The organism is Dorea sp. 210702-DFI.3.17 (genome assembly GCF_020560825.1).
Classification (GTDB): domain Bacteria; phylum Bacillota; class Clostridia; order Lachnospirales; family Lachnospiraceae; genus Dorea; species Dorea formicigenerans.
Genome location: NZ_JAJCNB010000019.1, coordinates 1 through 49,726 on the forward strand (window position 1 = coordinate 1; position 49,726 = coordinate 49,726).

General features: G+C 38.7%; 50 protein-coding genes. 8 read left to right on the plus strand and 42 right to left on the minus strand.

Features of this window, described 5'->3' with window-relative positions:
• The first annotated feature begins 66 nt into the window (after window positions 1–66).
• The gene (locus tag LI149_RS09955) at window positions 67–1,404 is read left to right on the plus strand and encodes an MATE family efflux transporter (RefSeq protein ID WP_173785520.1); all 1,338 of its coding nucleotides are present in this window, start codon (window positions 67–69) and stop codon (window positions 1,402–1,404) included.
• 27 nt (window positions 1,405–1,431) lie between these two features.
• Complete coding sequence (locus LI149_RS09960; protein ID WP_227143298.1) at window positions 1,432–2,739, plus strand: alpha-amylase family glycosyl hydrolase; 1,308 nt, start codon at window positions 1,432–1,434, stop codon at window positions 2,737–2,739.
• An 81-nt stretch (window positions 2,740–2,820) separates the two neighbouring features.
• On the opposite strand, the gene LI149_RS09965 is transcribed toward LI149_RS09960, so the two are convergent.
• The 8 genes from LI149_RS09965 to LI149_RS10000 all read right to left on the minus strand — a co-directional run bounded on the left by LI149_RS09965 (window position 2,821) and on the right by LI149_RS10000 (window position 11,036).
• Window positions 2,821–4,131, minus strand: coding sequence for an O-acetylhomoserine aminocarboxypropyltransferase/cysteine synthase family protein (locus LI149_RS09965; protein WP_040015740.1), 1,311 nt, complete (start codon window positions 4,129–4,131; stop codon window positions 2,821–2,823).
• A gap of 249 nt (window positions 4,132–4,380) precedes the next feature.
• A complete protein-coding gene (locus tag LI149_RS09970) occupies window positions 4,381–5,334 on the minus strand; it encodes a LysR family transcriptional regulator (RefSeq protein ID WP_005335964.1) in 954 nt (317 codons plus the stop codon).
• Between the two features lie 23 nt (window positions 5,335–5,357).
• Window positions 5,358–5,795, minus strand: a complete 438-nt coding sequence (locus tag LI149_RS09975) for an Rrf2 family transcriptional regulator (RefSeq protein WP_117494877.1) — start codon at window positions 5,793–5,795, stop codon at window positions 5,358–5,360.
• Entirely contained in the window at window positions 5,795–6,301 is a 507-nt protein-coding gene (locus tag LI149_RS09980) for a flavin reductase family protein (RefSeq protein ID WP_005335968.1), read from the minus strand. The genes LI149_RS09975 and LI149_RS09980 overlap by 1 nt, the downstream gene beginning before the upstream one ends.
• Window positions 6,302–6,317: 16 nt before the next feature.
• A complete protein-coding gene (locus tag LI149_RS09985; RefSeq protein ID WP_227143299.1) occupies window positions 6,318–7,118 on the minus strand; it encodes a zinc ribbon domain-containing protein in 801 nt (266 codons plus the stop codon).
• Window positions 7,119–7,201: 83 nt separating this feature from the next.
• Complete coding sequence (gene tyrS, locus LI149_RS09990; protein ID WP_005335975.1) at window positions 7,202–8,425, minus strand: tyrosine--tRNA ligase; 1,224 nt, start codon at window positions 8,423–8,425, stop codon at window positions 7,202–7,204.
• Window positions 8,426–8,957: 532 nt separating this feature from the next.
• On the minus strand, window positions 8,958–9,905 hold the full coding sequence (locus tag LI149_RS09995) for a GTP-binding protein (RefSeq protein WP_005335979.1): 948 nt from the start codon (window positions 9,903–9,905) through the stop codon (window positions 8,958–8,960).
• A 27-nt stretch (window positions 9,906–9,932) separates the two neighbouring features.
• Window positions 9,933–11,036, minus strand: coding sequence for a CobW family GTP-binding protein (locus LI149_RS10000; protein WP_173790160.1), 1,104 nt, complete (start codon window positions 11,034–11,036; stop codon window positions 9,933–9,935).
• A gap of 269 nt (window positions 11,037–11,305) precedes the next feature.
• Between LI149_RS10000 and LI149_RS10005 the strand changes: the two genes are divergently transcribed.
• Window positions 11,306–12,580 (plus strand): double-cubane-cluster-containing anaerobic reductase, encoded by a 1,275-nt coding sequence (locus LI149_RS10005; protein ID WP_040015741.1) that lies wholly within the window; start codon window positions 11,306–11,308, stop codon window positions 12,578–12,580.
• The gene (locus LI149_RS10010) at window positions 12,580–12,858 is read left to right on the plus strand and encodes a DUF3343 domain-containing protein (protein ID WP_005335984.1); all 279 of its coding nucleotides are present in this window, start codon (window positions 12,580–12,582) and stop codon (window positions 12,856–12,858) included. The genes LI149_RS10005 and LI149_RS10010 overlap by 1 nt, the downstream gene beginning before the upstream one ends.
• A 56-nt stretch (window positions 12,859–12,914) precedes the next feature.
• Here the strand turns inward: LI149_RS10010 and LI149_RS10015 are convergent, their stop codons facing one another.
• From LI149_RS10015 to LI149_RS10045, 7 genes are all read right to left on the minus strand, one after another.
• On the minus strand, window positions 12,915–14,897 hold the full coding sequence (locus LI149_RS10015) for a sodium-translocating pyrophosphatase (RefSeq protein ID WP_168933989.1): 1,983 nt from the start codon (window positions 14,895–14,897) through the stop codon (window positions 12,915–12,917).
• 127 nt (window positions 14,898–15,024) lie between these two features.
• Window positions 15,025–15,825 carry a tRNA pseudouridine(38-40) synthase TruA gene (truA, locus tag LI149_RS10020; RefSeq protein WP_227143300.1) on the minus strand — a complete coding sequence of 267 codons (801 nt, stop codon included), beginning with the start codon at window positions 15,823–15,825 and terminating at the stop codon, window positions 15,025–15,027.
• Window positions 15,826–15,841: 16 nt separating this feature from the next.
• Window positions 15,842–16,666: an energy-coupling factor transporter transmembrane protein EcfT gene (locus tag LI149_RS10025; protein WP_227143301.1), complete on the minus strand. Its 825-nt coding sequence runs from the start codon at window positions 16,664–16,666 to the stop codon at window positions 15,842–15,844.
• A gap of 46 nt (window positions 16,667–16,712) precedes the next feature.
• On the minus strand, window positions 16,713–17,564 hold the full coding sequence (locus LI149_RS10030; protein ID WP_173785516.1) for an energy-coupling factor transporter ATPase: 852 nt from the start codon (window positions 17,562–17,564) through the stop codon (window positions 16,713–16,715).
• The gene (locus tag LI149_RS10035) at window positions 17,549–18,400 is read right to left on the minus strand and encodes an energy-coupling factor transporter ATPase (protein ID WP_005335990.1); all 852 of its coding nucleotides are present in this window, start codon (window positions 18,398–18,400) and stop codon (window positions 17,549–17,551) included. The genes LI149_RS10030 and LI149_RS10035 overlap by 16 nt, the downstream gene beginning before the upstream one ends.
• A 43-nt stretch (window positions 18,401–18,443) precedes the next feature.
• The gene (locus tag LI149_RS10040; protein ID WP_005335991.1) at window positions 18,444–18,962 is read right to left on the minus strand and encodes a peptidylprolyl isomerase; all 519 of its coding nucleotides are present in this window, start codon (window positions 18,960–18,962) and stop codon (window positions 18,444–18,446) included.
• Window positions 18,963–19,193: 231 nt separating this feature from the next.
• Window positions 19,194–19,820, minus strand: coding sequence for a hypothetical protein (locus tag LI149_RS10045; RefSeq protein ID WP_227086848.1), 627 nt, complete (start codon window positions 19,818–19,820; stop codon window positions 19,194–19,196).
• Between the two features lie 320 nt (window positions 19,821–20,140).
• Between LI149_RS10045 and proC the strand changes: the two genes are divergently transcribed.
• Window positions 20,141–20,935 (plus strand): pyrroline-5-carboxylate reductase, encoded by a 795-nt coding sequence (gene proC / locus LI149_RS10050; RefSeq protein WP_117658025.1) that lies wholly within the window; start codon window positions 20,141–20,143, stop codon window positions 20,933–20,935.
• A 227-nt stretch (window positions 20,936–21,162) separates the two neighbouring features.
• Here proC and LI149_RS10055 read toward each other — a convergent pair whose 3' ends face one another.
• Window positions 21,163–21,720 carry an HD domain-containing protein gene (locus tag LI149_RS10055; RefSeq protein ID WP_173790176.1) on the minus strand — a complete coding sequence of 186 codons (558 nt, stop codon included), beginning with the start codon at window positions 21,718–21,720 and terminating at the stop codon, window positions 21,163–21,165.
• Window positions 21,721–21,960: 240 nt separating this feature from the next.
• Between LI149_RS10055 and LI149_RS10060 the strand changes: the two genes are divergently transcribed.
• Window positions 21,961–22,698, plus strand: coding sequence for an SDR family NAD(P)-dependent oxidoreductase (locus LI149_RS10060; protein WP_173785513.1), 738 nt, complete (start codon window positions 21,961–21,963; stop codon window positions 22,696–22,698).
• 67 nt (window positions 22,699–22,765) lie between these two features.
• Here LI149_RS10060 and LI149_RS10065 read toward each other — a convergent pair whose 3' ends face one another.
• Together LI149_RS10065 and putP are read right to left on the minus strand one after the other, a co-directional pair.
• On the minus strand, window positions 22,766–23,566 hold the full coding sequence (locus tag LI149_RS10065; RefSeq protein ID WP_005341128.1) for an SDR family NAD(P)-dependent oxidoreductase: 801 nt from the start codon (window positions 23,564–23,566) through the stop codon (window positions 22,766–22,768).
• A gap of 330 nt (window positions 23,567–23,896) precedes the next feature.
• Window positions 23,897–25,441, minus strand: a complete 1,545-nt coding sequence (putP, locus tag LI149_RS10070) for a sodium/proline symporter PutP (protein ID WP_227086847.1) — start codon at window positions 25,439–25,441, stop codon at window positions 23,897–23,899.
• 312 nt (window positions 25,442–25,753) lie between these two features.
• Between putP and LI149_RS10075 the strand changes: the two genes are divergently transcribed.
• Entirely contained in the window at window positions 25,754–26,335 is a 582-nt protein-coding gene (locus LI149_RS10075; RefSeq protein ID WP_227086846.1) for a 50S ribosomal protein L25, read from the plus strand.
• 183 nt (window positions 26,336–26,518) lie between these two features.
• Here the strand turns inward: LI149_RS10075 and glmS are convergent, their stop codons facing one another.
• On the minus strand, window positions 26,519–28,357 hold the full coding sequence (glmS, locus tag LI149_RS10080) for a glutamine--fructose-6-phosphate transaminase (isomerizing) (RefSeq protein WP_227086845.1): 1,839 nt from the start codon (window positions 28,355–28,357) through the stop codon (window positions 26,519–26,521).
• Window positions 28,358–28,471: 114 nt separating this feature from the next.
• On the opposite strand from glmS, the gene LI149_RS10085 reads away from it, so the two are divergent.
• Window positions 28,472–28,630: a hypothetical protein gene (locus LI149_RS10085; protein ID WP_227143302.1), complete on the plus strand. Its 159-nt coding sequence runs from the start codon at window positions 28,472–28,474 to the stop codon at window positions 28,628–28,630.
• Here LI149_RS10085 and LI149_RS10090 read toward each other — a convergent pair.
• The 23 genes from LI149_RS10090 to LI149_RS10200 form a co-directional block, all read right to left on the minus strand.
• Window positions 28,622–29,857 (minus strand): Wadjet anti-phage system protein JetD domain-containing protein, encoded by a 1,236-nt coding sequence (locus LI149_RS10090; protein WP_227143303.1) that lies wholly within the window; start codon window positions 29,855–29,857, stop codon window positions 28,622–28,624. The two genes, LI149_RS10085 and LI149_RS10090, sit on opposite strands and share 9 nt — an antisense overlap.
• A gap of 51 nt (window positions 29,858–29,908) precedes the next feature.
• Window positions 29,909–30,082 (minus strand): hypothetical protein, encoded by a 174-nt coding sequence (locus tag LI149_RS10095; RefSeq protein ID WP_158683015.1) that lies wholly within the window; start codon window positions 30,080–30,082, stop codon window positions 29,909–29,911.
• Window positions 30,075–31,046 carry a hypothetical protein gene (locus LI149_RS10100; RefSeq protein WP_227143304.1) on the minus strand — a complete coding sequence of 324 codons (972 nt, stop codon included), beginning with the start codon at window positions 31,044–31,046 and terminating at the stop codon, window positions 30,075–30,077. Before LI149_RS10100 ends, LI149_RS10095 begins: the two co-directional genes overlap by 8 nt.
• Window positions 31,046–31,906: an ImmA/IrrE family metallo-endopeptidase gene (locus LI149_RS10105; protein ID WP_005341116.1), complete on the minus strand. Its 861-nt coding sequence runs from the start codon at window positions 31,904–31,906 to the stop codon at window positions 31,046–31,048. The genes LI149_RS10100 and LI149_RS10105 overlap by 1 nt, the downstream gene beginning before the upstream one ends.
• 51 nt (window positions 31,907–31,957) lie before the next feature.
• Window positions 31,958–32,296, minus strand: coding sequence for a helix-turn-helix transcriptional regulator (locus tag LI149_RS10110; protein WP_227143305.1), 339 nt, complete (start codon window positions 32,294–32,296; stop codon window positions 31,958–31,960).
• 141 nt (window positions 32,297–32,437) lie between these two features.
• Window positions 32,438–32,848, minus strand: coding sequence for a hypothetical protein (locus LI149_RS10115; protein WP_227143306.1), 411 nt, complete (start codon window positions 32,846–32,848; stop codon window positions 32,438–32,440).
• A 553-nt stretch (window positions 32,849–33,401) separates the two neighbouring features.
• Window positions 33,402–33,752 (minus strand): hypothetical protein, encoded by a 351-nt coding sequence (locus LI149_RS10120; RefSeq protein WP_173794048.1) that lies wholly within the window; start codon window positions 33,750–33,752, stop codon window positions 33,402–33,404.
• A gap of 324 nt (window positions 33,753–34,076) precedes the next feature.
• Window positions 34,077–34,379 carry a helix-turn-helix domain-containing protein gene (locus LI149_RS10125; RefSeq protein ID WP_003863952.1) on the minus strand — a complete coding sequence of 101 codons (303 nt, stop codon included), beginning with the start codon at window positions 34,377–34,379 and terminating at the stop codon, window positions 34,077–34,079.
• A complete protein-coding gene (locus tag LI149_RS10130; protein ID WP_005336015.1) occupies window positions 34,366–34,716 on the minus strand; it encodes a type II toxin-antitoxin system RelE/ParE family toxin in 351 nt (116 codons plus the stop codon). Before LI149_RS10130 ends, LI149_RS10125 begins: the two co-directional genes overlap by 14 nt.
• A 131-nt stretch (window positions 34,717–34,847) precedes the next feature.
• The gene (locus tag LI149_RS10135) at window positions 34,848–35,477 is read right to left on the minus strand and encodes a transposase (protein ID WP_173794049.1); all 630 of its coding nucleotides are present in this window, start codon (window positions 35,475–35,477) and stop codon (window positions 34,848–34,850) included.
• Window positions 35,478–35,510: 33 nt separating this feature from the next.
• Window positions 35,511–35,813, minus strand: a complete 303-nt coding sequence (locus tag LI149_RS10140; protein ID WP_227143307.1) for a helix-turn-helix transcriptional regulator — start codon at window positions 35,811–35,813, stop codon at window positions 35,511–35,513.
• Window positions 35,814–35,946: 133 nt separating this feature from the next.
• Complete coding sequence (locus LI149_RS10145; protein ID WP_227143308.1) at window positions 35,947–39,486, minus strand: hypothetical protein; 3,540 nt, start codon at window positions 39,484–39,486, stop codon at window positions 35,947–35,949.
• Between the two features lie 7 nt (window positions 39,487–39,493).
• A complete protein-coding gene (locus tag LI149_RS10150) occupies window positions 39,494–39,790 on the minus strand; it encodes a hypothetical protein (protein ID WP_227143309.1) in 297 nt (98 codons plus the stop codon).
• A 200-nt stretch (window positions 39,791–39,990) separates the two neighbouring features.
• Window positions 39,991–40,200: a transposase gene (locus tag LI149_RS10155; protein WP_227143310.1), complete on the minus strand. Its 210-nt coding sequence runs from the start codon at window positions 40,198–40,200 to the stop codon at window positions 39,991–39,993.
• Between the two features lie 180 nt (window positions 40,201–40,380).
• A complete protein-coding gene (locus LI149_RS10160) occupies window positions 40,381–41,613 on the minus strand; it encodes a nucleotide sugar dehydrogenase (protein WP_117614158.1) in 1,233 nt (410 codons plus the stop codon).
• A gap of 54 nt (window positions 41,614–41,667) precedes the next feature.
• On the minus strand, window positions 41,668–42,414 hold the full coding sequence (locus LI149_RS10165) for a nucleotidyltransferase family protein (RefSeq protein WP_118145579.1): 747 nt from the start codon (window positions 42,412–42,414) through the stop codon (window positions 41,668–41,670).
• 48 nt (window positions 42,415–42,462) lie between these two features.
• Window positions 42,463–43,551: an NAD-dependent epimerase/dehydratase family protein gene (locus LI149_RS10170; RefSeq protein ID WP_117494893.1), complete on the minus strand. Its 1,089-nt coding sequence runs from the start codon at window positions 43,549–43,551 to the stop codon at window positions 42,463–42,465.
• A gap of 207 nt (window positions 43,552–43,758) precedes the next feature.
• Window positions 43,759–44,937: a galactokinase family protein gene (locus LI149_RS10175; protein WP_227143311.1), complete on the minus strand. Its 1,179-nt coding sequence runs from the start codon at window positions 44,935–44,937 to the stop codon at window positions 43,759–43,761.
• A 14-nt stretch (window positions 44,938–44,951) separates the two neighbouring features.
• Complete coding sequence (locus LI149_RS10180; RefSeq protein WP_227143312.1) at window positions 44,952–46,196, minus strand: helicase-related protein; 1,245 nt, start codon at window positions 46,194–46,196, stop codon at window positions 44,952–44,954.
• Between the two features lie 98 nt (window positions 46,197–46,294).
• Window positions 46,295–46,498, minus strand: a complete 204-nt coding sequence (locus tag LI149_RS10185; protein ID WP_227143313.1) for a hypothetical protein — start codon at window positions 46,496–46,498, stop codon at window positions 46,295–46,297.
• 70 nt (window positions 46,499–46,568) lie between these two features.
• The gene (locus LI149_RS10190) at window positions 46,569–46,805 is read right to left on the minus strand and encodes a hypothetical protein (protein ID WP_227143314.1); all 237 of its coding nucleotides are present in this window, start codon (window positions 46,803–46,805) and stop codon (window positions 46,569–46,571) included.
• Between the two features lie 228 nt (window positions 46,806–47,033).
• The gene (locus LI149_RS10195; protein WP_227143315.1) at window positions 47,034–48,575 is read right to left on the minus strand and encodes a lipopolysaccharide biosynthesis protein; all 1,542 of its coding nucleotides are present in this window, start codon (window positions 48,573–48,575) and stop codon (window positions 47,034–47,036) included.
• Between the two features lie 177 nt (window positions 48,576–48,752).
• Window positions 48,753–49,726, minus strand: a 974-nt coding sequence (locus LI149_RS10200; protein ID WP_227143316.1) for a hypothetical protein, incomplete at its 5' end; no start/stop codon positions are given.

The following is a 49,726-nucleotide window of genomic DNA, read 5'->3' on the forward strand; positions in this document are numbered from 1 at the left end:
AGGAAAGGGGCTAAATTTATGCCTAAAAATAAGGTTTTCGGACAGGCTGGGGGGGAAATTATTGATATGCAAAAGAAAATTGACCTGATAAATGGTCCTATTTTATCTTCACTTACAAAACTTGCTCTTCCTATCATGGCAACTTCGCTGATCCAGATGGCTTATAATATGATCGACATGATCTGGATTGGACGCCTGGGAAGTTCCGCTGTCGCTTCTGTCGGCGCTGCCGGCATGTATATGTGGCTTTCTAACGGACTTGTTACTTTAGCAAGAATGGGAGGTCAGGTTCACGTTGGTCATGCAGTTGGTGCCGGACGCACAGACTTTGCAGGGCGTTATGCCGCCACTACATTTCAGATGACACTTCTTCTCGGCGTTTTGTATGGACTGGTATGTACGATTTTTTCCAAACCTTTGATTGCTTTCTTTCATTTGGCAAGCAGATCCGTTATAAATGATGCTGTCAGCTACCTGATGATTACATGTGGGCTTGTAATATTTTCATTCTTAAATCAGATATTTGCCGGACTGTTTACTGCTATCGGAAATAGTCATCCCGCCTTTCTTTCTACTAGCGTAGGACTTGTTATCAACATCATTCTGGATCCGCTTCTGATTTTCGGGATTGGTCCATTTCCTGCATTAAAAGTTACGGGAGCAGCCATTGCGACGATCATTGCACAAATGGTTGTTACACTACTTTTTTTATTTTTTGCAAGCCAAGACCAGATTTTGTTTCACCATATTCATTTACTGCAAGCTCCAGATTCTAAGAAAGCTTCAGAAATTTTCCGGCTCGGTCTTCCTTCCTGTCTGCAGAGTCTTGTATTTACTGGCATTTCCATGACCATAGCAAGACTGGTTGCCGGATATGGTGATGCTGCAGTTGCCGTACAAAAAGTCGGCGCGCAGATTGAATCGATTTCCTGGATGACTTCAGATGGTTTTGCCTCTGCCGTCAATTCCTTTATTGCTCAAAATCACGGTGCCGGAAAAGAAGACAGGATCCATGCCGGATATCGGTCCGCTCTGAAAATCGTACTTCCGTGGGGGCTTTTCTGCACCATACTTTTGGTATGCTTTCCGACTCCGATTTTTAAGATTTTCATCACAGAACCTGATGTTATCCCGATGGGAATCAGCTACTTGATAATCCTTGGTTTTTCTCAATTATTTACCAGCCTGGAGATTACAACCTCCGGTGCATTTTGTGGTTATGGCAGGACACTGCCGCCTTCCATTACCGGAATTACTTTGAATCTGCTTCGAATCCCGATGGCACTTGCACTGACTGCAACGCCACTGGCACTTAGCGGAATCTGGTGGAGCATTTCCATCACTTCTATTTTAAAGGGCTTGATTCTATTTATCTGGTTCCAAATTACTATAAAAAAGAAATAATATTACATAAAGAAAGAAGGCATAATTATGTGGACTTATAACAGTGTATTTTATCAAATTTATCCAATTGGGTTCTGTGGTGCTCCGGTGCACAATGACGGTGTAACAGTTCCCCGCATCCGCAAGATCATGGAGTGGTCCGATTATCTAAAAGACCTCGGTGTAGATTCCATTTTATTAAATCCAATCTTTGATTCCGACAATCATGGATATGACACAAGAGATTTTCGAAAAATCGACTGCCGGCTTGGCACGAACGAAGATTTTTCAGATGTCTGCAAGGATTTGCATGATCACGATATCAAGATTGTACTGGACGGTGTGTTTAATCATGTCGGCCGTGGCTTTTGGGCATTTCGTGATGTCCAGGAAAAGAAATGGGACTCTCCATATAAGGATTGGTTCCACATTAGTTTTGATGGTAACAGTTGTTATAACGATGGATTCTGGTATGAAGGATGGGAAGGACATTTTGAACTGGTCAAATTAAATCTCCAAAATCCGACAGTGGTCGATTATCTTTTGGACTGTGTCCGCTTCTGGATTGATACTTTTGACATCGATGGACTCAGGCTTGATGTTGCATACTGCCTGGACCGCGAATTTATGAAACGTCTGCGACAGTTCACTCAGGAATTAAAGCCCGATTTTGCCTTGATTGGAGAAGTTCTTTTCGGAGATTATAACCAGATTGTCAATGATGAAATGCTTCACAGTTGCACGAATTACGAATGTTATAAAGGACTTTATTCCAGCTTCAATTGCATGAATCTTTTTGAAATCGCACATTCCCTGAACCGCCAGTTTGGGCCAGAGGATTGGTGCATTTACCGCGGAAAGCATCTTATGACTTTTGCTGACAACCACGATGTCACAAGACTCGCCAGCATTCTGACTAACCCGGCACATATTCCGCTGGCATACGGTCTGCTTCTTGGTATGCCAGGCATACCATGCCTTTATTATGGAAGTGAATGGGGCGAAAAAGGCGAGAAAGCACCAGACAATGATTATGCACTTCGCCCATGTTTTGATGCACCAAAACCAAATGAACTCACAAAATTCATTAAAAAATTAATCCAGATCCGTCAAAACAGTGATGCACTCTGCAATGGCTCTTACCGAAATGTAGTGATCCAGAATCATCAACTCATATTCGAGCGTTGCTCAGAAAAAGAACGTATACTGGTCACTGTCAATGCATCTGACTCACCCTATACCGCATGGCATCAGGAATTGAATGGAACGGTCCATGACCTGATTAGTGATACAGAAATTCATATGGACGGAAAATTAGAAATCCCACCATATAGTACGATGTACTTGAAATTTTAATAAGTTTTGCCCTGCGTAAAATTGAATTGGGGACGTAGTCAATCATTGATTAGCTACGTTCCCAATTCATGTGAGATAGGGTTATTTTACTGCCTTGAATGCTTCATCAAGGTCTTGGATAATATCGTCAATATTTTCAGTACCGATAGAAAGTCTGATAGTGTTTGGTTTGATTCCCTGGTCTAACAGTTCTTCTTCCGTGCACTGGCTATGTGTTGTTGTTGCCGGATGGATTACAAGTGATTTAACATCGGCTACATTTGCAAGGAGTGAGAAGAGCTCCAAATTATCGATAAAGTCTTTTGCTTTCTGCGCATCTCCTTTGATTTCGAATGTGAAGATAGATCCTCCACCGTTCGGAAAGTATTTCTTGTAAAGTTCCTGCTGCTCTGGATCTGTGGATACAGATGGGTGATTTACATGCTCTACCTGTGGATGGTTGTTCAAGTATTCTACAACTTTCAGTGCATTCTGTACATGACGCTCTACACGAAGTGAAAGTGTCTCAAGTCCCTGTAAGAACAGGAATGAATGGAATGGTGAAATTGTTGCACCTGTATCACGAAGCAGGATTGCACGGATCTTTGTAACAAATGCTGCGGCTCCAACTGCTTTTGTGAAGCTGATTCCGTGATAACTTGGGTTTGGTTCTGTCAGTGAAGGGAATTTTCCCGATGCTTCCCAGTCAAATTTTCCTCCGTCTACAATGACTCCACCGATTGTTGTTCCGTGTCCACCGATGAATTTTGTTGCGGAATGTACAACGATGTCAGCACCGTACTCGATTGGTCTTACAAGATAAGGTGTTGCAAATGTGTTGTCTACTACCAACGGTACTTTATGTGCATGTGCAATTTTTGCATATTTTTCTACATCTACTACATCTGAGTTCGGATTTCCAAGTGTCTCAATGAATAATGCTTTTGTATTTTCCTGGAATGCTGCCTCAACCTCTTCCTCATTAAAAATGTCAACAAATGTTGTTGTGATTCCATACTGTGGAAGTGTGTGTTCTAATAAGTTGAAGGATCCACCATAAATGTTTTTAGCCGCTACGATGTGGTCACCGTTCTGTGCCAGGTTCTCGATTGTGTATGAAATTGCGGCAGCTCCGGAAGCAACTGCAAGTGCTGCAACTCCACCTTCCAGTGCTGCGATTCTTTTTTCGAATACATCTTCTGTCGGGTTTGTCAGACGTCCGTAAATGTTACCAGCATCTGCCAGACCAAATCTTGCTGCTGCATGATCGCTGTTGCGGAATACATAAGATGATGTCTGGTAAATCGGAACTGCTCTTGCATCTGTAACCGGGTCCGGCTGCTCCTGTCCTACATGTAACTGCAATGTCTCAAATTTAAATTTTCTGTTCTCTCTTGTAATTTTTTCACTCATAATCCCTATCTCCTTTTCTTCTACTAAATCTCTATTCACCTTGCCAACAATCTCACTTGTTTTTTGGGTGTGTTTTTTGCAGATTGCTCTGCTATTTTCATTGTTTCTATCAAACACATTTCCTATCTGTTTGATAGGTATATAATAGCATGACAATTCCTACCTGTCTAATATGTAAAAGAGAAAGCTGGCTATAAGTAATTCCTATAGTCAGCTTCCTGTATCTTTCTCATATTTTCATCTTCACTTCTAGCTCTGCTTTTGATCCGCTTTTATATCTTCCACGCCACGGATGTCCATGCCCATAGCTTTGTATTTTCGGATTTCTTCCAGATATTTCTGTCCCAAAGGACTAAGCGCCACACCCTTTCGCTTCAGATAACCAATCGTCATATGCTCATTGGATTTCAGCTTCACTGCACAGTAATCTTCACCGTTGAGTCCCTCACATATAATGCCACAGCAAAGTGTGTATGCATTCAACCCTACCATGAGATTTAAAAGGGTCGCCCGGTCATTCGCCCGGATCAGGCGCTTGTATTCGTAAGTACTTAACACTTCCTCTGCAAAATAGAACGAATTATAATTCCCCTGCTCAAATGCAAGACACGGGTATTCTTCCAGTTCTTCTATGGAAATCTCTTCCTTATTTGCAAGAGGATGCCCTTTCCAAAGATAAACATAGACACCACAGTCCAAAATTGGATGAAATTCCAGATCAGACTCCTTAATCATCTTCGTCAATACCTTCTGATTAAAATCATTGATATAAATAATTCCTATCTCGCTGCGAAATTCCTTTACATCTTCAATGACTTCATATGTTTTCGTCTCACGGACCGCAAACTCGTACTCATCCATGCCAAACTGTCTGACCATTTCCACAAATGCATTAACTGCAAATGTATAATGCTGCATAGACACTCCGAATTTTTTCTTTACATTTTTACGTTCGATATAATGAGACTCAATCAGTTCATATTGTTCTACAACTTGTCTTGCGTATCCCAGAAATTCGATTCCTTCCTGGGTAACCGACACCCCTCGGTTGCTTCGCTTGAATAACTCTACTCCAATCTCTGTCTCCAGCTCTTTGACCGCCTGCGACAAACTTGGCTGCGAGATAAAAAGTGCTTTTGATGCCTCATTCATAGACCCGGTATCTGCAATTGTAATCACGTATCTTAACTGTGTCAGTGTCATATCTTACACTCCTGTCTTACGTTTTAGCCTTCTTTGCATATTGGGTTTTCAATGTCTTCATTTTTCATCAGATCTGCAAGAGTAAATCGATCCGTGTACTCTATGATCACATCCCAAAGACCTTCCCAAAACTTCACTGTCCTACACTGTTCATAATGTCCGCATGCATTTGGCTCATCTTCAATGCAGCTTACCGGAGCCAGACTGCCTTCTGCTGCCCGTAAAATCTCTCCAGCTGTATATTCTTCTGGTTTTTTTGCCAGCATATAACCACCGTTATTTCCACGAAAGCTCTTTACATATCCTGATTTCGTGAGAATCGGCATGATCTGCTCCATATATTTCAATGTAATCCCCTGTCGCTTTGAAATATCTTTTAAGCGAATATATTCACCTGTGTTATGCTCTGCAAGATCGATCATGATCCGAAGTGCATACCTTCCTTTTGTTGAAACTTTCATTATTTCACCAGTACTTTCTCGATTTCTGCCATGTACATTATGTGGTAATCTTTCTCTGGATACCATCTTTCATCGTTTTCCGGTGCATCAAAGCACTCTGGTTTCATTTCCTGATGATATAATTTCTTACATACAAAAATCATCTCTGCTTCTTCCACTCCTGTTGTTCCGTCGACCGGATAAGGATGAAGTCCGGCTGCTGCCCACTTATCCTCCACATCACGTCCACTGACTGTTCCACAGTAGTTCAGCGCTTTGCGCTCCTCCTCCGGGAGAAATGATAACGTAAAGTGATCCGTCTGATCTACAAATTCTTTTGTATAACGGTTTGGGCGGATGTATGCAGTTGCAACATTCTTTCCCCACATAATACCAAGACCACCCCAGCTTGCTGTCATCGTGTTTGACTTCTTCTCATCTCCTGCTGTAATCAGCATCCACTGTTTACTTATCTTCTTAAATGGGTTAAATTCAAGACTTTCAATTGGTACTTCATGAAATGCCATATTTCATTCACTCCTTTTATTCTTCAGTTCCATAAACCTGCACTTCTGCAATACAAGTGTCATTCCAGCTCGTCTTGAGACCTCTGTATACCTGCTCAATAATCAGCTTAAGTTCAGAGGTTTTACATGTATCTGAAAATGTGACCCAGTATTCTTTTTTTTCATCTGAAAATGTAACTTTCCGAATGAAATGGTCGGTCTGAATATCCAGTTCTTTCGGTCTGTTATTCTGCTCATACGCAGCATCATCTTTCCAGCTTCCAAGTTTCAGTGCAAGATACTTTACCGTATATGTTTTTTCAAATTTAAGTGTAAGATTTTCACCATGTCCGTATCCTGCTACATCTTCCTGCCACGACGTCACTTCCTGACCGTCAATTGCTTTCTCGGCTGTGTTATCATCAAGTTCTGAACTCGCCTTGGAAGATACAGGCTGAATCTGTACATAAGAATCAAGATCCACAGGAGTTGCTTCGTCTACAGAAATTGTAATCTCAGCTTCTTTTTTATCTTCCTGTTCCTGCTGTTCTTCCTGCTTTCGTTCTGTCTCGTTTTTCTTCTTATTTGCCTCTATTGTCTTCTGATCCGGCAGTGCATCTTTCGAATCTTCAGTCAGCTCACCTTGCGTCTCACTGACCTGTTTTTCGAACGCATGGTAACCGGTCTGTGCGACAACAGAGCCAAGCACGACTCCAGCCAGCACAACGCCGCCTATCATGATCCATGTCCTTGATTTCTTTTTTTCCAGTTTGTACCCACAATGTGGGCAGTAAGATTCTCCATCGTTAATCGGTTTGTCACATCTTGGACACTTCATAGGTTCCACCCTCTACTTATGATAATATTTACCTTTATAATATTGGGGCAAAAGTCCCCAACATCATTTTATATAATTATATTTTATTTTACAATGACCTTGCGGAAATTTTTCTTTCCTTTTTTCAGAACGATTCCTTCTCCGCCAAAATCTTCTCCGGCAAATGTGTGGGCAATATCTGTGATTTTCTCTCCATCTACAGACACTCCACCTTGCTGTACTGCACGGCGCGCTTCAGATTTGGAAGCTGTCAGACCGCATTTTACAAGCAGTGTCATAATATCAATGTTGCCATCTGTAAGATCAGCCTCTGTAAGTTCTGTCTTAGGCATATCTGCTGCAGCACCTGTACTAAATAATGCCTTTGCAGCCTCCTGTGCTTTTTTAGCCTCTTCTTCACCATGAACAAGACTTGTCAGCTCAAATGCAAGGATTTCTTTCGCTTTGTTAAGCTCTGCTCCTTCCCATTTATCCATTGCGTCAATCTCTTCTAACGGAAGGAATGTCAGCATACGGATACATTTGAGAACGTCAGCATCTCCTACATTTCTCCAATACTGGTAAAACTCAAATGGGGAAGTCTTGTTTGGATCAAGCCATACTGCACCGCTCTGTGTTTTGCCCATCTTCTTTCCTTCGGAGTTCAGAAGCAGTGTAATTGTCATAGCAGAAGCATCTTTTCCAAGTTTACGACGAATCAACTCTGTACCTGCAAGCATATTGCTCCACTGATCATCTCCGCCAAATTCCAGATTACAGCCGTATTTTTGGAACAACTCATAGAAATCATACGCCTGCATGATCATGTAGTTGAACTCGAGGAAGCTAAGTCCTTTTTCCATTCTCTGCTTGTAACACTCTGCTGTCAGCATACGGTTTACAGAAAAATGCGGACCAATTTCGCGAAGGACTTCTATATAGTTCAGCCCAAGAAGCCAGTCTGCATTATTAACCATAAGTGCTTTTCCATCTGAGAAATCGATGAAACGGCTCATCTGCTTTTTAAAGCAATCACAGTTATGCTGGATCTGCTCTGGAGTCATCATACTTCTCATATCTGTTCTTCCAGATGGATCTCCGATGTATCCTGTTCCCCCACCGATCAGAGCAATTGGTTTATTACCTGCTTCCTGCAGACGCTTCATCAGACACAGTGCCATAAAATGTCCTACGTGAAGACTGTCCGCCGTCGGATCAAATCCAATATAAAATGTTGCTTTTCCATTGTTTACTAAATCTCTGATTCTTTCTTCATCTGTTACCTGAGCGATCAGACCTCTCGCCTGTAACTCTTCATAAATTCCCATGATTTTCTCTCCTTTATCTCATTCATATTTTTATAAGGACGATATGTTGATTCTTATTCGCGCGAGTGCGCATCCTGCCGGAGGCTTTTTTTATATAATAGGAAATGCAATTTCCTATTATATAAAAACGTCCTTGTCCGCTACCGGACAAGGACGACATATATCGTGGTACCACCTTATTTTACTGACAGCTTACGCCTGCCAGCCTCATTAAGCCGCATTCACAGCTTAAGCACGTTAACGGGTGCTTCTCGTCACAGCCTACTCGTCCCTGCCTCAGAATACATTTCTCTTACGTTCTTTTTGATTGTACGTCTCCTCATTCTGCATGGTTCTGGATTTCGGTGTGCAGCTTTGGGATGTATTCGTAGTCTCTTCCTTCGTGCGCCTCTCACCTGCCGGCTGCTCTCTGTACGGGTGTATCCACCACTACTTCTTCCCTTCATTGCCTTTGCATATTGGTTATATTTTCTTTACCTGCTGTTATGCTAACTGATTTGACATGCTTTGTCAAGCAGATTGTGTAATACATTTATCCAAGATATACATAATCCTGTTCCGGTGCCTCGGCCGGTTCAATGTGCATCAGATACAGTACCGGCTGCTCTGGTGCAAATGGCTCTGTCGGCTCAAAGGAATATCTTACACGAACACGATACCATTTCTGCATCTGGATATTTGTAACTTTTGGAATCTTACACGGATATCCATACAGACGGACATCATCTGCACAGCAGGTCATAATTTTTCTGACAGGAACGAACATATCATTCTTCATTCCTTTCGGACGAAATGCCTGTGCGACAAACTCAATCTCTTTATCCATATACTGGTCTGGATGATCATATGCATCTACATACCAGATTCCAAAGTCTTCATCTTCAACTTTAATTGGATTTTCCTTAATATCAAATGGCAGGTCTTCAGCTGTCGGCTGAATGATCTTGCCGTCCATTCCTTCAAATATCAACTGTGCCATTGGATTCTGTACCTTAAGTGCACGTCTGAATCCGGAACGATCCACACCTTCCGGGCAACGGTTGATAATGATAAGCTCTGACTCGGTAAGCTGCTCCATCAACATATTTCTCATGTTTTTCAGGTACATATCCAGTGTCGTTCCATTAACAGTAGAATAAATTCCCTGAATCTGCCATTTGCGTGGGTACTTAAGCTGTAACAAATCTTCCAGCTTCCACATTCCATTGTATTCAATGACAACCTGCGCCGGATGATAGTTCTTCTCGCAGTTTGTAAAAAATGCTGCATTTAACTGCTCAAATTTATCTATCTTTAAAAGCACCATATCATTTTCTTCCAGATATTCCTTGGAATATTCTTCCTCACCTTCTTCACAAAGAATCAGAAGTGTAAGTCCCGGTTCGATCCATTCCTGCTCCATCAAAGTATCTTTGACAAGCAACGTCTTTCCACTGTCCAGAAATCCGGTACATATATATACTGGTGTTGGTTCCATCATTGTTTTTGCTGCTCCTTTATATCTTTACTATTGTACATGGAATAATTTAGCCAGTTCGTCTTCTTTGAGATCTGTTCCAATTACAACCATACGTCCTGCATAATCAGCATTTCCATCTCTGACCTCATACTCCTGCGGAACAAGATCAAACTGCTTCCATTTACCGTCTGTCATCTGGATAATTCCTTTGGAACGAAGGATTGTTCCATAAGCATCTGTCTCAGACAATGCTTTCAATAAGTAATCCAGCTCTTCCTCTGTGTACTTGTGCGCAGTTTCCTTACCCCAGCTTGTGAACACTTCATCCGCATGGTGATGATGGTGGTGGCCGCATCCACAACTACACTCCTCATCATGGTCATGATGATGCTCATGGTGATGACCGCATCCACACTCCTCGTCATGATCGTGATGATGCTCATGGTGATGGCCGCATGTACACTCCTCATCATGGTCGTGATGATGCTCATGGTGATGACCGCATGTGCACTCCTCGTCATGATCGTGATGATGCTCAAATAATCCTTCGATCTCTGCACCGTGCTCGAGAGCGTGACGGATTGCGTCTCCGCTCAGCTGATCCCACGGTGTAGAAATGATTGTAGCCTTGTCATTCTTCTCTCTTAAAAGATGTACACAAGCCTCTATCTTCTCGTCTGTCATATTCTGAGTTCTGCTGATTACGATTGTCGATGCATGCTCCACCTGGTTCTCGAAAAACTCTCCAAAGTTGTCCAGGTACATTTTCGCTTTCTTGCCATCTACAACTGTAATTCTTCCTTCTATTTCAATGTCTGCATCTTCTTTTACATTTTCAATCGCTGCTGCAACATCAGAAAGTTTGCCGACTCCTGATGGCTCAATAATTACGTGATCCGGGTGATACTCATCCAGTACTTTTTTAAGTGCTACACTAAAATCTCCGACCAGTGTACAGCAGATGCAGCCTGAGTTCATTTCAGTAATCTCGATTCCTGCATCCTGAAGAAATCCACCATCAATACCAATCTCACCAAATTCATTTTCAATCAGCACAAGCTTCTCGCCTGCGAAAACTTTTTCAATCAGTTCTTTAATAAATGTAGTCTTTCCGGCTCCAAGGAATCCAGATATAATGTCAACTTTTGTCACGTTTATTACCTCTCTTCGATATTAAATACAAAAATAAGTTCCGTTTTTTATATTAACACAAAAAATGTTGTGTTTCAAGGCTATGTAAGCCAAAACTAACCTATTTATTTTTTCTATAAGAGTTCATCATTTATAGTTATTTTGCACAATCTTGCGTATGCATTGACTAACATATTCGTTATTTCTTACAATAATCACATAGGATTAATCGCAATGAATGTTTGATTCTAACAATCAAAGAGTCAATGTCAAAGAGGAGGAATAATAACATGGCTGATTATGTAAAAATGTGGGAAGACCTTGGAATGGATATCAATAATCATGACAATCTCTGTCAGGTTCTTCCAACAGCAGTTGGGGATGTATTTATGACACAGGAGAACCGACCGAAAGCAATGGATTTCTGGGATATGGTCATTGCTGAGGTACATGGTATCCGCCCAGCTGAATTAATTGAGGAGCAGAAAAAAGGACGCAAAGTATTCGGAACATTTTGCGTATATGTACCAGATGAAGTTGTCATCGCTGCTAATGGTATTGTGACCGGACTCTGTGGTGGTTCCCAGTTCTGGGTTCCAGACGGAGAAAAAGTTCTGCCGAAAAATATGTGCCCGCTTGTAAAAGCTTCTGTTGGTGCAAGACTTGGACGTACCTGCCCATTCTTCCGTATTGCAGACATGTATGTCGGGGAAACTACATGTGATGGCAAAAAGAAAGCTTATGAGATTCTTGGAAAAGACGTTCCGATGCATATTATGGACGTTCCTCAGATGAAACGCGAAAAAGATATTGTAAAATGGAAAGATGAAATTGCTGATTTTGCAAAAGTTGTAGAAGATTTCACTGGTAACAAAGTAACACCGGAAAAGCTTGCTGAGGCAATCAAAATCTGTAACGAAAAACGAAAAGCAATGCAGAGAGTTTATGATTGCAGAAAGTCAAAATGTCTGCCAATCTCCGGACGTGATGCTCTGCTTATGACTCAGATTTCCTTCTTTGATGACCCGGTACGTTGTGCTCAGATGTGCAACCGCCTGGCTGACGAACTGGAGCAGCGCATCAAAGATGGTGTATCTGTCGTTCCGGAAGGAACAAAACGTATCCTGATCACAGGAACACCTCTTGCAGTTCCAAACTGGAAATTACACAATATCATTGAGACAAGCGGCGCTGCTGTTGTCTGTGAAGAGATGTGTACCGGAACAAGATACTTCGAAAACCTTGTTGATGAATCTGGCGAGACACTGGACGAGCAGTTCATGAATCTGTCCAGACGTTACATGAAGACAAACTGTGCTTGCTTCACACCGAACACCGGACGTATCGATGACATTCTCCGCATGGTAGATGAATACCAGGTAGATGGAGTCATCGACTGCAGCCTCATGTTCTGCTGCCTGTATGATACAGAGAAACGCGCAGTTGCCGAAGCATTAAAAGAAAAGAACATTCCGGTTCTCTCTCTGGAAACAGATTACACCGATACAGACGCTGAACAGCTCCGCACAAGAATCGGTGCATTTGTGGAGATGTTAAGCAAATAATGGAAGATAAAAACGAACATATCCGCTATTACATACTCTTTGATAATCACACCCAGGGGATGATGCTCCACGAGCTTCTGTGCGATCACGATATCCCGAATCGTATCGCACCAGCCCCTCGGGCGACAGATGGCAAAGCCGCCTGCGGAATGGCGCTTCTGATACATCCTGATGATATTGAAGCTGCCAGGACATGCATCGAAGAGAACAACGCAGAATATGTCAGCATCGTTCCATTAGAGAACCAACTTCATAAAAAGAGAGACCGATATTGTTAATTGCGTAAAAAAACGAGACATTTTTCAATGTCTCGTTTTTAATCTCATAATATGTATTACAGTAATCCACCAATTGATAAGAATAATGGTGCGAATACGAGAGATACTACTGTCATAAGTTTGATCAGGATGTTGATTGACGGTCCTGAAGTATCCTTGAATGGATCTCCTACTGTATCACCAACAACGGCTGCTTTGTGAGCCTCGCTTCCTTTTCCACCGTGATGTCCTGTCTCGATGTACTTCTTAGCGTTATCCCATGCTCCACCTGCGTTGGACATGAAGATTGCCATAAGAACTCCTGTTACAAGAGCTCCTGCAAGAAGTCCGCCAAGAGCCTCAACGCCAAGAACGATACCTACAACCAATGGAGCTGCTACTGCCATAACTCCTGGGAGAAGCATCTCGTGAAGAGCTGCTGTTGTAGAAATTCCTACACATGACTTGTAGTCCGGTTTCTCCTCACCTTTCATGATGCCCGGTTTCTCACGGAACTGACGTCTAACTTCCTCGATCATCTTGTAAGCTGCTTTAGATACTGACTCCATTGTAAATGCAGAGAACAGGAATGTAAGCATACCACCGATGAAGATACCGATGATTACTTTGTAATCAAGGATACTGATGGAATCAAGTTTAACTGCCTGTGCGTATGATACAAACAGTGCAAGTGCTGTAAGAGCTGCAGATCCGATAGCGAATCCTTTACCCATAGCTGCTGTTGTGTTACCAACAGAGTCAAGTTTGTCTGTGATGTCACGAACTGACTCCTCAAGACCAGACATCTCTGCAATACCACCGGCATTGTCAGCGATCGGTCCATAAGCATCAACTGCAACAGTGATACCTGTTGTTGAAAGCATACCTACGGCTGCAAGAGCAATTCCGTAAAGTCCAAATGTCTGATATGAAATAAAGATAGCTACACAGATCAGAAGAAGCGGGATAGCTGTTGATTTCATACCAACTGCAAGTCCACTGATGATTGTTGTAGCTGCACCTGTCTCAGACTGCTCTCCGATTCCCTGAACCGGTTTGTAATCTGCAGATGTGTAGTACTCTGTAATATTACCAATGATAACGCCGACAATCAGACCAGCGATGACTGCGATTGCTGCGTTCATGTTTCCAAATAATGTCCAGCTAAGTGCCAGAGATACGATGATAACTAATGCTGCAGATACATAGCTTCCTCTTGTAAGAGCTTTCTGCGGGTTAGAGTTCTCATCACCTTTTACAAAGAATGTAGCAATGATAGAAGCGATCAGTCCGCATCCGGAAATAGCCAGTGGGAATAATACTCCTTCTACAGCTGCCACAGCAACACCAAGTGTCAGAGCAGATACTAATGATCCAACATATGACTCGAACAGGTCAGCACCCATTCCTGCTACGTCACCTACGTTATCTCCAACGTTGTCAGCGATAACTGCCGGGTTACGCGGGTCATCCTCTGGAATACCAGCCTCAACTTTACCTACAAGGTCAGCTCCAACGTCAGCTGCCTTTGTATAGATTCCTCCACCTACACGTGCGAAAAGCGCGATAGATGAAGCACCAAGACTGAATCCAAATAATACGTCTGTGTTCTTAGTAAAAATGTAAACAAGGCTGACACCAAGTGCACCAAGTCCTGCTACGCACATTCCCATAACGGCTCCACCTGAGAATGCAATTGAAAGAGCTTTGTTCATTCCGTGCTCTTTTGCAGCGTTAGCTGTTCTAACGTTAGCTTTTGTAGCAACTGTCATTCCGCAGTATCCTGCGATTGTTGAGAACAGCGCTCCAACTACGAAACAAATAGCTTCAATCCAGTTTTGAATTCCTACTCCGATCAGTACGAAAAGTACTGCAACGAAGATAACAAGAATCTTGTACTCTGCACCTAAGAATGCACGAGCACCTTCAGCGATTGCATCTGCAATCTCTTTCATTCTGTCAGTTCCAGCGTCCATTTTGCTTACTTTATTTGCAAGGTATACAGCAAATAACAAAGCTACTACAGCCGCAACCGGAACCAGATACATGTAATTGTCCATTGTCCAATCCCTCCATAGAATTATATATCCTAGATAGTTTATCACAGAGTTCTTAATAATTCAAAGAAAAAATACAAATTTCTTATTTTTTTCTTACATTTTTCTTATATTCTTCTGTTGAAAGCGTTTACAGTGGATAATCTATTGATACAAGCACCAGTCCATTCGGCGGTGCTGTTATTCCCTCGGAAGTATGTTCCTTCGCCTCCAGAATATCTCTGATTTTCTCTGGTTCATAGAATCCACGCCCCACACGGATCAACGTTCCGGCAATGATACGAACCATATTATATAGGAAGCCATTTCCCGTTACACGAATAACGATTTCTTTTTCATTTTCTAAATTTGAATTTTCCTGTCCCCAATTCGAAGCCTGGAACTTATCCATTGGAATCTCTTTAATTGTTATTTCATGCACTGTACGCACGGTATCTTTCGCATTAGTCCGTACATTGCAGAAGCTTGCAAAATCATGCTCCCCTAAAATGTATTTCGCACCTTGTCTCATCTTTTCCACATCTAAATCGAAAGAAACGAAGGTGCTGTACCGGTTTTTCAGCGGATTTCTCACCTTCGCGTTATAAATGTGATATTCATATGTTTTGGATATCTCGTTCTGATATCTCGGATGCCAATCTATCTGTACTTCGTCAGATCTTACGATCACAATATCTTCCGGCATCTTCTGATTCAGTGCATGTGCGAACCGGTCTCCCGGAATCCGGGATTCTGTATCAAAAACGGCTACATTTCCAAGTGCATGTACTCCGGAATCTGTCCGGCTTGCACCTATGATCCGGATATCTTCTCCGGTCAGTTTACTGATCTGTCTATTTAGGATTTCTTCTATTGTAATACCGTTCGGCTGAATCTGCCAGCCACAGTAATTGGTACCGTCATAGGCAACTGCTATCCGAATTCTTCTCACTCTTCAAAACCTCCTGTTAAAAAATCCAGATATGAAACGGTACATATCTTCCAATCACGAATACTGCTGCCACATAAAAAATCACAATTGCATAGGCCACACGGTCACGGCTCACATAACGAAGCGGTTTCATCTTCGTACGTCCTTCTCCTCCGTGGTAGCATCTTGCCTCCATCGCCATGGCAAGGTCATTTGCATGGCGGAACGCAGATACAAAAAGCGGTACAAGGATTGGAATCATAGCTTTTGCTCTTTGAAGCATATTTCCACTTTCAAAATCTGCACCTCTGGCAATCTGTGCCTTCATAATCTTGTCCGTCTCCTCCAGAAGAATTGGGATAAAGCGAAGTGCTATAGACATTGTCATAGCGATCTCGTGAACCGGAATATGAATTTTGTTCAACGGTCCAAGCAGCTTCTCAATAGCATCTGTCAGCTCATTCGGTGTCGTTGTAAATGTCATTAATGATGATCCAATAATCAGATAAATCAATCGGATCGCCATATACACCGCATTTACCAGTCCTTCTTCTGTGATTGTAAAGATCCACCAGTGAACTAATGTGGCACCGCCTCTTGTCAGGAACAACTGAAATAATACCGTCAACATCAAAATCATGATAATCGGCTTCAGACCTTTCACAATATAACCAAACGGTACTTTTGACAAACGTACTACCATCACAAGAAATGCGGTCGCAATGATGTATCCTGGAATACTCCGAAACAGGAATAATGAAATCAAGAATAAAAGTGTGGATACAACCTTCACTCTTGGATCCAGTCTGTGCAATATACTTTTTGCCGGATAATATTGTCCTATTGTAATGTCTCGAATCATTTTTTATATCTCCAATATCTATTTACAAGCCTTTTATCTTTTTTTGCTATTGTCTTCCTAATGCATGCATAATCTCATCTGCTGCCTCTTCTACAGTTGTAGCAGTCACACCTACCGGGAATCCTTTCATCTTCAGATCATGCATAATGTATGTCACCTGCGGTGCTGCAAGTCCGACCTTCTCCAGTTCCTGATAATGTGCGAACACATTTTTCGGGGTATCGTTATACATCACTTCACCACTGTTCATCACAATCAACCGATCCGCATATCTGGCGATATCCTCCATACTATGGGAAACCAGAATAACCGTCAGATCCGATTCCTTGTGCAGATATGCAATCTGATCCAGAATCTCGTCGCGCCCCTTCGGATCTAATCCCGCAGTCGGCTCGTCCAGTACAAGCACCTTCGGACGCATTGCCAGTACCCCGGCAATTGCAACTCTTCGCTTCTGCCCTCCTGAGAGTTCAAATGGTGATGATTTATAATATTTTTCTTTTAATCCTACAAGCTTCAATGCCTCCAGCGCCCGTGCCTCACACTCTTGCTGTGACAATCCCTGATTCTTCGGTCCAAAACACACATCCGTCAGCACATCTATTTCAAATAACTGATGCTCCGGATATTGAAACACAAGCCCCACCTGGCTTCTGAGTGCCCGCATATCGTACCCATCCTGGTAAATGTTCTTTCCATTATAATAGATGGCTCCGCTTGTTCCTTTGATCAGTCCATTCAGATGCTGGATCAGCGTAGACTTTCCGGAACCTGTATGTCCGATGATCCCCACAAATTCTCCATGTGGAATCTCCAGGCAAATGTCTTTTAACGCATGTTTTTCGTAGGCTGTGCCTTCACTGTATACATAATTCAAATGTTCTATTTTAATTGACATAATGCCTCCACCAGTTCTTCCTTCGTCAAAATTCCATCCGGAATGTCAAGTCCTCGTTTCTTAAGCTCGTCCGCAAGAATCGTCACCTGCGGAACATCTAATCTGTAGTGCTTCAATGTATCGACCTGAGAGAAGATTTCTTTCGGTGTTCCTTCCATCACTACATGCCCGTGATCCATAACATAAATCTTGTCTGCATCGACCACTTCTTCCATATAATGTGTGATCAGTATAACCGTAACTTTCTTCTGCTCTCTTAACTTCTGCACTGTTTTTAAAACTTCTTTTCTCCCCATCGGATCCAGCATAGCTGTCGGCTCATCAAGAACGATGCATTTCGGCTCCATAGCGATGACCCCGGCAATTGCTACACGCTGCTTCTGTCCACCGGAAAGCTTATTGGGTGAATGATGCCGGTAAGAAATCATTCCAACAGATTTCAAACTGTCTTCTACACGTTTCCAGATTTCGTCGGTTGGTACGCCCAGATTCTCCGGGCCAAATCCAACATCTTCCTCCACGACCGTTCCGATAATCTGATTGTCTGGATTCTGAAAAACCATGCCCGCACTCTGTCTTACATTCCACAGCTCGTTCGGATCTTTCGTGTCACGTCCGTCTACCCACATCGTTCCATCAGTTGGCACAAGAAGCGCATTTATATGTTTTGCAAATGTGGACTTTCCTGAACCGTTATGACCAAGAATTGCAATAAACTGCCCTTCTTTCACATCGATATCCACCTCATCGATTGCCCGGGACTTGCCGATAATATTGCCATCTTCATCCCGTTTGTCATATTCAAATACCAGCTTGTCTGTCTGTATCATATCCATGGGCTTTTTGTGCCTCCTCTAATTTAACTGTTTACTTTTTATCTTAAACTCTCTCCGGAGCCGGGTATTCTACTCCCATTGTGTCTACCGTAACTTTTTTCATCTTCTGCTCTTCCAGTGGTCTGTCACTGTAATCGGTTGCTGTCTCAGCAATTTTATTTACAATATCCATTCCTTCTGTAATCTTACCAAATGCAGCGTAAGCTCCGTCCAGATGCGGGGAATTCTTGTGCATAATGAAGAACTGGGAACCTGCTGAATCCGGATGCATTGCTCTTGCCATAGAAAGAACACCCTCTGTGTGTCTTAAATCATTTGCAAAACCATTCTGTGAGAACTCGCCTTTGATTGTGTATCCCGGACCGCCCATGCCTGTTCCATCCGGGCATCCACCCTGGATCATGAATCCTCGAATCACTCTGTGGAAGATGAGTCCGTCATAGAATCCGTTCTGAACCAGTGAAATAAAGTTGTTCACTGTGTTCGGAGCAATTTCCGGATATAATTCTGCTTTCATAATGTCACCGTTTTCCATTTCAAATGTTACGATTGGGTTTGCCATGTTGTATACCTCTTTCTTCTATATTTTTATTTTAATTTTTCTCAGATTGTTGGAAATTACCCGAAAAGCAAATCTAAATTTGCAGTCATTCTGTTCCCGATAATTTTCGAAAATCCTGAGTAATATTGTAGCGTAGGTTAGGTGTATCGTCAATATTTCCTGGTACTGATATATTCTATTGTTACTTTTTATTCTATATCTGAAAGCTGGATGGGCAAACACGTTGCCTAATTAATTGTAGTGTGGTGTAAGGCGTATGAGGCCTCCTTTTTCTTCGCAGCCGGTGTTCCAGAAGTCTTCAAGTTCGAAGGTATCGCTTTCCCCATAAGTTGCTGTTTTGATGTACATTTTTCCATCTTTTTCTTCGTATCCGGTGAGCAGGAACCAATGCCAGATATAGTCTTTGTAGGCTTCGTTCTGATGGCGCAAAAGCAGGTACGGTACAGGAATGTCCTGATCTAGTTGTTCTTTAATAAATATAGCTGCTTCCTGCCATGTATGATCACCACAGAATTCTTCCATCCTGATGTAAATATCCGTGTGTTTCGCTTCATTTACATCTTGAATATATCGTCCAAGACCTTCCACGAACCAGCTAAGCTTCCGTACACCGCCAGCACGTGGTTTGAGGTAAGGTTTCATGATCTGGCTGAATGCCTTATAATCTTCTTTTGTAAGGCATTCTATATCGAATGGATAAAGCGGCTTCATCTTTTCATTCCGAAGTCCGAAATAAATGCAGCTGTCGCATGCGGTCGCTGCAGCACAGCCACCCATATGCATAACCAGATTCGTGAACCAGTCCTGATTGCCTCCGTAGCACCCTTCTATTGTAAAATAATCCAGTTCTTTTTTCATATTCAGTCACTTCCTAACCAAATTTCTATATATTTTCACTTAATTTCAAAAATGCAAATGCAAAAATTATTTCTTGTACATTATATCCAACTCTGTCACTTCCTACAAGAGCGAGTCTCACAATGTCATCCCTGCCCAAACTCGCAAGAGCGATTCCTTTAACTTCGGATTGACTTCATTTTTCCAGAATGCTATTATTTTCCTAAGATGCCTGGAAAATGATTACCAAACGAATCTTAGCAATACGGCTAAACTACACATTTTCCACCCGGAAATGAACGAACATGGGCAAGGCAAATAATAAGAAAGAAGGAATCACTATGAAATTAGGTTTTATCGGCACTGGAAATATGGCGTCTGCTATTATGGGCGGTATTATAAAGAATCAAATCATCCCTGCAAATGATATTATCGGAGCAGATGTCATGGAAGCTGGACGCGAGCGTGTAAAAGAGCAGTTCAAAATTCAGGTAACTGCTGACAACCATGAAGTTATCAATAGTTCTGATATTGTCATTTTATCTGTAAAACCGCAGTTCTATGCAGAGGTAATTGCCGAAATCAAAGATGATGTTCGTGAAGATCAGATCATTATCACAATCGCACCAGGCAAAACTTTGGCGTGGTTAAAGGAACAGTTTGGTAAAAATGTAAAAATTGTCCGTACAATGCCAAATACTCCGGCGCTTGTGGGAGCAGGTATGACTGCCGCATGCCCGAATGAATATATGACAAAAGAAGAGATTGCTTATGTCCTCACACTTCTGGAGAGTTTCGGACGCGTTGAGATCATTCCAGAGCGCCTGATGGACACCGTCGTTTCTGTTAGCGGAAGCTCCCCGGCTTATGTATTTATGTTTATCGAAGCTATGGCTGATGCAGCCGTTTCCGGTGGTATGCCAAGAGCTCAGGCTTACCAGTTCGCTGCCCAGGCAGTTCTTGGAAGTGCGAAAATGGTTCTGGAAACCGGAAAGCATCCAGGTGAGTTAAAAGATATGGTATGTTCCCCGGCAGGAACAACTATTGAAGCTGTCCGTGTTTTGGAAGAAAAAGGCTTCCGCAGCTCCGTAATCGAAGCCATGAAAACTTGTGAAGAAATTTCCAAGAGCATGTAAAAAATTTTTTATTTTGCAAAAATGTCTTGATATTATCATAATTTTGCAATATAATTTAATCAAATTTTTATTGTATTATTAATTTTACCCAACCCAAATTTTAAGTGCGAACAGCACTTAATCAAACATTGTGGTCGCCCGGTTCCTCAATTAACTTGGCAACAACAAAAAGGAGACGCTTCAGATTCTATTATAAATCTGAAGCGTCTCCTTTTTACACAGCTATATCAGATGTGAGATGACTCATCTATCCCAAAATTCTTATCTACCAGATAACTGTACTCGCGAAATGCTTCTTCCTGCTCAAATCCTTCGCGCAGAGATTCCCGCAATCCTTTGTAATACCAGCCAATCGTGTTCTTTTCTTTCATTCGGAAACGATTCCACAACTCTTCTCCCATGACCGGATAATCCCTGTCGATATCACGGATATTAGAAAGCTTGTCTGCCAGACCAATCATACGCACCTCATACGGTGCATATTTTAAATGCTCAATCGTATGACTCTTGCGCTCAAACCATGTCTTTGACTTGTCTTCGCTCTCCTGAGCCACCAGCGCTGCCACACGCTCAGAAAACTCCTGCGCCAGTACTTCCCGTGTAATTCCCTGGCAATCCTCGATTGTATCATGCAAAAGCGCTGCACTGATAATCTCCTCATCAAAAGTCAGTGTTGCGACAATCTCACCCACCTCCAATGGATGAACAATATACGGTCTTTTCGTCCCTTTTCGGAACTGCCCCTCATGTGCCTTTGTAGCAAATGCAATCGCACGAGCGACCATCTGCCCTTTCTTTTCTAATTCGTTCAAAATTTTATCCCCATATTCGCTGCCAGTCACCTGTCTTATTGATAAGTCCTATATTACAAGCGTGCTTATCAACTATTATTTAAATAATAGCATCTCGTTCTTCAAATATCAATCATTCCAGTATATAATAAATATAAATATGTATTTATAAGATGATGTTGTGGATTTTTGCCTCAACTGTAATGCATAAAAACATTTTTCCTGGAGGTCATTATGTCTGAATATACACAAAAATATGCATTTGTTACCGGCTCTTCCCGTGGCATCGGACGTGCGATCGCCCTTCGACTCGCGGCTGAGGGCTATCATATCTTCCTGAACTGTTCCCGCTCTTTTGACGCACTGGAAGAAACCAGACAAGAAATTGAAAAGATTGGCACATGTACACTGGTGCCAGGTGACATTGGAAATCCTGATACTGTGCGGGAAATCTTCCATACGATTGCCAAGACCTGTGACCATCTGGATGTACTGGTAAACAATGCCGGGATTTCCCACATCGGGCTTCTCATGGATATGACTGATGAAGACTGGGATAAGGTGCTTTCCAGTAATCTCTCCTCCGTCTTCTACTGCTGCCGCGCTGCCATTCCTCCTATGCTGTCACACGGAAGCGGAAGGATCATCAACATTTCCTCCATGTGGGGCGTAAACGGTGCATCCTGTGAAGCGGCTTACTCTGCTTCCAAAGCCGGTGTCGGCGGGCTCACCCAGGCACTTGCCAAAGAACTGGCAAGAAGTAAAATTCCAGTCAATGCTCTTGCATGTGGTGTCATCGATACCGAAATGAATAAACAATTAGACGAAGCAGAACGGGCAGAACTTGCGGAAGATATCCCTGCCGGACGCTTCGCCACTCCTGAAGAAGTTGCTGAAATGGTGTGGAAACTAATCTGCGCGCCAGAATATCTCACCGGACAGATCATCACATTTGACGGGGGATACTTATAAAGAAAAAGATGCACGACTGCAGAATCTTATCCTGCAATCATGCATCTTTTTATTTATAAATTCTTATTTATGGTCTCTGACCCATTCCACCTTCCAGTGTCAGTGTCTCACCACTCATATATTTGAAGTCTGGAGATGCAAGCTGTACACACACTCTTCCGATCTCTTTCTCTGCGTCTGCATAGTGACCTGCCGGCGGCATCTTTACATTTGCCTTAAATGCGTCCGGATAAGCCTGCTCGAATTTCTCAAGCTGTGCAGTCCATGCAAGTGGGCATACGATGTTGACATTGATTCCGTCCGGTCCCCACTCAGTTGCTGCAACTCTTGTAAGTCCACGGATTCCTTCTTTTGCTGCCGCATATGCACACTGACCATAATTACCAAAAAGTCCCGCACCGGAAGCAAAGTTGATAACGCTTCCTTTTGTCTCTTTCAAGTATGGATAGCATGCCTGCATATAATAAAATACTGCATACAATCCTGAATACATTGCCAGATCGAACTGTTCCTGCGTATGATCTGCCAGTGTAACTCCGGATGCAGAAGCCTGTGCATTGTTGATCAGCACATCGATTCGCCCAAATGTATCGATTGCCTGTTTCACGACATTGTCAACAACTGCTTTATTGTCTGCGCCTGCAGATACGTCTGCTTGTACCGGAAGTACTTTTATTCCGTACAGTCTCTCTAATTCTTCTTTTGCATCTGTCAGTTTCTGCACATTACGTCCTGTAATAACAAGATTTGCCCCCTCTTTTGCATATGCAGTTGCGATTCCATATCCGATAGATCCACATCTGCCATCACTTAATACCGCGCGTCCCGCTCCTGTGATGATCGCTGTCTTACCTGTTAAAAATCCCATATTTCCTTCTCCTTTCAGTAAGCCTTTTCTTGTATAACGTACCATATCACATTTTTACATTCAATTCAATATTATTTTACTATTTTTCGCAATTTTCTATAAATAATACGATCGATAGTTAAAAAACAAACTATTTTTATAAATTTGAGTTAATATTATATCAAATATAGATAATTTAACATTTCCTGCTATGTAACTAAAAAAGGTCCACCGGACCTTTTTGTCGTATGCTTGGCAACGAAAAAGGCGCCATACAGCCAATGTCATGAAGTTAACATTAGCCATATAGCGACCTTATACTTACATTTCTTATTATTTACACTTCTATTCTTACATATCTTTTTCTTCGTATTTTTTATATTCATCAAACTGCGCAAGAATTGTCTCGTCCGGTGCTTTTGTAACCATACTGACGATTACGATAAAGCACAAGCTGATAACAAATCCGACTAACAAAGAATAAATTCCTGTTGCATTTCCGATTGTCTGTCCATTTACAATTGGAAGATAATCCCAGATCAGCACAGTCACTGCTCCGGACACCAGTCCTGCCACAGCTCCCGGAAGATTCGTTCTGCGCCAGAAGAGGCTCATAACGACAAGCGGACCAAATGCTGCTCCAAGTCCTGCCCATGCATCAGATACCAGGTCCATGATAGAACTGTTCGGATCCCATGCGATGAAAAATGCTAATACAGCTACGCCAAATGTTGTCAGACGTGCTACATTTAATACCTTCTTATCAGAAGCTTCCGGATTCAGAATGTTCTGGTAAATGTCTTTAGACACGGAAGAAGAACATACCAGAAGCTGTGAATCTGCAGTTGACATTACAGCTGCCAGGATTCCACAGATAAACAATCCTGCAATAAATGGAATCGGAATCTTTTCGATGAAAACCTTCTGAATCATCTCAATAAATACTGACTCTGCTGATGGTGCCCCCTCTGTTACTCCGAGAATCTCCGGATAGAGAAAAGCACGTCCGAGCAGTCCGATCGCAATCGTAAATCCAAGGGAAAGTACAACCCACACAATTGCAATTGCTGAAGATTTCTTCAGTTCTTTCTCACTGCGGATTGCCATAAAACGAATCAGGATATGTGGCATACCACAATATCCAAGTCCCCATGCCATATTAGAAATAATCTCTACCGCTGTGATCGGATGATCTCCATTATATGTAAAGCTTAAGTAATTGTCCGGATTCACTCCTGTATTTGCAAGCATGTTATGAAAATCACCACCTACAAATCCCCATGCCAGCACCGGTACTGCAAGAATTGCAATCAACATCAGTAATCCTTGGAAGAAATCTGTAGAACACACTGCAAGAAATCCTCCCATAAATGTGTAGATCAGAATAACTGCTGCACCCAGAAATAAAGCTATATGGTAATCCAATCCAAATACAGTGTTAAAAAGCTTACCTCCGCTTGCCAGCGCGGAAGCTGTATATACCAGAAAGAAAATGACGATAATAACTGAAGAAATACCAAGTAAAATCTTCTTTTCATCGTGATAACGGTTTCCGAAAAATTCCGGAAGCGTCATAGAATTTCCCGCTACAATTGTATATGCACGAAGTGGTCTTGCGATAATAAGCCAGTTAGCAATCGTTCCAAGTCCTAGTCCTACGGCGATCCATGCCTGCCCGGTTCCAAGTGCATATACAGAGCCCGGAAGTCCCATCAGCAACCAGCCGCTCATGTCAGATGCCTGTGCAGACATCGCAGCTACCGGAGCGGAAAGTCCTCGTCCTCCGAGGAAGAAATCGTCTGCCCCCTTCGTCTGTCTCATGCTCCAGATCCCAATTCCGATCATTCCCAAAAGATAGACGCCAAATGCAATTAATATAGATACTGTTGTTGTCATGTTCTCTCTCCTTTTCTATAATCAAAGAACGCTCTCACTTTTGAGAGCATTGTATTAATTATACTAAAAAATGAATATTTGTCAATATATGCTTTCTTGCTCGTTAACGTCACCTGGTAACGACCTGGTAACATTATTCATCTGTTTCATCCGTTATACATGAAACATCAGGTCTTAGTGCTTTGTCTATTTTGCATAATCTTTTTCTCTGTTTTTTATATTTTTTGGTTAATCATAATATTGTGCAGGTGCTATACTACAGTTGTAACAAATAGAACTCATAAAATTATTCAGACTTGGAGGAAAAGATAAATGAATACTTTAAAAGCTGAAAAAAGAACACTTGCCGTAAAGGCAAAAAAATTAAGAAAAGAGGGCTATGTTACCGGTAACGTATTCGGCAAAGAGATGAAAGAGTCCATTCCAGTAAAAATGGATGCTGCCGCAGTTGACCGCCTGCTTAAGACGAGCAATAAAGGAAGCCAGATCATGTTGGATATTGACGGCGAATCCCACAATGTATTGATCAAAGAGGTTGATTATAACCCATTAAAAGGCAGAGTAGATGAGATGGATTTCCAGGCTCTTGTCAAAGATGAAGTTGTACATTCTGTTGCAGAGATTGTTCTTGTAAACCATGACAAACTTGCATCTGGTGTATTGCAGCAACAGTTAGAGGAAGTTTCTTATAAAGCACTTCCATCTGCACTTGTTGACAAAGTTGAGATTGATGTAGCAGAACTCCGTATCGGCGATACGATTAAAGTAAAAGATCTGTCACTTGCACAGGATAAAGATGTCCACTTGGTTACAGATCCTGAGACAACTGTTGTTACTGTAACTGAATCACATATTGCAATTGCTGATGATGAAGACAGTGAAGAGGCTGAGTAATCCCAGTATCGGATCATTTTCAAATTGAACATTTTGTATCTGAACAGATATCATAATTGGAAATTTGTCAGACACTCATAAAAAATGAAGGCTCCTTAAGTGGGAGGCTTCATTTTTTATAAAGAGGACATAGCATTTTAAATAAACACTATGTCCTCAATTAACATTCTTATTCTATTATTCTTATTCCACTGTTACACTCTTTGCAAGGTTTCTCGGCTTATCTACGTCTAATCCCTTTGCCACGCTCACATAATATCCCATCAACTGTAATGGAATAACTGCAAGTGATGTTGCAAAATGTGGATCTGTCTTTGGAATATAAACAGTGAAATCTGCTGTATCCTCAATATTGTAATGACCAAATGTAGTCAATCCCATAAGGTACGCTCCACGGCTCTTACATTCTACCATATTGCTGACTGTCTTCTCATAGAGATCTGGCTGTGTCAGCACTCCGATTACCAGTGTTCCATCTTCAATCAGAGAAATGGTTCCGTGTTTCAACTCTCCTGCTGCATATGCCTCAGAATGGATATAACTGATTTCTTTCATCTTCAGGCTGCCTTCCAGACTGATTGCATAATCAATTCCTCTTCCTACGAAAAATGCGTCTTTTGCATTAGCCTGCTTTGCTGCGAACCACTGGATTCTCTCTTTATCTGCAATAATCTTACTGATCTTATCCGGAATTGTCTGCAGCTCTTCAATATATCCTGTATACTGTTCTTCCGTAATCTGTCCACGAACCTTTGCAAACTGAATTGCAAGTGCATAAGTTGCGATCAGCTGTGTGCTGTAAGCTTTTGTTGTAGCTACAGAAATCTCCGGTCCTGCCAGTGTATAGAATACGTTGTCTGCTTCTCTTGCGATAGAAGATCCGATCACATTTACAATACCAAGTGTCTTAATTCCCATCTCCTTAGATTCACGGAGTGCTGCAAGGCTGTCTGCCGTCTCTCCGGACTGGCTGATGATAATGACCAGACCTTCGGGATCTAAGATTGGATTACGATAACGGAATTCGCTTGCCAGTTCCACACGTACCGGAATTCTTGCCAGGTCTTCGATGACATACTGTGCTGCCATACCTACATGATAAGCAGATCCGCATGCTACGATATAAATCTGGCTGATCTCTTTCATCTCCTCTTCGGATAATCCTACTTCCGATAAATCAATCGCTCCATTTTTCAGGACAGAATTCAAAGTGTCAGAAACTGCTTTTGGCTGCTCATGAATCTCTTTCATCATGAAATGCTCAAATCCTGCCTTTTCAGCTGCTTCTGCATCCCACTCGACCGTCTTCAACTCTTTCTGAATCTCGTCTCCGTCCAGATTATAAAATGTAATCTCTCCTTTTCTTACGCGGGCCATTTCAAGATTTCCGATGTAATACACATTTCTTGTATATTTCAGAATAGCCGGAACATCAGATGCGATGTAAGAATTCTCACCATCTACACCAAGTATCATCGGGCTGTCTTTTCTTGCCACATAAATCTCTCCTGGATAATCCTTAAACATCATTGCCAGTGCATAAGAACCACGAATACGGATCAATGCATGATTGATTGCATCAACCGGTGTACCAAGATATTTCTTATAATAATAGTCAACTAATTTTACAGCAACTTCTGTATCTGTTGCTGAGTAAAAAGAATAACCTTTACGGATCAGCTTATCTTTCAGTTCCTGATAGTTCTCTATAATACCATTGTGAACTGCTACAACATTGCCATCATCACTGACGTGCGGATGTGCATTTGTCTCAGATGGCTCTCCATGAGTCGCCCATCTTGTATGTCCGATACCACATGTTCCAGGTACGGATTCTCCGCCATTCGTCTTCTCAGACAGAACTTTCAGACGGCCTTTTGCTTTAATTACTTCTGTCTCTTTCTCCCCATCTCTTACTGCGATTCCTGCTGAATCATATCCTCGGTACTCCAGCTTAGAAAGACCATCCAACAGAATTGGTGCTGCCTGCATATCACCTGTAAATCCTACAATCCCACACATACTATAACTCCTTTCACTGTGTCTCTTGTATATGTACACTTCAAGACTCCCTTGTGAGCCCCGATACGAAATCCGGTATCTAAAAAAGCTTTTTTGCGACCAGATTCCTCTTATTTGTCATTATATAGTCAATTCTACAATCCGTGTAAGTATACCATAGAAGCTTCGCTGGCGCAAGAGATGAAGCTGATTCAAACTATCTTTGTAATTGAGCTTTGCCAGAGTGTATATAATATGATGACTGTCGATGAGATCGAGACATTTTTATATTAACATCTCCTGCTCGATTTCCATCTTATTTTCCAATATACACTGTTTCAGTACTTCTAATTTACCGGCATTCAATGCTTCTAACTTTTTCTGCTTTTTGCTGCATAGCTTAATTCCTTTTCCCTTTTCCAACGCTGCCTTATAGGAGGGAACGTCCATCTTCCATGGAATCAGATTTGGAAAAATATTCTTTTCATTATACAAAAAAATCTGTATTCCACCGTAATCCATATCTCCCCAATGATAACACTGGATTTCTTCCGGTGCTGTCTTCATTAACATTTGCAAAAAGCGAACTTCCTTTGGCGAAAAGTAGCCATGACAAAAGATATATAAAACTTTTGGATTATATTCCATGCTTTCATAATTCGCTTTATTCTCAATCACAATGATTTTTTCAACACTATTTCGTAAGTTTGGTACGGCATGCTCTAATGTCTGTGCATTAAGTACCGTTCCATAATAATTCAAGGAAGTGTCGATTTTCTTCTCTATCGCTGTGCCATTTCGATCTGTCATGCAATACTCCACGGCACCTTTCCATTCTAATGTCTGGGAATAACTTAATATTCCATGTGCTGCCAGTATCTCATCATCTGACATGCCTTCTTCATATTGCGGAGAGTATTTCAAAGCTTCGATAACTGCACCTTGATAAATGCGTTCGAAAACTTTAGATGGCGTGATATCATTTTTCTTTTCAAATACTTTGGAGCTGAACACGCGCTTCCATTCCGGTTCTTTCAGATCAGCTAACGCTTTCAGACACTTAAGGAATTCTTCGTCCTCCGCTTTGGATAACTCTTTCGTATTCCCTTTATTCAACTGTTCCAGCACATGATTACAATAAGCGAACAGACAGCTTCCGGATACATCCTCCTGCAGTTTGCACACTCTTGTTATTGCCTGTAACTGGCGTTCTCTAGGATCAATGACCCCAATTAAGTCACATAATCCAGGAATTACTTCTACCCGATAATCAATCCTCGTAATATCCGTATTCATTTCTCTCCAGTCAAAATGCAGATATTCTTCTCCGCCTAAAGCTGGAATTCTTTCTAAAACTTTTGCCTGTCTGACCAGTTCATCTCTGCCACCCACTATTTTCAAAAGATCCCCATCCACCTTTGGGTGCTTCATTCCTAAGAGATTTCCTATGCGATAGTCCTTTGTATTTGTCTTATCGATCAACCATTTTGCCAACGGCAGATTCTTTTCATTATATTCCATATTTTATTCTTCGCTTTTCATCATAACCTTACATTTCTTTTTCTCTCTTGATTATTCACCTGAACCCTCTGCTTTCCCTTGGCTAAAATCTAAGATTTCCTCATAGCGCTTACCAAATTTAAGCTCTGATAACAAATAATCTTTTATTTGACCAGTGATATTAAAAAATATAACTTTTATAATTTTATATATATCTTTTCCTATACTGGTCCAAAATTTAATCAATCCCCTTGTTTCCAACCAAGACAACTGATTCTTTATTAAAAATTCTATCAACCGCTTCTTCTATTTCTATTGTCTTTTCAATAGACGAAAACGGAGCCTCTTCTCGAATCATTAATTTGACTCTTTCACCCATAATTTTTTTCATTGAATTTAACGCCTGTGTTTTTGAAGTAATAATTTCTTCTTTTATCATATATTGAATCATTGTAAATGCATTTATATTTTTAAATTGCTTTAATTCATCCGGATATGATGTTTGTATTGCCTTATTCATTCTTGCCACTGCTCCGAAATCATGTGTACAAAAAACATATGTATTACGCGTTGAACCATGTATCAGTTCAAATATACTAAAAAGCGAAATACATATTAATTCTTCTGCCATACTGTCTTTACTTTTCTTTGCATTTTTCAAATACACTATAATATCTTTTATATAATCCCTATCAGCCGGAACATTATATCCACACTCCGAAAAACCGTAATATGGCATCCTTCTATCATTTCTAATCAAACCATTAAAACTTAAATTTGCAATATTATCATGAATTAATGTCGAAAAAATCCGGTTCCACTTTTCACTCGAATACCTCATAAATGTTTTGATATTTTCAAAAACAGTTTCTTCCCTCAACAAAAACAAACAAAATCCATGTTCTATCATTTTTTCAAAAAACTCTTGATTTTTTACTTGTAACACATTAGAAACAGAATCTTTAAGTTCATACAAAACAAGTTCTGTAACAACAAACACTATTTTTTGTTTTTCCTTACCACCGGCTATTTTTTCAAATGCTTCAAATAAACCTTCTTTTTCTATATGAGATGATTTTGTAATAAAACATGTATCTAAGAACATAACATTTTCCGATTGTAAAATCGATGCTATTACCCTTTCTTGATCTGTTTCAAATATATTTCCTGAAAAAGATATCATTTGAGAAATACAATCTTTAATTGTCACTACGCCTCCCCCTTTACAGAAAGATACGCCTCTTTCAGTCCTTCCAAACGATATCTGAAATCTTCTTCTGTTAAAATGCCTCTTTTAACATTCTCTTGACCCATTTTCTCTGCTTCGTTATACATTTGTGCAAAATCATCTTCATAAGTCGGTTCCATTATAGAACGATTTCCCTTACGCATAGGTATATTCTCAAATAGTTTCTTTTGCTTTTCTTCACTATTATTATACAATAAGATTTCCATCAAATCGGAATCCTGCGTATCAAAAATTCCCAACTCATAACATCTGATTACCACAGACATATATGTCGTCTGATAGTAACTCATCAAAGCAAAAACCGTAATCAATTCCTGAATATACGAAAAATTCTGCCGAAGTTCATCTGGTATTTTTTTTGTATTTTTCAATAATCCAACAACCTGTCTTACGTCTTCTGTCGGCATTATAATGGCTCCGGCAAAAGCATTTGCCATCTGTTCTTCTTCAATATCTTCATAATTATTTAAATACAATTCCCCTGCATTTCCTAAACCTGGATTTTCCTGAATCAAGACATGATACAATTCGTGGGCAATTGCAAAATTATTATTTGCCAGACTTTTTGCCGTATTCAACACCAAATAATTGGAATTATTGAGTCTAAGCTGAAATGCACCAATTTCCTTACTTTTCATCGGAATTCGCATGAACTTATATCCTTTATTATCAAATATCATTTGTGCAAATGTCTGCATATCGCGGATAATCATGGAACTTTGTGTTCCAACAAAATCATAAAATATATTCTTGGCATACGCTATTTGTTTACTATGTGTCTTATTAAATTCCAATATCTTATATAATTTTTCTTTATTCATAGATTTTCTCCCCTAAATCCCACTAATATTATATATACTGGATTATAAAAGCTATATTTCAATCATTGTCAATGCATCATAAAAGCGAAACATCTCAACCAATTTATCAGCCGTCTTTTTATCCTCATCGTTTAACGTGCCCGCCAAAAAAGCTAATTGTCCATTTACAGCCTGCTCTTTATACTGATCAGAAAAATCAGTAAGGAAATAAGACATATCATGCCCCAAAGCTTTTGCTAAAAACTCGGCTTCTGATTCTTTTAAGTCAATTGTCCCACTAAGAATCTTACTTACCCGGCTTTTGTCCCATCCAGTCATAAGCGAAACATAGGTCTGTCTAATCTTTCTATTTTCCAAATATTTTTTCAGATTTTCTATAAATTTGCTCATTTCCATTACTCCCCTTTAGTCATTTCATTTCTATATATGCAACTTTTTATTGTTTTTCCTTAATTTTACACTTTTATGATTTTGTATTCAAGCATTTGTTGCATATTTTACAACTTTACATCATTTCCTATATATCTTATTCTACATCACTGTTTTTAACATTGCCCCTTTTGACTTCAGACATAAATCATGTAAATATACCTTCTCTATATTATTCTCATTACTCTCATCGAATGTGGCCAACGATATTCTTAAATTCTCTTTTGATGATTTAGGAAAAATTTTCAAAATCCCTGATAATTTTGAAGGGATTATACACTCAAATATTTTATATATATTCGATATATCATAATACGCCAAATAGGATTGAATTACGCTACTTTTTCCAGATCCATATGGCCCCGATAATGCAATATTATGAACATTAGGATTCTTAATCGCCCAACGCAATGCTCTTATACTCTCTTCTTCTGGCTTAATACTATTTATCGGCGCTAAATCACGATAAACAGAATCCCTTTTTTCTTCATCTTTCCACAATTTCTTTTTCATATGTAAATGCTCCTTAATATTTCACTACTTTTCAAAATAGCACAGTTAAATTCAATTCTAATAGATTTTTTATTAACTATTCTATCCACCTAACTAAGTGAATGCAATCTACTTTTTCCACATTCTATACCATTTATTCCCTTATATATAATACACCTCACCTGTCAAAAACTGACGCCATTCGACAAAATAAGACAGAAAATTTTCATCTTCTGCCTCATCTCCTGTCCCTATATTCTTTTATCTCTCTTGTATAGCAATTGAATCTTGACATCTCTCCGATGCAGATATCAGATTATGCCCGGAAGAACATTCCGACGAAAAAAGAACAAAGCAATAGGAAGGACACATTTTAACAACAAAAAAGTGGCATTCTAATAATCAATAGCTTTTCATATGGCTTTTCCGCGAAGCTTTATTAAAGTGCGACTTCTTTTCAAATCTACTTTCCTTTTTCTCAATTTCACACCATCAGCCATTACTTTGGCCAGGCAGTTATCTTAAGTTGACACTAGGTTGACCACATTGGGGTCTGACCTCTTCAACTTTCTTTTTAAGAAAAATCACAAAGCTCCTTCAATCTATTTTTTATAGATACTTCCATCTTTGCAAGCTTTACCAGTAACATTTCAACTGTTTTCTCGCCTTTTTCATAATCAATTTTACCATATTCTCCTGCAAATAAACATTTTGCCATATCAAACCAGTAATCGAAATCATCTTGCATTTGTACTACAAATGTAGTAGATTCTTCGAATACTGTTTTTGGAATATAGGCTTGATGAAGAAGCATTTCATTTTTAAGCATTTTTGTCAACTCTGTATATTTTCCAAAATACACCTTAAAGGACTCGCATTTAGCTTCTCGCTTAAATTCTTCATCTATTTTTAAACATTCGAACAAATCGTGTTCAAGTGGAACTATTTCTGCAAAAATAGGCTCTATCTTCTCATAGTAATACAGTCAGACTGAATGTAAACGTTTCACATTTTTCAAATATGGCTGGTGGAATTTAGTCTAGCACACCGAATTCCAGTAGCCCATTTAGCATGCCATGAAATCTAGAAAATTTCGTCAAATTGGAACAATTATAACAGAAAACGAGAGATTTTGCCTAAAAACCTCTCGTTAAAATATCAAAATTTAAAATGCGGTGGAATTTACCTTTTACCACCAATTGACGTATCACTTCTGAAGAATCCTGCTGTTTCTATTTTCTCATACTCTTCACATTTTATTTTTTGTTGGCATCGGAACAAATTCCAGTTTTAATTGCATCCCTAATCCATGTGCAAGTTTTTTTACCATACTCAGACTGGGATTTCTTGTTCCGTTCTCGATCCGGCTTATATCTGCCTGCGTAATTCCGGTTTTAGCTGACAAATCTTTTTGTGTCATATTCTGCTGCACTCTTGCATCAATCATCGCCTGGATAATATCATATTCCGGTTGCAGTGCATCATATTCTGCCTTTACCTCCGGATTCTGCAATGCTCTTTTTTTATAATCTTTATAGCTACTCATTGCCATACCTCCGTTCATAATCTGCTTTATACTTCTTTGCCAGTTCTTTTTCTGCCTTTGGTGTCTTCTGCGATTTTTTTATAAATCCATTGGTCAGTACCGCCTTCTTACCTACAATAAAGAAATACAGTACTCTTGTAATATCTGATCCCTGCTTGGCACGAAGTTCAAATATCCCATTCTCCAATGGTTTTGAATATGGCTCACGAAGCAATGGTCCGTTCATTTCCAGTAAATCAATTGTCCGCAATGTTTTTGCCAGCAACTTAGGCTCCAGGGAATCTAATAGTTCCTGCACAGGGCATCTTTCATCTTCTGTATCATATAAAATGATCTCGTACATTAGTATGCTCCTTCTTCTTTGTAATTATAATATGTCGTATTCAACATGTTTGTCAAGATGATTCCAAACACTTTTTCATATATGTTAACTTCCAGTATTTTTACGGCTCGATTTAAAGATATACCGATTTATTAATCAAATGGTAACTCCTCCATACTCTTTTTGATTTCGTGCTCTTGTACCACATATTTATGTCCAATATCCTCTACAAAATCTCGATACCGCAATATGCTATTGTCTTTAAAATATGCAAGCGTCCGATTCCTTTCTGTTATTCTGTCATCTTTTAATGCAATCATTGTCTGATAGCTGCTCCATCGGTAATCCTCTGGTTTTACCACTATTCTGGCTTTCACCGGGTTCAGATGAATATACCTGCTTGTCTGTAAGAAATAAGAATCTTCCTTCACAAGACATGACTTATATCTACTTTCAAACAAATGTCCTCGATACTGGTACTTATGATTAAAATACATTGCATATCTCTCAGACAAACACTTCATGAACCTTCCAATCTCATCTTCACTAGTTTCCAGTAGAAGATGTATATGATTCGTCATCATACAATATGCATGTATCTTACATTGATACTTATCTAATGCCACCTTTAATATCTCTAAAAACACCTGATAATCTGTTTCATCTGAAAAAATCTCTGTTCTCCTTACTCCTCGGTGCATCAAATGATAGATTGCACCCGGATACCATTCTCTTAATTTTCTTGCTATTTTGTGTTCTCCTTTTATGATGTTATCATTCATGATTATCTTTAAAGTAATGCGTCCACATCCGCATTACTCTTTATCACGTATACTTACTTCTATGTGTTTTCCCAATGCATTCGCATACTTTTCCAGCATCAACAATGTCGGGATTCTTGTCCCTCCCTCAAACCTTGCTATATTCGATGTTCTCACACCGGTTATATCCGATAATTCCTGCTGCGTTAGTCTCTGTCTCTTTCTTTCCTCCACCAATTGTCGTATCACTTCGGAAGAATCCTGCTGCACTACTGATTGAATCATATCCGCATATGCCAGCAACCTTTTCTCTCTTTTTTCCTTTTCATTCTGATATTCTTCTCTGTTCTCTTTCATCCGATCCGCTTCCTACTATCAGTTTTATCGAATTATATCATTAATGATATGAAGTTGCAATATCTTTTAACAACTTAAGATTTTCTTAATGGGGTCTGACCCCTTCAGTCTCCCCTTCAGTCTTTATCCGTTTCTACTTTAGCTCCAATCCGCACTTATATTTCACGCAAAGAGAAAAATAATTCCTCCACACTGGATTCAACACTTCATATTCCTCTCTTATGATATCCTGACACACTCTCATCATATTTTGTGCATAAACTTCCTTATACTCATCCCCCATTGACTCAACCAACGTCACACAATCAATCCATTTACACATAAAATCTTCTTTTAATTCTTGATTTCCCAATTTACTGTATTCATCAATAATATAACGCAGACATTTTTCAGTCATTGTAATCTCAAATCTGTATTTAATCATTTGTTCTATACAATCTAGTAATACATAAACATCCATCTTAAGAGCAACTAAAAAATTTAGTATTCCCGTTCCAGAAATATTTAATTCTATCTCCTGTATTAATGAATGTATCGTTACTTCTCCGGTAACTATAACGGCTTTCTTTCCCTGAGCCAGTGCTAACGCGTCATAATCAGAAATTCCAAATACATCTAACCAGTCCCGTTCTTCATCCTGCACGTCACAAAACTCTCGATTATTGCTCCAAGTATTTAACTGACTCACAAAATTTTTTAAGGCTGCTGCCTCCCCAAGGATCTGCACTTTTTCACTTTCAGATACTACATTCATGTAAAGACGTTTTTCTCTCACACCAAGGCTGGATACATGTTCCTTATCATTTTCATTAATTATGTCTGTACACATAGTTAATATCGTATTTCTCATTGATTCTGGAACAAATACCTGTCTTTCTTTTAAGAATTCCGGCTTAACTCCAATCATATACAACATAATCACAGCTGCAAAAGACAATACAAACTGTTGTCCTCGAATTAAGTCCTCATCATAACGCTCTCTTACAATAATATCTTCACTTTGTACTAAGGTCATAATTAACTGAACCGTATTAACTCGTACAGTTTTCTGTAGTATCGCAAATGGTAATGGAAAACTTGAAAAATCTTTATAATTATCTAACCAATTAAATTCCTTTTCATCTCCAGGAATGTATTTCATAAGTTCTCTGCTGAAATTTTCTACATCTAATTTTCCATCCCTAGTTTCGATAGATATTGTTTTTACTGCATTTGCTTTCACCAATTTTTCTAAACATAGCCTAATTAAGTAACCATCCACAGGCATTATCTCTGATATATGATATTCTCTTCCTTCTATCATAACAAGATCGCCTGTTTTCTTTCTCAAAAGTCCTATTGTAATTGCTTGATCTCGGTATATGTGTGTTGCTCCCTGCCATATATATGGTACATCTGGCAATATGTTTTCTTCATATATGCAATATATTAATTTTTCTCCATCCACCCCCTGTAACACAACTGCAGTATCATTTTCAATTCCATCTATTTTTCTTTCTGTATTATCCGAATCACTTATCTGAAGCACAAGATAATTTCCAAATATTCCAATCTCATTATCTTTGTTTCTCAGCAACGCCTTTAACATTAATTTCTTTGCTTCTGCTTTTTTATTTTCCCTGCTATAAATACCCGCAACAAGTGTCAATAATCTTGCTGTTCCAATTTTTATTGCCGCGTCTATTACCTTTTGTGGTATATTTCTTTGTAAATTTAATGACAAAACAATAGTAGCATCTACTACAAACAAATCGTTCTGAAAATTATCAAATATGTTTAATAATATATCTAATGCCGTTACTGCCTGATTATCTTCCATCAAAAGTCTAGCTTTTAACCTCAATATGTCTGGTGATACTTGTCCTAATGCTTCTTTTTTCTCTACTATTTGTATTGCTTCTTTATAATATTGACAATCAATCAATACTTTTGCAAAATCTACTTCTGCTTCAGGATCAAGCCATTTTAACTGTCCATCCTTCCACTTTTCAAATAATTCCGGAAGCATTTTTCGCTCTGTCTCGTGAACTTTGAAAATTTCTAACCAATACTCTACATAATCCTTGTAAACTGATTGATATTTCTTCAATTCCGTAATTGCCGCTTCCTTACCATCACATACCCGAATTGATTGAACATATAATAAAAACAGATATATATCCTTCTCCAAAATACCATTATGACTCTCAATAGATTGTTTTACCTGATTCAAATTATTACATTTTTTTCTCAGTAAATTACAATATAACCCATACATTCTCGTTCTTTCACAAAATTCCACAACTGCTTCCTCATCTATGCAACCCAAATCTATCTTATACTGAATCATCATAGTTTCAATCGCAGAATCCTTCTTTATTACATCTGGAATTTCATTCAACAACTCTATATTTTTTTCTTCAAGAACCACTTGGTTTTTCAAAAAAGTTCTATAATACAATAATTTTATCTTATTGTTGTTATGAGCAATTTTTTGCTTCATTCCAGACAAAATCTTTCCAATTTCTTTTACCCGTCCATCCTCTTTTACATTTTCTAATGAAATTGTATTAACAATAGTGTCCTGCTCTTTTTCTAATACATATATTTCCTCTATATAACTCAGATTATTTCCAAATAATTGCTGAATCAGCTCATGAATATTAATTATTGGTTTTTCTGCCATCCACAATGCGCACACTCGATTAACAAGCCATTTTTCATTGCTATATTGTCCAGTAAGAGAAAACTCATAATTATCCACATGATGTCTATTCTTCTTTTCAAGCTTCATGAACTTTTCTTTTTCATCTCTGGAAATAATTCCTGCAATCTCTTTCAGGTCAGAATTTTTAATCAGTTTTTCTAATTGTGTCATTTTTTCTTTTTTATCAAACCAATATAAAATCAAAATCCTTGTTATATCATCTGAAATATAGTTGCTTTTAATTTTCTTCCATGCTTCCAAAGCCTCCATATCTAAACACTGATAATCAGAGAGTAACGATAATTTTATTTGCATTGCCATATCAATATCCGCATTTTTATTCCTCAAAAACGGAAGCAAATCATGAACTTGTTCTATATTCCCTTTCCTAATTTCCTGACTTAAAATATCATATACTTTCATAACCTCTTCTGGATTTTTAATTTGGGATGTATGTTCTATAATTTCTCTAATATTATTATTACTATATTCAAGCTGTCTCTTACTCTCGCTTTTTTGATTTTTTAATATAGAAGCTTTCAAATATCGCTCACTTACCGATAATCCACTGGTCAAATATTCCTCGTATTCTGTATATATTTTCACCAGCAATTCCCTGACAACCGATTCATCTAATACACTAATTCCCCCTTCATCATCATTGAAAAACACTTTCAATTGTCCAACTAAGCCATTTATAAGTTCTTCTTTTGTGGTAATGTCTCCATTCGACTGCAACAGATGTTCATATATCTTTTCAATAGGTTTATAATACTTCAAAAAATCTTCAAACTTCCCAGAAGTTAAAATTGTTCCATCATTTTTCTTGATAAATTCTCTTAACCACTTCTTTATTTTCTTCTTAAATGACCAAAACTTTATGTTTTCTTTTATGGTCATCTTTCCGTCTGATACACTTTCAGTTATTAATCCAATCACTATATCCGATATAGCTGTTACAATTGTGTCCTTCACTAATTTTATCATTCCTTTTCTAAATTATCCTTCTATGATATGTATCAGCAATTCTGTCATCTCGGTTCATTCCTAATATATCCAATAATGTAGATTTTCCCATACCATTTTTTCCTAAAAACATAACTACATTATTTACATTTTTACCATAGTAATTTTTTATTGAATTTACATTTTTCTCAACACTTAACCAATTATCTTTTATTGTAGCCATATAATTTGAAGAGAAATTGAATTCCTCATTTTCAAAAACCTCTTCATATTTTCTTATGTATAAATATATAAGTTCCACTAAATCTTTCCTTTCATAAATCATTCAGTAATATAACAATGTATTTTGTGGCGCATATTTAATCCGTTTCAGCATAATATTTTCTTATCCGACTAATGAAATTATACAGCTTCCACCTTATCCAGTTTTGTATATTATGCTTTAGTCTTTATATTCTGCTTTACACTATCATAAATCAACACTCTCGCTGCAAATCTGTCATTACTGTACTCGCTATTGAGCGTTTACGAATTCTCTTTGACAGCAGGCGTTAAGGTATTCTCTAATGTGGTAAGGTATGCTTCTTCACGAAGAATTCGTTGCCAGTAAAAAAAGGATTTGTCCGAAATACCGTGCTCTCGACACCAGGTTGTTTTAGGCATTCCGCTAGCAAGACATTCTTTGATGATATTTGTCCATTGTTCACACCGGACTTTATGAGTTATTTTATCCATGAGATTATCCTCCCTCTAAAAAACCTTAGATTTTTTAAAGTAATTATCTCATGAAAACTAGCAAAAATCGTGGTACCTACTATTCACCGTTTACTTTCAATATACAAAAAGAGACCGAATTTTTTCAATTTCTGCCTCTTTTCTCTTGCTCTACTCTTATTTTATCCCTGCACTCAATCTCTAATCTCTCTTAAAGATATCTCGTGTGTATACTTTTTCTTTTACATCGTCCAAACTACTATCATATCTGTTGGCGACAATTGCCTGGCTTTGTTTCTTAAATTCTTCTAGATCATTGACTACTTTACTTCCGAAGAATGTTGTACCATTTTCCAGTGTTGGCTCGTAGATAATTACCGTTGCTCCTTTTGCTTTGATACGCTTCATAACTCCCTGAATAGATGACTGACGGAAGTTATCGGAATTAGATTTCATTGTAAGACGATAAACGCCTACGACTACTTCTTTTTCTTTACTTGCATCGTAATCATCATTAGCCTCATAAGCACCTGTCATCTCTAACACATGTTCTGCAATGTAATCTTTTCTTGTTCGGTTAGATTCTACGATTGCAGTCATCATGTTCTGTGGAACATCCTCATAATTTGCCAAAAGCTGCTTTGTATCTTTCGGCAGACAGTAACCACCATAACCGAAAGACGGATTGTTATAATGACTTCCGATTCGTGGATCCAGACATACACCATCAATAATCTGCTTCGTATCCAGCCCTTTCATCTCTGCATAAGTATCCAGCTCATTAAAGTAAGATACACGCAGTGCCAGATATGTATTGGCAAACAACTTCACGGCCTCTGCCTCAGTGAATCCCATAATCAGAGTATCAATGTCTTCTTTTATTGCACCTTCCTGTAATAATCCGGCAAATGTATTCGCTGCTTTGACAAGTCTTGCATTCTCCACATCTGTTCCAACAATGATACGTGATGGATACAGATTATCATAGAGCGCTTTAGACTCTCTTAAGAACTCTGGGCTAAAAATGATATTATCGCAATGAAATTTTTCTCGAATACTTGCCGTATAGCCTACCGGGATTGTAGATTTGATCACCATAATCGCATCCGGATTATACTCAATAACTAATTTAATAACAGCTTCTACCGCTGATGTATCAAAGAAATTCTTTTTAGAATCGTAATTTGTCGGTGCTGCGATTACAACAAATTCTGCATCTTTATATGCTGATTTCGCATCTAATGTCGCTGTCAGATTTAAATCTTTCTCTGCCAGATATTTTTCAATATAATCATCTTGAATTGGTGACTTCTTCTGATTGATCAATTCCACCTTTTCCGGGATAATATCTACTGCCCATACCTCATTGTGCTGTGCCAATAATGTCGCAATTGATAATCCTACATATCCTGTTCCTGCTACTGCAATCTTCATGACTTTTATTTCTCCTTTTACATACCTTTCATATTTTTCTCAAGTAATATGTATCTATGCCTGGTTCTTCATAATCTCCTGCACCGCATCATAGCTGGCACGGTCTCCAATATCATGTCTTTTTCCACTCATCGTCCATGCATAGACATCTGTCTGATGGCTGAGCCATGCTGCGAAACTTCCCGGTGCATCTGTACTGCAACCAGCTTTAATTGCCTCGTCGATCCGTGCCACATCTTCTTCTCGATAACAATAAAATGGCGGCACTGCCAAATTTCCCTTCGGCACCTCTGGTTTTTCTTCATAAGAAATGATTTTGTCATCTGCATCTTTTACAATAATTGCCGTCTTCTGCTGCCGCTTCAAATCATTTTCCTCATGACACATCACACACGGCGCCTGCTTTTTCTGGCTAAACTGAATGAACTCACGGAACGAGAAATCTAAAAGATTATCTCCTGCAATTACAAGAAAACTCTCTCCACTTCTCCCTTTTACAGCCTCCAGCGCAACCTGGATATCCTTCACTGCCCCAAGTCTGTGCTCATTATCCGTAGAACCATCATCCACAAGAATTACCGGCTTTTTATAATTTAAAGTCTCTTTCCAACCTTCAAAATATCCAATAAATTTGTGATTACTTACAATCACATATCCCGTAATCTCTTCCTGCTCTTCTAAGTCATCTAAAAGCCAGTTCAAAATCGGCTTCTCATTCACCGGAAGCAGCGGCTTCGGAAAATTCTCTGTCAACGGGTACAATCTCGTAGCATACCCAGCTGCTAAAACAATTGCTATCATAATATTACTCAACCTCTTTTTAAGAAAATCTTAAGAGGGTCTGACCCCCTATTTATAAAATTCCGCATACCACTGTGCAAATTTTCTTAAGCCTTCTCGCAGGCTAGTCTGTGGTTTAAATCCAAAGTCTTCTTCTAATGCTGTGGTATCTGCATATGTTACCGGCACATCTCCCGGCTGCATTGGTACTAATTTTTTGTGCGCGTCAAAATCATAATCTTCCGGAAGTACGCCTGCGCTGATCAGTTCCTGTTGTAAAATGTCTACGAATTCCAGTAAGTTTTCCGGATGACTGTTTCCGATATTGTAAACTGCATAAGGTGGAATCGGTAACCCATCCTCGCCATTTTTCTTCTCCGGAGCTGCCTGCATTACGCGCTTTACTCCCTCTACAATATCATCTACATATGTAAAATCGCGCTTGCAGTTTCCATAGTTAAAAATCTGAATCGTATCTCCGGCGCGAAGTTTATTTGTAAATCCGAAATATGCCATATCCGGTCTTCCCGCCGGTCCGTAAACTGTAAAGAACCGAAGCCCTGTCGACGGGATGTTATATAGCTTGCTATATGCATGTGCCATCAACTCATTGGATTTCTTTGTAGCTGCATATAAAGAAACCGGGTTGTCTACTTTGTCTTCTGTCGCATATGGCACCTTTTTGTTACTTCCATATACAGAGGAGGATGAAGCATAAACCAAATGCTCCACTCCATTAGCTCCGTCATCATAAGAATGACGGCAAGCCTCCAAAATGTTATAAAATCCTATCAGATTGGACTCAATATATACATCTGGATTTGTAATTGAGTAGCGTACCCCTGCCTGAGCTGCAAGATTTACAACAACTGCCGGCTTATCCTCTGCAAATATCCGATCGATCAGCGCTTTGTCTGCAATAGATCCTTTGATAAATTTCCAAGTAGAACTTTCCTGCTTTCCTACCAGTTCTTCTATCTGGTTCAGACGATACTCTTTAATAGACACATCGTAGTATTCATTCATATTGTCGATTCCTACAATATGTACCGGATGTACCTCCCGCAAAAGCTCCATAACAAGATTCGATCCAATAAATCCAGCAGCACCGGTTACTAAAATCACTTTATTCTCTAATGACACATTTTTAACTTTCATGATATTACCTTTCCCACACATTATGTGCATTTTTTGTCACTGTTCCATTATAGTACATATATGATATCTTTTCTATATCAAGAAGTTTCTTTTCTCTTTTTCTTAACTGTTTGACAGATTCTGTCATATATAATAAGGCAGGTAATACAACTTCCTGCCTCGCTCAATATTCTATCCTTCGCTTCTTTAATTGCGTATATATATCTACTAAAGTCTCACTCCATCCGCGCTCTCACATACATATGCAGAATATCTTCCTTCTAACTCTGGAAATGCTTTCAAATATTCTTCTGTGACTTTCGCTTTAATGTCTTCTACCTTTTCCGGATCAACAAGAGCCATACAACACCCTTTGAATCCTGCCCCTGAGAAACGTCCACCGTAAATGCCATCTGTATTCCACATGATTTCATATAATTTCTTCAGTTCATCACAGCCACATTCATAACTGTATATAGAAGACTTTCCACTTTCAAATACAAGCTGTCCATAACCTTCCAAATCACCTTCTCGCCACAACTCAGCTCCTTTTTCTGCCCGTGCAAATTCGCTGTAGTAATGTTCCGCACGTCTGCGCCATAGCTTTGGCAAATGATCCTTATAAGCCTCGAATACTTCATACGGCACATCACGTAATCTTGTATCTGCAAATGTTCCATAATCCATGCCAGCATATCCCATCAACGCATACGCTGCCGCCTTACATTCATCCTGACGCAGGTTATATTTTGAATTCTTCAGCGAACGCTCCAGACCAGAAAAGAAAATCGCAATCTTATACGGCTTCATACTCTGACTGGTCGGGATCAACTCATAGCTGTCATCTTTCGTATCCAGATACAGAAGATGATTCTTTTTAGAAAGCACTTCACAGCTCTGATCCAGCTTACCGCAAGACACTCCTACATACTGATTCTCCGCTGCCTTTGCAGTTAATATAAGTTCCATCGGCTCCAGATGAATATCATTCACCTTACATAATGCTGACAAAAAGCAGATAATAACTGACGCTGAGGAAGACAGTCCACCAATCGGAAGACTCCCTTCAATCACACCAGACAATCCTATCTTCAACCGATACTTTTCTCCTAACATCTTAGCTGCACCACGAAGATGATCCGCCCAATCTCCCTGCTTCTCCTCCGGCACTGCATTTACAAAAAACTGCGCACGCTTCGGAAAATTCAAAGACTGTAATTCAATGATACCATTCTGCTTCGGATGGTAAGCCATATGTATTCCTTTATCAATCGCAAGACCATTGATCTTACCGTACTGGTGATCGATATGCGCTCCTAATGGGCTTATTCGATAAGGGCAAAATGCCACATCAAACGGCTCCTTATGGTATAATCCCTCGTACACTTCCACACATTTCATTTTCATAACTTATCCTGCCTTTATTTTCTTTTTTGTATATTCTTTGCAGTCTTTGTATTAACACCATACCGTAATGCTTGTTGTAATAATTTAAGTGCAGCTATATTCACGCATTCAGCATCAACTAAATCTATTATATTTCCCACTAAGAAACTCATTTGATAAGACACATTATACTGGCACAGCTTCTCAATATCATAGATTTTTATTTCATATTCCTTGCTCATCTTTTCATATGAATTTCCCAGAATCCATGACAAGGCAAATCCATTTTTCAAATTCAAGGAAGGGTACATTTCTGCAAAAAGATTTTCTATTAAATCCAATAACTCTTTAGTAGTTCGTATATCTGTATTAATGCTATTATCTTCAATCCATCTGATAATATTATCGGCATCCGCCATAGAAATCATGGTCCCCACATACTTTTGAATACCTCCTATTTGTCCCTCTATTTTTGACTCAATAGCATCAAAAAGTTTTCTTAACAGTATCTTTTCTTCTTTGCTTGCTAAGTAAAACGCCAGCGTATTCTCTATCAATTTATTTGAAATCTCATGCAAAAGATTCACTGTTTGTGTCAATGGATAATATGATAAAAAATAAATCATCTCATTCTCTATTGAATTTATAGAATCTCTATAACTACACAATTGTTCAAAAATTTGTTGCCTATAGTATTTTATCTTATCTGTTTCATTTATCTCATCCAAAATCTTATCCAAAAGTTTATTTGTCCATTTATTATCAGTTATATTCTGACAAATATAATTGACAATCTCAGAACCTGGTATCTTCACTTCGTAAGTCACCGCATAGTCCCTAACAATATTTAATATTGAACTCCCACATGCTTCTACAGCATCTCCATCAAATAAGCCTTTCGTTTCTTTCCATTTGTAATATCCTCTTCCTCTGCGATCATCATAAAGCTTGCTTTCTGTTATAATGATATTCCCCTCTGTATAAACACCAGACCTTCCTGTTCTTCCGATAAGATTTTGAAAATTTCTTACTGACATCTTGGTTGCCGAAAAATTAGTTCCTGTAATCAAAAGATATTTTATTGGAATATTTACGCCTTGTGCTAAAGTCGATGTACAAGCCACAGCTTTAATTTTATTCTTCTTATACGCATACTCTATAGAGATTTTGATTCCATTAGGGAGCGACGAGTAATGTGGCAAAATCCCATATTGAGCTGTTTGCGTATATACATATTCTTCACCATAATACTCTTTAAATGGTAGCTCTTTTTCATTCACTTGATAAGTGAAAAGCAATATTCAGTTAAAATACTGTAACAATGTGGCTTTCAGCCAGTTTCACGGCTGTGCCGTGAATAATCTAGGATTAACTATTATTATTCAATTTTATTATTAATATACCCTTCTGTTGCATTTTTCTTTCGCTTTATAATACATGGATTTCCTAAAACTATTGAATGATCAGGCACATCACAATTCACATATGAATTTGGAGCAATTAATACATCATTTCCTATATGAATAGCTCCTACCAGTGTTGCATTTATGCCAATCCATACTTCATTTCCAACTACTGGCACTCCTTTTCTAGAACCTCTATTCTCTTGTCCGATTGTTACACCTTTATGAATATTACAATTTTTTCCTATACTAACTTGGGGATTTATCGTTATACAATATGGATGCCCTATATATAGCCCCCCCGATATTTATATCCATCGGAATTTCAATAAATGATTTATTTCTATAATAAACATATAAACATTTATACAAAAATTTTACTATTAAATTTTTTGCTTCTTGTCCTTTTCTCATGAATATCTGAAACTTAGGCATTTCTTTTAAATCCCTATATCTTTTTTTGTCTTTTTCTACTAAACTCTCCATATTATTTACCCTTTTCAATATAGTTATTGGCTCGCAAAAATGTAAACTCTCAATGTATGCTTACTCTAAATAAAATTTATATTTCTTTTCCTTCCATCCTAAGCATCCATGATTTTTTGAACGCCTTGCAATGGCTATATTTTCTTCTATTATGTTTTAAATCACTACAGCATTTGCAATATTGTGAACTTTCATATATTAACCATAATTCTTGTTTACCTGTAATCATCATTCTCCTTTACCATTCCTCAACATATTACCAATCCAATATTTTCCAATATATTTCATATACGAAAAATAAAAAATAGTATTAACAATTATACAGATTAAAGCAGCTATCACTGTAACTTTTATTGCTTGTATTACCCAAAAATAATACGACAATTTTTTTATCTCTAACCATTTTTTTAATATAGGTATTTTTATACATGAATACAATATTAGAATTATTATTACATCAACTAATATTTGTTTTAAAAATTTTATAAACGGCCAACAAATTAAATTTCGCGAATCATACCACGCCATCCAAATAGTTTGATAAAACATCGCTATTACTGTCCCTATTGCAACACCAATTAATCCCCAAATTTTGACTGATAGAACAGATATTATTACATTAATAGTTGCCGTAATAACATAATTCATTTGTGTCTGTTTGTAATGTCCGCCAGCAAGGATCATTACGTTATATGGCAGTCTTAAACAATGTCCTGCATTAGCTATGACAATTAACATTGCAAATACTGGCTGAATATAATTTACATCCGATATTCCTTTTGTATATATCTCTACAAAAGGAATAATCATTATGGATGTTATTCCGAACACAAATACCGTACATGTATGTATGCTCCATTCTACCCAACCAAAAAATTCTCTTAACTTATTAATTTCCTGTTTTGCCCATAACTCTCCTATCAACGCTTGAATACCATTTGTCATAGACAGCATCAATTGTTTTACCCCGGCTGTTACGATATTATACACTGAATATACTGAAACATCTTTTAAATTAGAAAATATTGTCAATACAATATTATCTGTTCCATCCAAAACAACTGCTGAAATATGCTGAGCCACCCCATTCCATTTCTGCTTTATTGGTTCTCCTTCATATTGTATTTTCCAATCTAATTTGTAGTTTTTTTTAACATAAATAGCTATAATTAATGGTCTCAGTGCATATATCAACGAAGTCGATAACTTTACAATATGTATTCCTGCTCCTATTTTTATTAATACAAAACATGCTATTGTGTTAGCAATTAATGTTATCGATTGCGCAGTATAAGATATATATCCTCTTTGATCTGCAGTAAGCAAAAGTCTATTTATAATTCCAAAATAATATTGTGCAAAGGAACTAATACTTATAACCGCAATCATAGTAGATGTATATATAAATCCAAAATTTTGATGTACAACTAATGGGTAAATCCCCATCAATAAAATTACATAAATTAATAAAATCTTTGCCAGTCTCGAAAAAAACTTTTGTCCTGATACAACAACTTTACTAATTTGAACATCATCTTTTTTAGAAAGTGGCTTATACAAAGATGATTGAATCACAGCCCCTACTCCCAATTCTAAAAATGAAATAATTGCTAAAAATTGTGTAATCGAATTGACCAATCCATTCACTGCTGAACCAAACGCTTCTAAAATAAGACGCGGTAAAATAAAACCGCAAACTATTGTTATCACTTGAAAAATAAGTGAAGAACACGTATTTAAAATTAATCGCTTCTTCCTGCTTTCCATCATTTTTGCTCCTATATCTACAAATATTTCCTTTCTTGCAGAATATAATTTATATAGTCTAAATTTATCAAATTAGCCAACAGCCTTCTTTGTTGCCCGCCGCAAACCACGTGGAGGTTTTGATAATATGCAGCTACGCCCCTTACGGGGCGCATAATATTCATGTAGATTCAATTAATTTTATTGAACTGTATCATCTGGAATTATTATTTTTCCATCCTTATCAAAATGATATATTCCTTCTGGTACGATAGAATTTGCTTTTTCTTTTACTAATTCAACATCTGTATCTCTTGCTACAGTTCCATCCTCCATGACATAATACAAATTGTTCTCTACCTTTACAAGACCTTTATTACTTTGAACTTCTCCATTTTCTTTATAAAATAACTTACCGTCATTTTCTTCAATTGACGTTGTTATATCAGAAGTTTCTTCTAAATTTTTCAACTTACCTGTCTCATCAAAGTAATAGGTTCCTACCTCGATTATGCCATTTGATTTTTCTTCAGTAACAGTTATATAGCCGTCTGCCTTTATCCTTCCGTCATAACATACATAATAAAAATCTTCTCCTATTTTTATTATGCCACAGTCTTTCTGGATTTCCCCATCAACTTTATAATAGAGTGTACCATTTTCCTCAATAATAGGTTCTTCTTTAGCTATAGGTTCTTCTTTAGCTGTAGATTCTTCTTTAGCTGTAGATTCTTCTTTTTCAACACTGCTCTCTTTATCGACGGTATTCTCTTCTGATACAGACTTGTTATCTGCAGATTGCTCATCCTTCGATGCAACCATCTTTCCGTCTTCGCCAAAGTAATAGATTCCTGCTTCTACTAATCCGTTAGCATTACTTTCAGTGATTGTCTGATATCCAGATGTTTTTATCTTTCCACTATAGCATACAAAATAATAAGCTCCTTCATATTTGATAAGACCACTATTTTTCTGTACTACACCATTTTTCTTATAGCAAAGCGTTCCGTTTTCATTTACAATTCCCGTCGTATCATCTTTCGGAGTCGTAATCTGCATTTTTCCGTCTTCGCCAAAGTAATAGATTCCTGCTTCTACTAATCCATTAGCATTACTTTCGGTGATTGTCTGATATCCAGATGTTTTTATCTTTCCACTATAGCATACAAAATAAT

Bases quoted from the DNA above. Each gene is read 5' to 3' on its own strand.
- LI149_RS10010 (WP_005335984.1), top strand. From the start codon at position 12,580: ATGGAAGATAAAAACGAACATATCCGCTATTACATACTCTTTGATAAT.
- LI149_RS10115 (WP_227143306.1), bottom strand. From the start codon at position 32,848: ATGAAAAAGAAATTGTGGAAAGATGAAGAAAAAAGGGATTCTGTTTAT.
- LI149_RS10125 (WP_003863952.1), bottom strand. From the start codon at position 34,379: ATGGCAATGAGTAGCTATAAAGATTATAAAAAAAGAGCATTGCAGAAT.
- LI149_RS10065 (WP_005341128.1), bottom strand. From the start codon at position 23,566: ATGGGATTTTTAACAGGTAAGACAGCGATCATCACAGGAGCGGGACGC.
- tyrS (WP_005335975.1), bottom strand. From the start codon at position 8,425: ATGGGAATTTATGAAGAGTTACAGGCGAGAGGTCTGATCGCTCAGGTA.
- LI149_RS10190 (WP_227143314.1), bottom strand. From the start codon at position 46,805: ATGGAGAGTTTAGTAGAAAAAGACAAAAAAAGATATAGGGATTTAAAA.
- LI149_RS10075 (WP_227086846.1), top strand. From the start codon at position 25,754: ATGAATACTTTAAAAGCTGAAAAAAGAACACTTGCCGTAAAGGCAAAA.
- LI149_RS09970 (WP_005335964.1), bottom strand. From the start codon at position 5,334: ATGACACTGACACAGTTAAGATACGTGATTACAATTGCAGATACCGGG.
- LI149_RS10130 (WP_005336015.1), bottom strand. From the start codon at position 34,716: ATGTACGAGATCATTTTATATGATACAGAAGATGAAAGATGCCCTGTG.
- LI149_RS10165 (WP_118145579.1), bottom strand. From the start codon at position 42,414: ATGATAGCAATTGTTTTAGCAGCTGGGTATGCTACGAGATTGTACCCG.
- LI149_RS10090 (WP_227143303.1), bottom strand. From the start codon at position 29,857: ATGGAATATAATGAAAAGAATCTGCCGTTGGCAAAATGGTTGATCGAT.
- LI149_RS10150 (WP_227143309.1), bottom strand. From the start codon at position 39,790: ATGATTTATGAAAGGAAAGATTTAGTGGAACTTATATATTTATACATA.
- LI149_RS10055 (WP_173790176.1), bottom strand. From the start codon at position 21,720: ATGGTCGCTCGTGCGATTGCATTTGCTACAAAGGCACATGAGGGGCAG.
- LI149_RS10110 (WP_227143305.1), bottom strand. From the start codon at position 32,296: ATGAGCAAATTTATAGAAAATCTGAAAAAATATTTGGAAAATAGAAAG.
- LI149_RS09985 (WP_227143299.1), bottom strand. From the start codon at position 7,118: ATGAAGTGTCCAAGATGTGACAAACCGATTAACGATGGAGAATCTTAC.
- LI149_RS10145 (WP_227143308.1), bottom strand. From the start codon at position 39,486: ATGATAAAATTAGTGAAGGACACAATTGTAACAGCTATATCGGATATA.
- LI149_RS10135 (WP_173794049.1), bottom strand. From the start codon at position 35,477: ATGAATGATAACATCATAAAAGGAGAACACAAAATAGCAAGAAAATTA.
- LI149_RS10155 (WP_227143310.1), bottom strand. From the start codon at position 40,200: ATGGATAAAATAACTCATAAAGTCCGGTGTGAACAATGGACAAATATC.
- LI149_RS10045 (WP_227086848.1), bottom strand. From the start codon at position 19,820: ATGAAAAAAGAACTGGATTATTTTACAATAGAAGGGTGCTACGGAGGC.
- LI149_RS10030 (WP_173785516.1), bottom strand. From the start codon at position 17,564: ATGTCAATTAAAATAGAACATTTGAATTATGTATACAGTGAAGGCACA.
- LI149_RS09965 (WP_040015740.1), bottom strand. From the start codon at position 4,131: ATGAGTGAAAAAATTACAAGAGAGAACAGAAAATTTAAATTTGAGACA.
- LI149_RS10105 (WP_005341116.1), bottom strand. From the start codon at position 31,906: ATGAATAAAGAAAAATTATATAAGATATTGGAATTTAATAAGACACAT.
- LI149_RS10160 (WP_117614158.1), bottom strand. From the start codon at position 41,613: ATGAAGATTGCAGTAGCAGGAACAGGATATGTAGGATTATCAATTGCG.
- LI149_RS09955 (WP_173785520.1), top strand. From the start codon at position 67: ATGCAAAAGAAAATTGACCTGATAAATGGTCCTATTTTATCTTCACTT.
- LI149_RS09980 (WP_005335968.1), bottom strand. From the start codon at position 6,301: ATGGCATTTCATGAAGTACCAATTGAAAGTCTTGAATTTAACCCATTT.
- LI149_RS10060 (WP_173785513.1), top strand. From the start codon at position 21,961: ATGTCTGAATATACACAAAAATATGCATTTGTTACCGGCTCTTCCCGT.
- LI149_RS09975 (WP_117494877.1), bottom strand. From the start codon at position 5,795: ATGAAAGTTTCAACAAAAGGAAGGTATGCACTTCGGATCATGATCGAT.
- LI149_RS09960 (WP_227143298.1), top strand. From the start codon at position 1,432: ATGTGGACTTATAACAGTGTATTTTATCAAATTTATCCAATTGGGTTC.
- putP (WP_227086847.1), bottom strand. From the start codon at position 25,441: ATGACAACAACAGTATCTATATTAATTGCATTTGGCGTCTATCTTTTG.
- LI149_RS10005 (WP_040015741.1), top strand. From the start codon at position 11,306: ATGGCTGATTATGTAAAAATGTGGGAAGACCTTGGAATGGATATCAAT.
- LI149_RS10040 (WP_005335991.1), bottom strand. From the start codon at position 18,962: ATGGCAAACCCAATCGTAACATTTGAAATGGAAAACGGTGACATTATG.
- LI149_RS10035 (WP_005335990.1), bottom strand. From the start codon at position 18,400: ATGGATATGATACAGACAGACAAGCTGGTATTTGAATATGACAAACGG.
- LI149_RS09995 (WP_005335979.1), bottom strand. From the start codon at position 9,905: ATGATGGAACCAACACCAGTATATATATGTACCGGATTTCTGGACAGT.
- LI149_RS10025 (WP_227143301.1), bottom strand. From the start codon at position 16,666: ATGATTCGAGACATTACAATAGGACAATATTATCCGGCAAAAAGTATA.
- LI149_RS10170 (WP_117494893.1), bottom strand. From the start codon at position 43,551: ATGAAAGTTAAAAATGTGTCATTAGAGAATAAAGTGATTTTAGTAACC.
- LI149_RS10015 (WP_168933989.1), bottom strand. From the start codon at position 14,897: ATGGACAATTACATGTATCTGGTTCCGGTTGCGGCTGTAGTAGCTTTG.
- LI149_RS10175 (WP_227143311.1), bottom strand. From the start codon at position 44,937: ATGAAAATGAAATGTGTGGAAGTGTACGAGGGATTATACCATAAGGAG.
- LI149_RS10195 (WP_227143315.1), bottom strand. From the start codon at position 48,575: ATGATGGAAAGCAGGAAGAAGCGATTAATTTTAAATACGTGTTCTTCA.
- LI149_RS10140 (WP_227143307.1), bottom strand. From the start codon at position 35,813: ATGAAAGAGAACAGAGAAGAATATCAGAATGAAAAGGAAAAAAGAGAG.
- proC (WP_117658025.1), top strand. From the start codon at position 20,141: ATGAAATTAGGTTTTATCGGCACTGGAAATATGGCGTCTGCTATTATG.
- glmS (WP_227086845.1), bottom strand. From the start codon at position 28,357: ATGTGTGGGATTGTAGGATTTACAGGTGATATGCAGGCAGCACCAATT.